Annotated in this window: 64 protein-coding genes (2 of these 64 only partly in view); 55 read left to right on the top strand and 9 right to left on the bottom strand. The window is 70.1% G+C overall.

Features of this window, described 5'->3' with window-relative positions:
- The 11 genes from ACA514_RS33565 to ACA514_RS33515 all read left to right on the top strand — a co-directional run.
- Positions 1-108 carry the 3' end of an MCE family protein gene (locus ACA514_RS33565; RefSeq protein WP_375045281.1) on the top strand. It extends 1,197 nt beyond the left edge of the window, so the window shows 108 of its 1,305 coding nt (coding positions 1,198-1,305); its start codon lies off the left edge, out of view; it ends in the stop codon at positions 106-108.
- On the top strand, positions 105-1,136 hold the full coding sequence (locus ACA514_RS33560) for an MCE family protein (RefSeq protein WP_375045280.1): 1,032 nt from the start codon (positions 105-107) through the stop codon (positions 1,134-1,136). The genes ACA514_RS33565 and ACA514_RS33560 overlap by 4 nt, the downstream gene beginning before the upstream one ends.
- Positions 1,137-2,219 carry an MCE family protein gene (locus ACA514_RS33555; protein WP_375045279.1) on the top strand — a complete coding sequence of 361 codons (1,083 nt, stop codon included), beginning with the start codon at positions 1,137-1,139 and terminating at the stop codon, positions 2,217-2,219.
- A gap of 16 nt (positions 2,220-2,235) precedes the next feature.
- Entirely contained in the window at positions 2,236-3,531 is a 1,296-nt protein-coding gene (locus ACA514_RS33550) for an MCE family protein (protein ID WP_375045278.1), read from the top strand.
- Complete coding sequence (locus ACA514_RS33545) at positions 3,528-4,889, top strand: MCE family protein (protein WP_375045277.1); 1,362 nt, start codon at positions 3,528-3,530, stop codon at positions 4,887-4,889. The genes ACA514_RS33550 and ACA514_RS33545 overlap by 4 nt, the downstream gene beginning before the upstream one ends.
- Positions 4,886-6,358, top strand: coding sequence for an MCE family protein (locus tag ACA514_RS33540; RefSeq protein ID WP_375045276.1), 1,473 nt, complete (start codon positions 4,886-4,888; stop codon positions 6,356-6,358). Before ACA514_RS33545 ends, ACA514_RS33540 begins: the two co-directional genes overlap by 4 nt.
- Positions 6,359-6,368: 10 nt before the next feature.
- A complete protein-coding gene (locus ACA514_RS33535; RefSeq protein ID WP_375045275.1) occupies positions 6,369-6,857 on the top strand; it encodes a hypothetical protein in 489 nt (162 codons plus the stop codon).
- A complete protein-coding gene (locus ACA514_RS33530; protein WP_375045274.1) occupies positions 6,854-7,927 on the top strand; it encodes a hypothetical protein in 1,074 nt (357 codons plus the stop codon). Before ACA514_RS33535 ends, ACA514_RS33530 begins: the two co-directional genes overlap by 4 nt.
- A gap of 383 nt (positions 7,928-8,310) precedes the next feature.
- Positions 8,311-11,778: a DNA-directed RNA polymerase subunit beta gene (gene rpoB / locus ACA514_RS33525; RefSeq protein WP_375045273.1), complete on the top strand. Its 3,468-nt coding sequence runs from the start codon at positions 8,311-8,313 to the stop codon at positions 11,776-11,778.
- A gap of 20 nt (positions 11,779-11,798) precedes the next feature.
- Entirely contained in the window at positions 11,799-15,671 is a 3,873-nt protein-coding gene (locus ACA514_RS33520; RefSeq protein ID WP_375045272.1) for a DNA-directed RNA polymerase subunit beta', read from the top strand.
- A gap of 192 nt (positions 15,672-15,863) precedes the next feature.
- A complete protein-coding gene (locus tag ACA514_RS33515) occupies positions 15,864-16,121 on the top strand; it encodes a hypothetical protein (protein ID WP_375045271.1) in 258 nt (85 codons plus the stop codon).
- Between the two features lie 74 nt (positions 16,122-16,195).
- Here the strand turns inward: ACA514_RS33515 and ACA514_RS33510 are convergent, their stop codons facing one another.
- Both ACA514_RS33510 and ACA514_RS33505 read right to left on the bottom strand, forming a co-directional pair.
- Positions 16,196-17,401 (bottom strand): CU044_5270 family protein, encoded by a 1,206-nt coding sequence (locus ACA514_RS33510; RefSeq protein ID WP_375045270.1) that lies wholly within the window; start codon positions 17,399-17,401, stop codon positions 16,196-16,198.
- Complete coding sequence (locus tag ACA514_RS33505) at positions 17,394-17,969, bottom strand: RNA polymerase sigma factor (protein WP_375045269.1); 576 nt, start codon at positions 17,967-17,969, stop codon at positions 17,394-17,396. Before ACA514_RS33505 ends, ACA514_RS33510 begins: the two co-directional genes overlap by 8 nt.
- A 146-nt stretch (positions 17,970-18,115) precedes the next feature.
- On the opposite strand from ACA514_RS33505, the gene ACA514_RS33500 reads away from it, so the two are divergent.
- From ACA514_RS33500 to ACA514_RS33350, 31 genes are all read left to right on the top strand, one after another.
- Positions 18,116-19,096, top strand: a complete 981-nt coding sequence (locus ACA514_RS33500; RefSeq protein WP_375045268.1) for an aldo/keto reductase — start codon at positions 18,116-18,118, stop codon at positions 19,094-19,096.
- A gap of 243 nt (positions 19,097-19,339) precedes the next feature.
- Positions 19,340-21,019 (top strand): hypothetical protein, encoded by a 1,680-nt coding sequence (locus ACA514_RS33495; protein WP_375045267.1) that lies wholly within the window; start codon positions 19,340-19,342, stop codon positions 21,017-21,019.
- 512 nt (positions 21,020-21,531) lie between these two features.
- Complete coding sequence (gene rpsL / locus ACA514_RS33490) at positions 21,532-21,906, top strand: 30S ribosomal protein S12 (RefSeq protein ID WP_030176166.1); 375 nt, start codon at positions 21,532-21,534, stop codon at positions 21,904-21,906.
- A complete protein-coding gene (gene rpsG, locus ACA514_RS33485) occupies positions 21,906-22,376 on the top strand; it encodes a 30S ribosomal protein S7 (protein ID WP_285920162.1) in 471 nt (156 codons plus the stop codon). Before rpsL ends, rpsG begins: the two co-directional genes overlap by 1 nt.
- A gap of 48 nt (positions 22,377-22,424) precedes the next feature.
- Positions 22,425-24,536: an elongation factor G gene (fusA, locus tag ACA514_RS33480; protein ID WP_375045266.1), complete on the top strand. Its 2,112-nt coding sequence runs from the start codon at positions 22,425-22,427 to the stop codon at positions 24,534-24,536.
- A gap of 84 nt (positions 24,537-24,620) precedes the next feature.
- A complete protein-coding gene (tuf, locus tag ACA514_RS33475) occupies positions 24,621-25,814 on the top strand; it encodes an elongation factor Tu (RefSeq protein WP_344266584.1) in 1,194 nt (397 codons plus the stop codon).
- A gap of 106 nt (positions 25,815-25,920) precedes the next feature.
- On the top strand, positions 25,921-26,229 hold the full coding sequence (gene rpsJ, locus ACA514_RS33470) for a 30S ribosomal protein S10 (protein WP_018657599.1): 309 nt from the start codon (positions 25,921-25,923) through the stop codon (positions 26,227-26,229).
- Positions 26,230-26,243: 14 nt separating this feature from the next.
- Complete coding sequence (rplC, locus tag ACA514_RS33465; RefSeq protein ID WP_375045265.1) at positions 26,244-26,894, top strand: 50S ribosomal protein L3; 651 nt, start codon at positions 26,244-26,246, stop codon at positions 26,892-26,894.
- A complete protein-coding gene (gene rplD / locus ACA514_RS33460) occupies positions 26,891-27,493 on the top strand; it encodes a 50S ribosomal protein L4 (protein WP_375045264.1) in 603 nt (200 codons plus the stop codon). The genes rplC and rplD overlap by 4 nt, the downstream gene beginning before the upstream one ends.
- Positions 27,494-27,505: 12 nt before the next feature.
- The gene (gene rplW / locus ACA514_RS33455; protein WP_285920176.1) at positions 27,506-27,805 is read left to right on the top strand and encodes a 50S ribosomal protein L23; all 300 of its coding nucleotides are present in this window, start codon (positions 27,506-27,508) and stop codon (positions 27,803-27,805) included.
- Positions 27,806-27,849: 44 nt separating this feature from the next.
- The gene (gene rplB, locus ACA514_RS33450) at positions 27,850-28,683 is read left to right on the top strand and encodes a 50S ribosomal protein L2 (RefSeq protein ID WP_375045263.1); all 834 of its coding nucleotides are present in this window, start codon (positions 27,850-27,852) and stop codon (positions 28,681-28,683) included.
- Between the two features lie 12 nt (positions 28,684-28,695).
- A complete protein-coding gene (gene rpsS / locus ACA514_RS33445; protein ID WP_067807019.1) occupies positions 28,696-28,977 on the top strand; it encodes a 30S ribosomal protein S19 in 282 nt (93 codons plus the stop codon).
- A gap of 28 nt (positions 28,978-29,005) precedes the next feature.
- Positions 29,006-29,383 carry a 50S ribosomal protein L22 gene (gene rplV / locus ACA514_RS33440; protein WP_375045262.1) on the top strand — a complete coding sequence of 126 codons (378 nt, stop codon included), beginning with the start codon at positions 29,006-29,008 and terminating at the stop codon, positions 29,381-29,383.
- Complete coding sequence (gene rpsC / locus ACA514_RS33435) at positions 29,383-30,270, top strand: 30S ribosomal protein S3 (RefSeq protein WP_375045261.1); 888 nt, start codon at positions 29,383-29,385, stop codon at positions 30,268-30,270. The genes rplV and rpsC overlap by 1 nt, the downstream gene beginning before the upstream one ends.
- A gap of 7 nt (positions 30,271-30,277) precedes the next feature.
- A complete protein-coding gene (gene rplP, locus ACA514_RS33430) occupies positions 30,278-30,697 on the top strand; it encodes a 50S ribosomal protein L16 (RefSeq protein WP_375045260.1) in 420 nt (139 codons plus the stop codon).
- Positions 30,697-30,939: a 50S ribosomal protein L29 gene (gene rpmC / locus ACA514_RS33425; protein ID WP_151545534.1), complete on the top strand. Its 243-nt coding sequence runs from the start codon at positions 30,697-30,699 to the stop codon at positions 30,937-30,939. Before rplP ends, rpmC begins: the two co-directional genes overlap by 1 nt.
- Positions 30,936-31,205 (top strand): 30S ribosomal protein S17, encoded by a 270-nt coding sequence (rpsQ, locus tag ACA514_RS33420; RefSeq protein ID WP_285920925.1) that lies wholly within the window; start codon positions 30,936-30,938, stop codon positions 31,203-31,205. The genes rpmC and rpsQ overlap by 4 nt, the downstream gene beginning before the upstream one ends.
- Positions 31,206-31,314: 109 nt before the next feature.
- Positions 31,315-31,683: a 50S ribosomal protein L14 gene (gene rplN, locus ACA514_RS33415; RefSeq protein ID WP_021596728.1), complete on the top strand. Its 369-nt coding sequence runs from the start codon at positions 31,315-31,317 to the stop codon at positions 31,681-31,683.
- Positions 31,683-31,991 (top strand): 50S ribosomal protein L24, encoded by a 309-nt coding sequence (gene rplX / locus ACA514_RS33410; RefSeq protein WP_151545532.1) that lies wholly within the window; start codon positions 31,683-31,685, stop codon positions 31,989-31,991. Before rplN ends, rplX begins: the two co-directional genes overlap by 1 nt.
- A gap of 5 nt (positions 31,992-31,996) precedes the next feature.
- Entirely contained in the window at positions 31,997-32,572 is a 576-nt protein-coding gene (rplE, locus tag ACA514_RS33405; protein ID WP_344282839.1) for a 50S ribosomal protein L5, read from the top strand.
- Positions 32,573-32,580: 8 nt separating this feature from the next.
- On the top strand, positions 32,581-32,766 hold the full coding sequence (locus ACA514_RS33400; protein WP_018657585.1) for a type Z 30S ribosomal protein S14: 186 nt from the start codon (positions 32,581-32,583) through the stop codon (positions 32,764-32,766).
- 139 nt (positions 32,767-32,905) lie between these two features.
- Complete coding sequence (gene rpsH, locus ACA514_RS33395) at positions 32,906-33,304, top strand: 30S ribosomal protein S8 (protein WP_375045329.1); 399 nt, start codon at positions 32,906-32,908, stop codon at positions 33,302-33,304.
- 16 nt (positions 33,305-33,320) lie between these two features.
- Positions 33,321-33,857: a 50S ribosomal protein L6 gene (gene rplF / locus ACA514_RS33390; protein WP_375045259.1), complete on the top strand. Its 537-nt coding sequence runs from the start codon at positions 33,321-33,323 to the stop codon at positions 33,855-33,857.
- A 2-nt stretch (positions 33,858-33,859) separates the two neighbouring features.
- The gene (gene rplR / locus ACA514_RS33385; protein ID WP_375045258.1) at positions 33,860-34,246 is read left to right on the top strand and encodes a 50S ribosomal protein L18; all 387 of its coding nucleotides are present in this window, start codon (positions 33,860-33,862) and stop codon (positions 34,244-34,246) included.
- A 34-nt stretch (positions 34,247-34,280) separates the two neighbouring features.
- Entirely contained in the window at positions 34,281-34,904 is a 624-nt protein-coding gene (gene rpsE / locus ACA514_RS33380) for a 30S ribosomal protein S5 (protein ID WP_372442255.1), read from the top strand.
- The gene (gene rpmD / locus ACA514_RS33375; RefSeq protein ID WP_375045257.1) at positions 34,901-35,083 is read left to right on the top strand and encodes a 50S ribosomal protein L30; all 183 of its coding nucleotides are present in this window, start codon (positions 34,901-34,903) and stop codon (positions 35,081-35,083) included. The genes rpsE and rpmD overlap by 4 nt, the downstream gene beginning before the upstream one ends.
- Before the next feature lies 1 nt (position 35,084).
- Positions 35,085-35,567, top strand: coding sequence for a 50S ribosomal protein L15 (gene rplO, locus ACA514_RS33370; RefSeq protein WP_375045256.1), 483 nt, complete (start codon positions 35,085-35,087; stop codon positions 35,565-35,567).
- Between the two features lie 216 nt (positions 35,568-35,783).
- Positions 35,784-37,079 carry a preprotein translocase subunit SecY gene (gene secY / locus ACA514_RS33365; RefSeq protein ID WP_375045328.1) on the top strand — a complete coding sequence of 432 codons (1,296 nt, stop codon included), beginning with the start codon at positions 35,784-35,786 and terminating at the stop codon, positions 37,077-37,079.
- Entirely contained in the window at positions 37,079-37,729 is a 651-nt protein-coding gene (locus tag ACA514_RS33360; RefSeq protein WP_375045255.1) for an adenylate kinase, read from the top strand. Before secY ends, ACA514_RS33360 begins: the two co-directional genes overlap by 1 nt.
- A 109-nt stretch (positions 37,730-37,838) precedes the next feature.
- On the top strand, positions 37,839-38,651 hold the full coding sequence (gene map / locus ACA514_RS33355; RefSeq protein WP_375045254.1) for a type I methionyl aminopeptidase: 813 nt from the start codon (positions 37,839-37,841) through the stop codon (positions 38,649-38,651).
- Between the two features lie 38 nt (positions 38,652-38,689).
- Positions 38,690-39,136, top strand: a complete 447-nt coding sequence (locus ACA514_RS33350) for a DUF1707 domain-containing protein (RefSeq protein ID WP_375045253.1) — start codon at positions 38,690-38,692, stop codon at positions 39,134-39,136.
- Positions 39,137-39,140: 4 nt separating this feature from the next.
- On the opposite strand, the gene ACA514_RS33345 is transcribed toward ACA514_RS33350, so the two are convergent.
- Positions 39,141-39,956: a phosphodiesterase gene (locus ACA514_RS33345; protein ID WP_375045252.1), complete on the bottom strand. Its 816-nt coding sequence runs from the start codon at positions 39,954-39,956 to the stop codon at positions 39,141-39,143.
- Between the two features lie 165 nt (positions 39,957-40,121).
- Positions 40,122-40,679, bottom strand: coding sequence for a hypothetical protein (locus ACA514_RS33340; protein ID WP_375045251.1), 558 nt, complete (start codon positions 40,677-40,679; stop codon positions 40,122-40,124).
- Between the two features lie 257 nt (positions 40,680-40,936).
- Between ACA514_RS33340 and infA the strand changes: the two genes are divergently transcribed.
- The 8 genes from infA (at position 40,937) to truA (ending at position 45,877) form a co-directional block, all read left to right on the top strand.
- Positions 40,937-41,158 (top strand): translation initiation factor IF-1, encoded by a 222-nt coding sequence (gene infA, locus ACA514_RS33335; RefSeq protein WP_018657567.1) that lies wholly within the window; start codon positions 40,937-40,939, stop codon positions 41,156-41,158.
- 66 nt (positions 41,159-41,224) lie between these two features.
- A complete protein-coding gene (gene rpmJ / locus ACA514_RS33330; RefSeq protein ID WP_018657566.1) occupies positions 41,225-41,338 on the top strand; it encodes a 50S ribosomal protein L36 in 114 nt (37 codons plus the stop codon).
- 214 nt (positions 41,339-41,552) lie between these two features.
- Positions 41,553-41,933 (top strand): 30S ribosomal protein S13, encoded by a 381-nt coding sequence (gene rpsM, locus ACA514_RS33325; protein ID WP_375045250.1) that lies wholly within the window; start codon positions 41,553-41,555, stop codon positions 41,931-41,933.
- Between the two features lie 48 nt (positions 41,934-41,981).
- On the top strand, positions 41,982-42,383 hold the full coding sequence (gene rpsK / locus ACA514_RS33320) for a 30S ribosomal protein S11 (RefSeq protein WP_021596710.1): 402 nt from the start codon (positions 41,982-41,984) through the stop codon (positions 42,381-42,383).
- Positions 42,384-42,406: 23 nt separating this feature from the next.
- Positions 42,407-43,033, top strand: coding sequence for a 30S ribosomal protein S4 (rpsD, locus tag ACA514_RS33315; protein ID WP_375045249.1), 627 nt, complete (start codon positions 42,407-42,409; stop codon positions 43,031-43,033).
- Positions 43,034-43,161: 128 nt separating this feature from the next.
- Complete coding sequence (locus tag ACA514_RS33310) at positions 43,162-44,175, top strand: DNA-directed RNA polymerase subunit alpha (RefSeq protein WP_375045248.1); 1,014 nt, start codon at positions 43,162-43,164, stop codon at positions 44,173-44,175.
- Positions 44,176-44,270: 95 nt separating this feature from the next.
- Complete coding sequence (rplQ, locus tag ACA514_RS33305; RefSeq protein ID WP_375045247.1) at positions 44,271-44,789, top strand: 50S ribosomal protein L17; 519 nt, start codon at positions 44,271-44,273, stop codon at positions 44,787-44,789.
- Positions 44,790-44,992: 203 nt separating this feature from the next.
- On the top strand, positions 44,993-45,877 hold the full coding sequence (gene truA / locus ACA514_RS33300) for a tRNA pseudouridine(38-40) synthase TruA (protein WP_375045246.1): 885 nt from the start codon (positions 44,993-44,995) through the stop codon (positions 45,875-45,877).
- Between the two features lie 78 nt (positions 45,878-45,955).
- On the opposite strand, the gene ACA514_RS33295 is transcribed toward truA, so the two are convergent.
- From ACA514_RS33295 to ACA514_RS33285, 3 genes are all read right to left on the bottom strand, one after another.
- Positions 45,956-47,659 (bottom strand): hypothetical protein, encoded by a 1,704-nt coding sequence (locus ACA514_RS33295; protein ID WP_375045245.1) that lies wholly within the window; start codon positions 47,657-47,659, stop codon positions 45,956-45,958.
- Between the two features lie 24 nt (positions 47,660-47,683).
- Positions 47,684-48,904, bottom strand: coding sequence for a hypothetical protein (locus ACA514_RS33290; protein WP_375045244.1), 1,221 nt, complete (start codon positions 48,902-48,904; stop codon positions 47,684-47,686).
- Positions 48,905-49,021: 117 nt separating this feature from the next.
- Positions 49,022-49,660, bottom strand: coding sequence for a CAP domain-containing protein (locus ACA514_RS33285; protein ID WP_375045243.1), 639 nt, complete (start codon positions 49,658-49,660; stop codon positions 49,022-49,024).
- A gap of 852 nt (positions 49,661-50,512) precedes the next feature.
- On the opposite strand from ACA514_RS33285, the gene rplM reads away from it, so the two are divergent.
- The 3 genes from rplM (at position 50,513) to glmM (ending at position 53,102) form a co-directional block, all read left to right on the top strand.
- Positions 50,513-50,965 (top strand): 50S ribosomal protein L13, encoded by a 453-nt coding sequence (rplM, locus tag ACA514_RS33280; protein WP_375045242.1) that lies wholly within the window; start codon positions 50,513-50,515, stop codon positions 50,963-50,965.
- Between the two features lie 93 nt (positions 50,966-51,058).
- Positions 51,059-51,571, top strand: a complete 513-nt coding sequence (gene rpsI / locus ACA514_RS33275) for a 30S ribosomal protein S9 (RefSeq protein ID WP_375045241.1) — start codon at positions 51,059-51,061, stop codon at positions 51,569-51,571.
- Positions 51,572-51,758: 187 nt separating this feature from the next.
- Positions 51,759-53,102: a phosphoglucosamine mutase gene (glmM, locus tag ACA514_RS33270; protein WP_375045240.1), complete on the top strand. Its 1,344-nt coding sequence runs from the start codon at positions 51,759-51,761 to the stop codon at positions 53,100-53,102.
- Positions 53,103-53,130: 28 nt separating this feature from the next.
- Here glmM and ACA514_RS33265 read toward each other — a convergent pair whose 3' ends face one another.
- Together ACA514_RS33265 and ACA514_RS33260 are read right to left on the bottom strand one after the other, a co-directional pair.
- On the bottom strand, positions 53,131-53,439 hold the full coding sequence (locus ACA514_RS33265; protein ID WP_375045239.1) for a hypothetical protein: 309 nt from the start codon (positions 53,437-53,439) through the stop codon (positions 53,131-53,133).
- A gap of 28 nt (positions 53,440-53,467) precedes the next feature.
- Positions 53,468-54,283 carry an HNH endonuclease family protein gene (locus tag ACA514_RS33260; RefSeq protein ID WP_375045238.1) on the bottom strand — a complete coding sequence of 272 codons (816 nt, stop codon included), beginning with the start codon at positions 54,281-54,283 and terminating at the stop codon, positions 53,468-53,470.
- 120 nt (positions 54,284-54,403) lie between these two features.
- Between ACA514_RS33260 and ACA514_RS33255 the strand changes: the two genes are divergently transcribed.
- Together ACA514_RS33255 and ACA514_RS33250 are read left to right on the top strand one after the other, a co-directional pair.
- Entirely contained in the window at positions 54,404-55,360 is a 957-nt protein-coding gene (locus ACA514_RS33255; protein ID WP_375045237.1) for a DUF389 domain-containing protein, read from the top strand.
- 63 nt (positions 55,361-55,423) lie between these two features.
- Positions 55,424-55,569, top strand: partial view of an ABC transporter ATP-binding protein gene (locus ACA514_RS33250; protein WP_375045236.1) — the 5' portion only. Its footprint extends 889 nt past the window's final position; only the first 146 of its 1,035 coding nucleotides appear in the window; the start codon lies at positions 55,424-55,426; its stop codon lies off the right edge, out of view.

Here is a 55,569-nt window from a genome sequence, read left to right as displayed (position 1 = left end):
AAGAACATCGTCGGCCCGATGACGCGCACCCCGGCCGACCAGGTCTCCGACGTCTCCTCGCTGATGTACGGGCCGCTGCTGCGCGGATCGGTGGTGACGGTCAAGTGAAGACGACCAGCGCCGCGATCAAGCTCGGCATCTTCGTCGTGCTCACCGCGCTCGCCACCGGCGTGCTCGCGATGACGATCTCCAATACGCGGTTCGGGCCGTCCCGCGAGTACAAGGCGGTCTTCACCGACGCCACCGGGCTGCTGAAGAACGACGACGTGCGCGTCGCGGGCGTCCGGGTCGGCCAGATCGAGGACGTGAAGCTCTACCACGGCAACCAGGCCCGGGTGACGTTCAGCCTCCAGCGCAACGGCGTGTTCCAGGCGGGGCTGCCGGCCTCGACGCAGGCGCAGATCCGCTACCGCAACCTGATGGGGCAGCGGTACCTGTCGCTGAGCGACGGCGCCGGGCAGGCCAACAGCTACCTGCGGACCGGCGGCACCATCCCGGTCTCGCAGACCCAGCCCGCGCTGGACCTGACCACGCTGTTCAACGGGTTCCGCCCGCTGTTCCAGGCGCTGGAGCCCAAGGACGTCAACACCCTCGCCGGGCAGATCGTGGAGGTGCTGCAGGGCGAGGGCGGGACGGTCAACAGCCTGCTGTCGCACGTGGCGTCGCTGACCAACACGCTCGCCGACCGCGACCGGGTGATCGGCGACGTGATCGACAACCTGAACACCGTGCTCGGCACCATCGACGACCGGCACCAGCAGGTCGAGCAGCTGATCACCGACCTGCGCGGGTTCGTCAGCGGGGTGTCCGGCGACCGGGAGGCGATCTTCGACTCGGTGTCGGCGATCAACCAGCTGACCGGGACCACCGCGGGCCTGCTGAAGCAGTCCCGGCCGGCGATCAAGAGCGACATCGCCGGGCTGAAGAAGCTGACCGGCACGCTCAACGCCAACAGCGGCGAGCTGAACGCGGCCCTGGAGGGCTCGCCGAAGACGCTGCAGAAGCTGGTCGGCATCTCCCAGTACGGCTCGTGGTTCAACATGTACATCTGCGGCCTCGACGCGCGGGTGCGGCTGCCGGGCGGACCGGTCTACCAGACGCCCGCGATCGTGAACGAGAACGCGAGGTGCAAGTAGATGAGGATCCCGTTCCGGGAGCGCAACCCGGTCCCCATCGCCCTCATCGCGTTCGCGGTGATCGTCCTCGCGCTCGTCCTGGTGATGAACCTCGGGAGCATCCCGTTCATCAACGGCGGCACCAAGCACACCGCCTCGTTCAAGGAGGCGGCCGGGCTGAAGTCGGGGGAGGAGGTCCGGATCGCCGGCGTCAAGGTCGGCAAGGTGACCGGCCTCGACCTCGACCACGGCCACGTCAAGGTCACCTTCCAGGTGGACGACGGGGTGCGGCTGGGCGAGCGCACCGAGGCCGACATCAAGATCAAGACGCTGCTCGGCCAGCACTTCCTGGCGCTCACCCCGCGCGGGACCGGCCGGCTCGGCCGCAACATCCCGATCGAGCGCACGCACACCCCGTTCGAGGTCGTCCCGGCGATCAGCGAGCTGAGCCAGCGGGTCGACCAGATCGACACGGCGCAGCTCGCCAAGTCGTTCGACACGCTGTCGGACACCTTCAAGAACTCCCCGCCCGAGGTGAAGGCGTCCCTGCAGGGGCTGCGCCGGCTGTCCAACACCGTCGCCTCCCGCGACGACCAGCTGCACGAGCTGGCCGGCAAGGCCAAGGACGTCTCGCAGCTGCTGGCCGACCGCAACCAGGACTTCGCCAAGCTCGTCCAGGACGGCGACAAGGTGCTGCAGGCGGTGCAGGCGCGGCGCACGGTGATCCACCAGCTGCTGGTCAACACCGTCTCGCTGTCGCAGCAGGTGAACGCGCTGATCAACGAGAACCAGGCGCAGCTGAAGCCGATGCTGGACAACCTGACCAAGGTCAACCGGATCCTGCTGAAGAACCAGGACAACCTGGACCGGACGATCCAGCTGTTCGCGCCGTACGCCCGGCAGTTCTCCGACGTCGTCGGCACCGGCCGCTGGTTCGACTCCTACATCCAGAACCTCCTCCCGATCCCCGCCTCGATCCAGGACGCCCCGAAGAGCTCGGGCACCGGGACGGGCGGCACGACCCAGGGCGGCGGTCAGAACAAGCAGAACGGCCAGACCGGTACCGGCAACAACAGCAACAACCCGTTGCCGTTCCTCCCGTGAGCAGGCAGGTTCCCCCGTGCGTAACTCCGCGTTGATACTTCGCCTGGGCGGCGCGATCCTCGCCGTCGCGGTGCTGGCGGCCGCGCTCGTCCTGCTCTTGCAGGAGCCCAAGCAGCGGCACATGACGGCGTACTTCACCAAGACCGTCGGCCTCTACAAGGGCGCCGAGGTGCGCATCCTCGGCATCCCGGTCGGCGAGGTCACCAGCGTCAAGCCGGTGGGCGACTCGGTGAAGGTCGGGCTGAGGTGGGACGCCAAGTACAAGGTCCCGGCCGGCGCGCAGGCCGTCATCGTCAACCAGACGCTGGTCGCCGACCGCTACATCCAGCTGACCCCCGTCTACACCGGCGGGCCCGTGCTGGCCGACGGCGCGACGCTCGGCACCGACCGCACCGCCGTCCCCGTCGAGGTCGACCAGGTCAGCGGCAGCCTCAACGACCTCACCAAGGCGCTCGGCCCGCAGGGCGCGAACGCCGCCACCCCGGACAAGCAGCAGGGGTCGCTGTCGCGGCTGCTCCAGGTCGGCGCGCAGAACCTGCAGGGGCAGGGCGACGACATCCGGCAGACGATCGCCGACACCTCGCAGATGCTGAGCACCCTGAGCACCGACCGCGGCGACATCGCCACGACGATCAAGAACCTGCGGGTCATCACGGACACGATGAAGGCCAACGACCAGCAGATCCGGTCGTTCAGCACCCACCTGAACGGCGTGTCGAGCCAGCTGGACGGGGAGAAGGAGGAGCTGAGCGCGGCCCTCAACACCCTCGCCCCGACGCTGCGGAACGTGCAGACGTTCATCAAGCAGAACCGCACCGAGCTGTCCTCGAACGTCCGGCAGCTCGCGCAGGTCACCGGCGTGCTGGTGAAGGAGAAGGACGCGCTGGCCGAGGTGCTGACCGCCGGCCCGCTGGCCATCAACAACCTGGCCCGCGCCTACGACCCGATCAGCGGCACCATCCACACCCGCGACAACTTCCGCCAGTTCAACAACCTCGCGGACTGGGTGTGCTCGCTGGCCTACTCGGTCGGCACGCCCGCCAAGCAGTGCCTGGACTTCGTCAAGCCCTACAACGGCATCGGCAAGGCGCTGGCCGGCGTCAGCCTGGACCTGTCCTGGATCACCGCGCTGACCACGCACTACGACCCGGTGCCGATCCCGCCGGACGCCTACGGCCCCGGCGGCCGCAGCGGCTCCAAGAGCACCGGTTCCAAGAGCACGAAGACCACGAGCACCAGGACCGCCAAGACGGCGACCACGCCGCACGACCCGAAGAGCATCACCTCGCTGCTGCCCGGAGGTGCCCGATGACCAGGACACCGCGCAGGCGCGGCGGGACGGCCGTGTCCAGCGAGCGCAGGACGATGCCGCGCCGGACGAAGCTGCTCGGCGCCGCGGTGCTCGCCGGCGTGACGGCCCTGTCGGGCTGCTCGTTCAACGGCGTGTCGTCGCTGCCGCTGCCCGGCGGCCCCGACCTCGGCTCCGACCCCCGCACCGTGAAGATCGAGTTCACCAACGTGCTGGACCTGGTGCCGCAGTCGGTGGTCAAGGTCAACGACGTCTCGGTCGGCAAGGTCACCAAGATCGACCTGGCCGGCGGGTCGGCGGGCTGGCACGCCGTCGTCACCGTCAAGGTCCGCCGCAGCATCGACCTGCCCGACAACGCGGTCGCCACGATCAGCCAGACGAGCCTGCTCGGCGAGAAGTTCGTCCAGCTGGCCGCGCCCACCGACCAGGCGCCGACCGGGCACCTGAGCTCCGGCGACGTGATCCCGCTGTCGCGCACCGGCCAGGGCACCGAGATCGAGGAGGTGCTGTCGGCCATGTCGCTGCTGCTGAACGGCGGCGGCATCGAGCAGGTCGCCACGATCAGCCACGAGTTGCAGGCCGCGATGAGCGGCCGCGAGGGCACGATCCGCGCCGTCCTGCAGCGGGTGAACACCTTCGCCGGGACGCTGGACACCAACCGCGCCGCGATCACCCGCGCCCTCGACAGCATCGACCGGCTCACCGGCAAGCTGTCGGACGAGCGCAAGACGATCACCGACACGATCGACGAGACCGGCCCCGCCATCACCGTGCTCAAGCGCAACCGGGCCGACCTGACGAAGATGCTGGTGGCGCTGAACAAGCTCAGCCGCACCACCACCGACGTGATCGACAAGTCGCAGGCGAACTTCGTGGCGAACCTGAAGGACCTGAACACGATCCTCGGCAACCTGAACAAGGCCGGCTCGGACCTGCCCAACGCGCTGCAGTCGCTGATCACCTTCCCGTTCCCGCCGACCTTCGCCAACGTCATCGAGGGCGACTACGGCAACGTGAAGCTGACCGTCGACCTGGACTTCAACGACCTCGCCCAGAACCTGCTCGGCGGCACCGACCTGGAGAACCAGCTCGGCAGCGGCAAGCAGATGCGCAACATGCTGCAGGTGCCCAACGTGACCCTTCCCGACTCGCCGCTCGGCTCGCTGCCGCAGTCGTCGCCCGGCGGCGCCGGCGGCTCCGGCGGCGGGCTGCCCGGCCTGCCCGGCGCGCCGACGCCGACACCGACGCCGAAGACGACCAAGAAGTCCGGCTCCGGCGGCGGCACCGGCAGCCGGACCGGCGCCCTGGCCCCGGCACCCGGCGACGACGGTCTGCGGACCCTGATGGGGGGCCTCTGGTGATCCTCAAGCGCGGCGTCATCATCCAGCTGATCGCCTTCGCGGTGATCACGATCGTCGGCGTGACGATCGTGCTCGTGAACTACATCGGCGTCGGCCGGCAGCTGCTCGGCAAGCAGTACACCGCCTACGTGGACCTGACCGACTCCGGCGGCGTGTTCACCAACGCCGAGGTCACCTACCGGGGCGTCCCGGTCGGCCGCGTCGGCCCGATGTCGCTCACCGAGGACGGCATCCGGGTGAAGCTGGTGCTGGAGCGCGGCAAGCGGATCCCGCGCGACGGGACCAAGGCGATCGTGGCGAACCGGTCGGCGGTCGGCGAGCAGTACATCGACCTGGAGCCCACCAGGAAGACCGGCCCCTACCTCGACCAGGGCGACGCGTACACGATCCCCAAGGAGATGACGACGCTCCCGGTGCGGACCGAGGAGCTGCTCCGCAACGTCGACCAGCTCGTCGGGTCGGTGAACACCAAGGACCTCGGCACGATCGTGGACGAGCTGGACAAGGCGTTCAACGGCTCCGGGTCGGACCTGCAGTCGATCCTGGACGACACGCACCGGCTGCTGCAGACCGCGAACCAGGCGTACCCGGACACCAAGCAGCTGCTGGACAACAGCGTGACGGTGCTGGACACCCAGCGGTCCGAGGCCGCCAACATCCGCGGCTTCGCCCGCAACCTCAACGACTTCACCGCCTCGCTGCGCAAGGACGACCCGGCGCTGCGCAAGACGATCGACAACGCCCCGGCCGCGGTCGACGAGACCCACAAGGCCATCGACCAGCTGTCCCCGACGCTGCCGACGCTGCTGGCGAACCTGGCCACGACGGGCCAGGTCATCACTTCCCGGCAGAACGGCCTGCGGTCGCTGTTCATCCTCTACCCGGTCGAGGTGGCGGGCGCGTTCACCGTCACCCCCGGCGACGGCACCCAGCACCTCGGCCTCGACCTGAACATCAGTTCGCCGCCCGCGTGCACCAAGGGCTACGAGGGCGTGAAGCACCGCTGGCCGCAGGACACCTCGCCGCGCGACGTGCCGCTGAACGTCGGCTGCAAGGCCCCGCACGACTCGTCCACGGCCGTGCGCGGCGCCCGCAACTTCCCCAAGGACGCGCTGACGCCCGTCCCGGCGCTGCCCCCGGGCGCCACCACCGGCGCCGGATTCCCCGCAGGCGGCGCCTACGGGACGGGCAGCGGCTCCAAGTCGTCCGAGGCGAAGGGCAAGGGCTCCGGCGACGGCCAGGCGAAGGGCAAGGCCGCCGCGGCGGCGGCCCCCACAGGCCAGCTGTCGGATGGGCGGCTGTACCTGTCCTATCCGGCTAATTCAGTCGAATTCGCTGGATACGATCCGTCGACGGGCGCGGTCTACGGCCCGGACGGCAAGAAGTACGTCATGCCACGTACCGCCGGCAATCGTGAGTTGGGAGACTCCTCGTGGAAGTGGCTGATGCTCGGACCCCTGAGCCAATGAGGCGGGGCCGATGAGACGCCTCTGGCCGCAGATCACCACGATCGCCCTCGGTGTGCTCGTCCTCGCGCTCGCCGTCGTCACCGGCGTGTTCGCCGTGCGCGTCTACCACGGCAAGGAATCCGCCGACCAGCGGGCGAAGGCGACCCAGTCGGCGCGCCAGATGGGCGTCAACCTGATGACGATCAGCTCCTCGTCCGCACAGAAGGACATAGACCGGATCATGTCGGGCGCCACCGGCGACCTGAAGAACAAGCTCGGCTCCCAGTCCAAGACGCTCATGGACACGCTGACGCAGACGCAGGCCAAGTCGACCGTCAGCCAGGTCGAGGCCGGGGTCGTCTCCATCGACGGCGACTCCGCCGAGGTGATGGTCTCCCTCAACGGGACCGTCACCAACCCGAAGGTCAAGGACGGCGCCCAGCGCGCCTACCGGTACCTGATGGAACTCAGCCGGGTCGGTGACCGCTGGCTCGTCGCCAACCTGGAGGTGGTCCCGTGACCATGCTGGGCCGGGGCAAGCGCTCCGCACCGCAGAAGGACAAGGACCGCCCCGAGGACGACAAGACCCGCAAGGCCGCCGCGCAGGCCACCAAGGCCGAGGAGGCCGCGGAGGCGGCCCGCCTCGCCGAGGAGGCCGCCGCGCGCGCCCGCGAGGCCGCACGCCTGGCCCAGATCGCCGCCGACGCGGCCGCGGCCGACGTCGAGGACGCCGAGGACGCCCAGGAGGAAGAGGCTCCCGCGAAGGCCGTCAAAACGGCTGTGAAGCCTCGCCGCACAAAGAAGGCCCCCGAAACCGCGCCGGAGGCCGACGACCCCGCAGCGGACGAATCAGCCACGGAAGAGGCCGCCGCCACCGAGACCGAGGCCGAGGAAGACGCCGACGAGGCCGAGGCCGACGTCAAGCCGGCCGACGCCGAGGACGCCCTCACGACCGAAGCCGACGAGGACGAGGACGAGGACGAGGACGAGGACGAAGGCGACGAGCCCGAGGACGAGGCGGAGCCCCGCAAGCCCAAGAAGGCGCTGATCCTCAAGAAGGCCGCCAAGACCGGCGCCGTCGACGACGAGCCGCGCCGGCGCGTCGGCACCGGCCGGTTCACCCTGCTGGCGGTGATGACCGTCCTGTTCCTCGCGCTCGGCACCGCGGCGACGCTGCTGGTCCTGAAGGACCACGAGCAGAGGGCGATCGACGACGCCCGCCGGGACGGCCTCGGGGCGGCCGCCAAGGCCGCCCAGGAGCTGTCGTCCTACGACTACCGGACGATCGACACCGACACCAAGGCCGCCGCCGCCATGACGACGGGCAAGCTGCACGACGACTACGTCAAGCAGCTCCCGTCCTTCAAGGCGCAGGCGACCGTGCAGCAGCTCGTCGGGACGACGACGGTGATGAAGACGGGCGCGGTCAGCGCCACCCCGGACAAGGTCGTGGTCTTGGTCTACGCGGACCGCTCGTCGGCCACCAAGAACGACAAGACGCAGCAGCTCCCGGAGTCGCTGCGGCTGAAGATGACGATGGTCAAGGTCCACGGCAAGTGGCTGGCCCAGAAGGTCGACGTCATCTCGTAGTCACCTCCGCGCGCGACCCCACGGGCGACCACCCACGGCAGGGTGGTCGCCCGCCGCGTTCACACCCGTCCCAGGAGTCCGGCCCCTCAGTAAACTATGGCCTTCCTCACTGCAGGTCAGGGCCCGAAAAGTCCAAGTCCGCTCTTGACTGCAAGGCCTGGAGGGGCGATGCTCCATGGCAACGTGATGCATACTGCGGCGCTAGAGTTGCGAGCGGTGTACCAGTCGGCTACACTGCCCCTTTGCGCTGCCCTCTGACTATCCACGTGTGAGAGCACTCCCGAGCGGGTCCGTTTTGGCCCCTAACGCACGGGTCTTGAACGTGGATCGTCTGGCGTGCGTGTCGTCAGTTACGCCGCGAGCCCTCGGAAGGACCACCACTCTTGGCAGCCTCGCGCAACGCCTCGAATACCGCAACCGGTCCGAACCGCGTCTCCTTCGCGCGCATCAAGGAGCCGCTCGAAGTCCCGGACCTCCTTGCTCTGCAGACCAACTCCGTTGACTGGCTGCTGGGCAATGAGAGGTGGAAGGCCCGGGTCGAGGCGGCCCAGAAGGCCGGAAGTAAGAGCGTCCCGACGCAGTCGGGGCTGGAGGAGATCTTCGAAGAGATCAGTCCCATCGAGGACTTCTCCGGAACCATGTCCCTCTCGTTCCGCGACCACCGGTTCGAGCCGCCCAAGTACTCCGTCGAGGAGTGCAAGGACAAGGACATGACCTACTCCGCCCCGCTGTTCGTCACGGCGGAGTTCATCAACAACACCACCGGTGAGATCAAGAGCCAGACGGTGTTCATGGGCGACTTCCCGCTCATGACCCCGAAGGGCACCTTCATCATCAACGGCACCGAGCGCGTCGTCGTCTCGCAGCTGACCCGCTCGCCCGGCGTCTACTTCGACCGCGCCCTCGACAAGGCGTCCGACAAGGACATCTACGGCTGCCGGGTCATCCCGAGCCGCGGCGCCTGGCTCGAGTTCGAGATCGACAAGCGCGACAACGTCGGCGTGCGCATCGACCGCAAGCGCAAGCAGCCGGTCACCGTGCTGCTCAAGGCCCTCGGCTGGGACGAGGCCCGCATCCGCGAGCACTTCGGCGCCTACGAGTCGATCAACGTCACCCTGGAGAAGGACCACACCTCCGGCCAGGACGACGCGCTCCTCGACATCTACCGCAAGCTGCGGCCGGGCGAGCCGCCGACCCGCGAGTCGGCGCAGACCCTGCTGGAGAACCTGTACTTCAACCCCAAGCGGTACGACGTCGCCAAGGTCGGCCGCTACAAGATCAACAAGAAGCTCGGCCTCGACCTGGACATGCGCCAGGGCACCCTGACCGAGGACGACGTCGTCGCCACGATCGAGTACCTGGTCCGGCTGCACGCCGGCGAGGACGAGGCCACCCTCGGGGCCGTCCCGGTGCCGATCGAGGTCGACGACATCGACCACTTCGGCAACCGGCGCCTGCGCACGGTCGGCGAGCTGATCCAGAACCAGGTCCGGCTGGGCCTGGCCCGGATGGAGCGCGTCGTCCGCGAGCGGATGACCACCCAGGACGTCGAGGCGATCACGCCGCAGACGCTGATCAACATCCGGCCGGTCGTCGCCTCCATCAAGGAGTTCTTCGGCACCAGCCAGCTGTCGCAGTTCATGGACCAGACCAACCCGCTGGCCGGGCTGACGCACAAGCGCCGCCTGAACGCGCTGGGCCCGGGCGGTCTGTCCCGTGAGCGCGCCGGCATGGAGGTCCGCGACGTCCACCCGTCGCACTACGGCCGCATGTGCCCGATCGAGACGCCGGAAGGCCCGAACATCGGCCTGATCGGCTCGCTCGCCGCGTTCGGCCGGGTCAACCCGTTCGGGTTCGTCGAGACCCCGTACCGCAAGGTCGAGGACGGCCGGGTCACCGAGCAGATCGACTACCTGACCGCCGACGAGGAGGACCGCTTCGTCATCGCGCAGGCCAACTCCCTGCTCAACGAGGACGGCACCTTCCAGGACGACCGCATCCTGGTCCGCCGCAAGGGCGGCGAGGTCGAGCTCGTCCCGGCCCGCGAGGTCCAGTACATGGACGTCTCGGCCCGGCAGATGACCTCGGTCGCGACCGCGATGATCCCGTTCCTGGAGCACGACGACGCCAACCGCGCGCTGATGGGCTCCAACATGCAGCGCCAGTCCGTCCCGCTGCTGCGCAGCGAGGCGCCGCTGGTCGGCACCGGCATGGAGTACCGCGCGGCGACCGACGCCGGCGACGTGATCACGGCCGAGAAGGCCGGCGTCGTCGAGGAGGTCTCGGCCGACTACGTGACCGTCATGAACGACGACGGCACCCGGACGACCTACCGCGTGTCCAAGTTCAAGCGCTCCAACCAGGGCACCTGCTTCAACCAGAAGCCGATCGTGGACGAGGGCCAGCGGGTCGAGTTCGGGCAGGTCGTCGCCGACGGCCCGTGCACCGACGACGGCGAGATGGCGCTCGGCAAGAACCTGCTCGTGGCGTTCATGCCGTGGGAGGGCCACAACTACGAGGACGCGATCATCCTCAGCCAGCGGCTGGTGCAGGACGACGTCCTCTCCTCGATCCACATCGAGGAGCACGAGGTCGACGCCCGCGACACCAAGCTCGGCCCCGAGGAGATCACCCGGGACATCCCGAACGTCTCCGAGGAGGTCCTGGCCGACCTCGACGAGCGCGGCATCATCCGCATCGGCGCGGACGTCGTCCCCGGCGACATCCTGGTCGGCAAGGTCACGCCCAAGGGCGAGACGGAGCTGACCCCCGAGGAGCGGCTGCTGCGCGCGATCTTCGGTGAGAAGGCGCGGGAGGTCCGCGACACCTCGCTGAAGGTGCCGCACGGTGAAGAGGGCAAGGTCATCGGCGTCCGGGTGTTCTCCCGCGACGAGGGCGACGAGCTCCCGCCCGGTGTGAACGAGCTGGTCCGGGTGTACGTGGCCCAGAAGCGCAAGATCACCGACGGCGACAAGCTGGCCGGCCGGCACGGCAACAAGGGCGTCATCTCCAAGATCCTCCCGGTCGAGGACATGCCGTTCATGGAGGACGGGACGCCGGTCGACATCGTGCTCAACCCGCTGGGCGTGCCCGGCCGGATGAACGTCGGCCAGGTCCTGGAGACCCACCTCGGCTGGGTCGCCTCCCGCGGCTGGAAGGTCGAGGGCGACGACGCCGACTGGAAGCGGGCGCTCAAGGAGATCGGCGCCGACGAGGCCGCGCCGTGGACCAAGACGGCCACCCCGGTCTTCGACGGTGCTCGCGAGAACGACGTCACCGGGCTGATCCAGAGCACCCTGCCCAACCGCGACGGCAACCGGATGGTGGGCCCGGGCGGCAAGGCGCGGCTGTTCGACGGTCGCACCGGCGAGCCGTACAGCGAACCGGTCTCGGTCGGCTACATCTACATCCTCAAGCTGCTCCACCTGGTCGACGACAAGATCCACGCCCGCTCGACCGGCCCGTACTCCATGATCACCCAGCAGCCGCTCGGCGGTAAGGCCCAGTTCGGCGGCCAGCGCTTCGGTGAGATGGAGGTGTGGGCGCTGGAGGCCTACGGCGCCGCCTACGCCCTGCAGGAGCTGCTGACCATCAAGTCCGACGACGTCCTCGGCCGCGTCAAGGTCTACGAGGCCATCGTCAAGGGCGAGAACATCCCCGAGCCCGGCATTCCCGAGTCCTTCAAGGTGCTCATCAAGGAGATGCAGTCGCTGTGCCTCAACGTCGAGGTGCTCTCCAGCGACGGCATGTCCATCGAGATGCGCGACACCGATGAGGACGTCTTCCGCGCGGCGGAGGAGCTCGGCATCGACCTGTCCCGGCGCGAGCCGAGCAGTGTCGAAGAGGTCTGATCAACTCAAGGGGAAAACAGTTGCTTGACGTCAACTTCTTCGACGAGCTTCGCATCGGCCTGGCGACCGCCGACGACATCCGCCAGTGGTCCCACGGCGAGGTGAAGAAGCCGGAGACGATCAACTACCGGACCCTCAAGCCGGAGAAGGACGGGCTCTTCTGCGAGAAGATCTTCGGCCCGACCCGGGACTGGGAGTGCTACTGCGGCAAGTACAAGCGCGTCCGGTTCAAGGGCATCATCTGTGAGCGCTGCGGCGTCGAGGTGACCCGCGCCAAGGTGCGCCGTGAGCGGATGGGCCACATCGAGCTGGCCGCGCCGGTCACGCACATCTGGTACTTCAAGGGCGTCCCGTCGCGCCTGGGCTACCTGCTGGACCTGGCCCCGAAGGATCTCGAGAAGATCATCTACTTCGCGGCCTACATGATCACCAGCGTGGACACCGAGCGCCGCGACCGCGACCTGCCGACGCTGGAGGCCCACATCTCCGTGGAGCGCCAGCAGATCGAGCAGGCCCGCGACGCGCAGGTCGAGGCCCGCCAGCAGAAGCTGGAGGGCGACCTGGCGGAGCTCGAGGAGGCCGGCGCGAAGGCCGACCAGAAGCGCAAGGTGCGCGACGGCGCCGAGCGGGAGATGAAGCAGCTGCGCGACCGCGCGCAGCGCGAGCTCGACCGCCTCGACGAGGTGTGGAGCCGGTTCAAGAACCTCAAGGTCCAGGACCTGGAGGGCGACGAGCTGCTCTACCGCGAGATGCGCGACCGGTTCGGCAAGTACTTCGAGGGCGGCATGGGCGCCGCGGCCATCCAGGCGCGGCTGCAGAACTTCGACCTCGACGCCGAGGCCGAGAAGCTGCGCGACATCATCCGCACCGGCAAGGGCCAGAAGAAGGCCCGCGCCCTCAAGCGGCTGAAGGTCGTCTCGGCGTTCCTCAACACCCGCAACAGCCCGCTCGGCATGGTGCTGGACTGCATCCCGGTGATCCCGCCGGACCTGCGTCCGATGGTGCAGCTGGACGGCGGCCGCTTCGCGACCTCCGACCTGAACGACCTGTACCGCCGGGTCATCAACCGGAACAACCGGCTCAAGCGCCTGCTCGACCTGGGCGCGCCCGAGATCATCGTCAACAACGAGAAGCGGATGCTGCAGGAGGCCGTCGACGCGCTGTTCGACAACGGCCGCCGCGGCCGCCCGGTCACCGGGCCCGGCAACCGTCCGCTGAAGTCGCTGTCCGACATGCTCAAGGGCAAGCAGGGCCGGTTCCGGCAGAACCTGCTGGGCAAGCGCGTCGACTACTCCGGCCGTTCGGTCATCGTCGTCGGCCCGCAGCTGAAGCTGCACCAGTGCGGCCTGCCCAAGCAGATGGCGCTGGAGCTGTTCAAGCCGTTCGTGATGAAGCGGCTGGTCGACCTCAACCACGCGCAGAACATCAAGTCCGCCAAGCGGATGGTCGAGCGCGCGCGCCCGGTCGTGTGGGACGTGCTGGAAGAGGTCATCACCGAGCACCCGGTCCTGCTGAACCGGGCGCCGACCCTGCACCGCCTGGGCATCCAGGCGTTCGAGCCGCAGCTGGTCGAGGGCAAGGCCATCCAGATCCACCCGCTCGTCTGCACCGCGTTCAACGCGGACTTCGACGGCGACCAGATGGCGGTGCACCTGCCGCTGTCGGCCGAGGCGCAGGCCGAGGCGCGGATCCTGATGCTGTCGACGAACAACATCCTGAAGCCGTCGGACGGCAAGCCCGTCACCATGCCCACCCAGGACATGGTCATCGGCCTGTACTGGCTGACGACGCAGAAGGACGGCGCCGACGGCGAGGGCCGCGCGTTCGGCTCGATCGCCGAGGCGATCATGGCCTACGACCGGCACGAGCTGGACCTGCAGGCCAAGATCCAGATCCGGCTGAAGGACGTCCCGCCGCCGCGCGGCTGGCAGGCGCCCGAGGGCTACGAGCCCGGCCAGCCGTACCGGCTGGAGACCACGCTCGGCCGCGCGCTGTTCAACGAGACGCTGCCGGACGACTACCCGTTCGTCGACGACGAGATCGGCAAGAAGCAGCTGTCGGCGATCGTGAACGAGCTGGCCGAGACCTACCCGAAGGTCGCGGTCGCCAACGCGCTGGACGCGCTGAAGGCGACCGGGTTCCACTGGGCCACCCGGTCCGGGGTCACCATCTCCATCGACGACGTCGTCACGCCGCCGAACAAGCAGGACATCCTGTCCGGCTACGAGGCGCGCGCGGAGAAGGTGCAGCGCGAGTTCAACCGCGGTCTGATCACCGACGACGAGCGCAAGCAGGAGCTCATCGAGATCTGGAACAAGGCCACCGCGGACGTCGCGGTGGACATGGAGAAGGCGTTCCCGAAGGCCAACCCGATCTGGATGATGATCCAGTCGGGCGCCCGCGGCAACCCGCTCCAGCTGCGCCAGATCGCCGGCATGCGCGGCCTGGTCTCCAACCCCAAGGGCGAGACCATCCCGCGTCCGATCAAGTCGTCCTTCCGCGAGGGGCTGTCGGTCGTCGAGTACTTCATCTCGACGCACGGCGCCCGGAAGGGCCTCGCGGACACCGCGCTGCGCACCGCCGACTCGGGTTACCTGACCCGGCGCCTGGTGGACGTCGCGCAGGACGTCATCGTCCGCGAGGTCGACTGCGGCACCGACCGCACGATCCCGTTCGAGGTCGCCGAGAAGCTGCCGGACGGCACGCTGGTCAAGCTGGCCACCTCGGAGACCGCGCTGGTCGGCCGCACGATCGCCGAGGACGTCGAGGTCGACGGGACGGTCATCTTCCCGGCCGACACCGACCTGTCCGACGCGGTGGTGACCCGGCTGGTCGAGGCGGGCGTGGAGTCGGTGCGCACCCGCAGCGCGCTGGTCTGCGAGGCGAAGATCGGTGTCTGCGCCGCCTGCTACGGCCGCTCGCTGGCCACCGGCAAGCGGGTGGACGTCGGCGAGGCCGTCGGCATCATCGCCGCGCAGTCCATCGGCGAGCCCGGCACCCAGCTGACCATGCGGACGTTCCACACCGGCGGTGTCGCCGGCGGTGACATCACGCACGGTCTGCCGCGTGTCCAGGAGCTGTTCGAGGCCCGCATCCCCAAGGGCGTGGCCCCGATCAGCGAGGTCGCCGGCCGGATCAAGATCGACGAGACGGAGAAGACCCGCAAGGTCGTCGTCGTCCCGGACGACGGCTCCGACGAGATCGCCTACCAGGTGCCCATGCGGTCCCGGCTGCTGGTCAAGGAGGGCGAGCACGTCGACGTCGGCCAGCAGCTCATCGCGGGTGCGATCAACCCGCACGAGGTGCTGCGCATCCTCGGCCCGCGCGCGGTGCAGCTGCACCTGGTGCACGAGGTCCAGGAGGTGTACCGGTCGCAGGGCGTGTCGATCCACGACAAGCACATCGAGATCATCGTCCGCCAGATGCTGAAGCGGGTGAACATCCTCGAGTCGGGCGACACCGAGCTGCTGCCGGGCGACCTGGTCGAGCGTCCGATCTTCGAGGAGCGGAACCGGAACGTCGTGGCCGAGGGCGGGGTCCCCGCCGCCGGCCGCCCGGTCCTGATGGGCATCACCAAGGCCTCGCTCGCGACCGAGTCGTGGCTGTCGGCGGCGTCCTTCCAGGAGACGACCCGGGTGCTCACCGAGGCGGCGATGCACGCCAAGAGCGACCCGCTGCTCGGCCTCAAGGAGAACGTCATCATCGGCAAGCTCATCCCGGCCGGTACCGGCATGCCGCAGTACCGCAACGTCCGGGTCGAGCCGACCGAGGAGGCGAAGGCGGCGGTGTACTCCGTCGGCTCCTACGACGACGGCGCCGAGTACGCCTTCGGGCAGGGCTCCGGCGAGGCCGTGCCGCTGGAGGAGTACGACTTCGGCCAGTACAACCGGTAACACCTGAACCGGGGGTCCGTCCCCCGGTGGCGAAGGCCCCTTCCGCAGCGGCGGGAGGGGCCTTCCGCGTGGTCCGGGCACGCGATCTACCAGCGCTTTTACCCGTTTTCTTGACCTTTGAGGGTGTTTTGCGGTGCCGTGCCCGGGGACGACCTCGATGCTGGCTAATGTACGCGTCGGGGGAGGAATCACATGAAGAGGGTCATTACCGCATCGCTGCTCGCCATGGCCGTCGTGGTCGGTGGAGTGGGTACCGCCAGCGCCGCCCAGCCGTCCGGGACCGACCAGAAGGCACCGGCGGGCACGCAGCAGGGCTGCCGCACGTACTCCAGCGTGAAGGAGTGCGGCAAGCTCAACCTGAACGCCAAGCAGCGCGCCTGCGAGGCCAAGTACGTCAAGCTGGGAATGACCCAGAGCCGAGCAGAGGTGGAGTGCCACGCCTTCAACTGACCGGCACATACGAAAAGGGCCCGCTCCACAAGGAGCGGGCCCTTTCGCGTCCGGCCGCGGTCAGCGGTACGGGGTCACCTCGGCGGAGCCTGGTCGGTCCACTGCGTGACCTCGAACGCCTCGTAGGACGCCAGGTCGCCGGGACGGCTGAACCGGTCGGGCATGTTCCTCGCCTCCAGCGAGCGCGGCTTACCGTCGTCCCCCGGGGGCAGCGCACGGCTGCCCTTCGGCGGCGTCGCCACCAGGTCCCGGACGGCCAGCAGCGTCCCGCGGGCCGGGTCGACGATCAGCTGGCGCGTGTAGGTGCCGAGCTGCTTGGGCGCGGTGAACAGGCCGAGCGGGACCGTGGTCCTCAGCGGCAGCGAGATCACGTTGCCGGTCCGGCCCAGCGGGTCGGAGGTCCGGCCCCCGGCGCGGACGCCGGGCTGCGCCGCGAGCATCCGGAACGCCGCCGCCCGCACCTTCGGCGGCGCGGGCGCCGTGGACAGCAGCGCGGTCGTCACGTCGCTCAATGCCCGGACGCGCTCCTGCCCCCGCAGGGCGCGGATCGGCTCCTTCTTCGGTTTCGCCGAGTACGCGTGCCAGTCGCCCCGCAGGTCCAGCAGCGCGTTCTCCAGCGCCTTCGGCTCCGTGGGCAGCCGCGCCAGCTTCGCGGGCGTCAGGCCGTAGGCCAGATCCTCCGGCGACGTGGGGAACGGGCTCTGGGGCGCGAAGGCGCGCTCCATGTTCAGCAGAACGGGGCCCGTCCCGCCTTCGGGATTGGGAACACGCGCCCACCCGGGCGCTCCCGCCGCCCGCCACTTCCGCGCGTCCTGTGCGGTGAGCGGGACGTCGACCGGGTCGAGGAAGGCCCTGCTCCCCCTGCCGTCACGACCCGTCCACGTCTCGTTGCCCTGCCGGGAGTCGACCTTGTAGAAGTCGCTCGCGCTCCTGCCGACGGCGAAGATCTCGCCGCTGACGCTCCGGGTGTGCCAGTACGCGCCGAGCGGGGCCTTCTCCGCGTTGGTGGCGGCGACCAGCAGCACGTTCCCCTCCGCCGGCGGATCGGTCCGATCCCGTGGGGCGTCGTCCCCGGGCTGCATCACGACGACGGCCGCTCCGGCGGCGAGGGCGGCCGCCAGCCCGCCCGCGAGCGGAAGGCGGAGGCGGCGACCGAGGGGCCGGGGAACGCGTACCGGGGAGCCGGCCGCCCGCCATTCGATCCGCCCCGCGAGCGAGTCGGGGGACTCCTCCTCGGCCAGGGCCGTCCGCATGCCGCGCAGCGCGTCCAGTTCATCCATCGTCGTCCTCCAGAGGCAAGGCCCTGCGGAGCTTCGCCCGGGCCCGGTGGATCTTGGCCTTGACGGTGCCGAGCGGCAGCCCGAGCGTCGTCGCGATCTCGCCGTAGGACATCTCGGCCCACGCCAGCAGCAGGACGACGTCCCGGTCCTGGGCGTTCAGCGAGGCCAGCGCCTTGGCCAGCGCGGGACCGAGCGCCGCGGCGGCGGCGCGGTCCCCGGCCCGGTCGGCGACGCCGTCCTCGGCCGGGTCCACGCCGGTCCGGGCGTAGGCCCGGAACATCCGCGTCTCCTGCCGGCGATGCCTGGCGATCAGGTTCGAGGCGATGCCCCACAGCCAGGCGCCGAAGTCCCCGCGCCCGTCGAACCTCTCCCGCTGCCGGAACGCGGTCGCGAACGACTCCGACACCAGGTCGTCGGCGAGGACGGGGCCGAGGCGCCGCCTGATGTAGGCGTGCAGCCGCGGCCCGTGCCTGCGGAACAGCTCACCGAACGCCTCCGGGGTGCGCAGCGACGCGGCGACGATCGCGGCGTCGTCCAGTTCGCCGGGGGCGCGGCTCACCACGGCCATGGGCGTCTCTTCATGGTGGGTCTCCATGACTCGGGGGTGCTGACGCCTCCTCTATCCCGGAGGCCGCCCGCCGGTTGCGCGCTCCGGTTTGGCGGTCGGGGGCTCGGCGGTGCACCGTGGAGGGCGCTGAGGCGAGAGGAGAAGTCATGGAACAGGTGCGGCTCGGGACGACGGGGACCAGGGTCTCGCGGATCTGCCTGGGGATGATGAGCTACGGCGACCCCGAGCAGCGCCGTTGGGCGCTGGACGAGAAGGCCGCGGAGCCGATCGTCCGGAGGGCGGTCGAGGCGGGCGTGACGTTCTTCGACACCGCCGACATGTACTCGCGGGGCGCGAGCGAGATCATTACCGGGCACCTGCTGGCGAAGCTGTTCCCGCGCCGGGAGGACTACGTCCTCGCGACCAAGGTCTGCCTTCCCATGGGCGACGGGCCCAACGACAAGGGGCTGTCCCGCAAGCACATCATGGCGGCCATTGACGACTCCCTGCGGCGACTGGGCACCCACTATGTGGACCTCTACCAGATCCATCGCTGGGACTACGAGACGCCCATCGAGGAGACCATGGAGGCCCTCAACGACGTGGTGCACGCGGGCAAGGCGCGGTACATAGGCGCGTCCAGCATGTTCGTGTGGCAGTTCGCCAAGGCGCAGCACGTGGCCGAGAAGCACGGGTGGACGAAGTTCGCCACGATGCAGAACCATTACAACGTGCTGTACCGCGAGGAGGAGCGGGAGATGAACCCGTTCTGCGCCGACCAGGGCGTCGGGCTCGTCCCGTGGAGCCCCCTCGCGCGCGGGCGGCTGGCGGGGAACCGCGATCGCGGCGGGCAGGCCAACACGGTGCGGGCCGGCAACGACGCCTACGGCGACATGATTTACGACGAGGCCGACTTCGACGTCATCGACGTCGTCCGCGAGGTGGCGGGGGAGAAGGGCGTCCCCATGGCGCAGGTCGCGCTCGCGTGGCTGCTCGGGCGCCCGGGGGTGACGGCCCCGATCGTCGGCGCGACGAAGACCGCGCACATCGACGACGCGATCGCGGCGGCAGGGCTCACACTGGACGACAAGGACGTCGAGCGGCTGGAGGCGCCGTACCGCCCGCATCCGGTCCGCGGGCACGAATGACCGGGGCGGGGGCGTTCGCGCTGGTGGGACGCCCGGCCGGAACGTACCGCTGGTGCCGGGCGTCGAACTGGGGCGATGATTTGCGATACCACCGGCTATCGGGGCAGGCTGGAGGCCAGAACGCCCACGGGCGGTCAGACCGCCACGGGACGAGACGAGTGACAGATCCGGGGACCGCACGGCGGATCCCCGGGCGACCGGGACTCAGGAGCCCCGGGACGACGGCGCTGAAGGAGCCCGACGATGACCGAGAATGACGGCACGCAGGGACCGCAGCGGCCGTTGCCGGAGGACGAGGGCCGCGAGGCCCCCGAGGAGCGGGGCGAGCCTCCCGCGCGTCCGCTGGGCGACCGGACCGTGGTGTTCGGCGCCCCGCAGTTGGGCGGCGCGGCCGGCGGGCAGCGGCCCCAGGCGCCGCAGGAGCCCGGTGAGCCGGAGCGGCGGACGCCCCCGCCGCCCCCGACGATGGTCGAGCAGCCGATGCCGCAGTACGGCGAGCAGCAGCAGCCGCCGCCTCCGCAGCAGTACGGCGCCCCCCAGTACGAGCAGCAGGAGCAGCCGTACGGGCAGCAGCCCTACGGGACGCCTCCGGGCCCGGGCGGCTTCCCGCCGCCCCAGGAGCAGCAGTACGGCGGCCCCCAGGGCCAGCAGTACGGGCAGCAGCCGGAACAGCAGTACGGCCAGCCGCAGCAGGGGTACCCGCAGCAGCCGATGCACGGCGCGCCCCAGTACGAGCAGCAGCAGGAGCAGCAGCCGTACGGCCAGCCGCCGTTCGGCGGCCAGCCCGGGTACGCGCCGCCGGCCGAGCCGCGCGCGCCCGAGGCCGGGACGCCCGCCGAGCAGGCGCCCCCGGCCCCCGGGCAGCCGCAGGAGGGCGGCACCGACCGGACCCTGATCGTCCCCGGTCCCGGCACCGGACCGCAGGAGCCCGAGCGGCCGCAGCGTCCCCCGGTGGACGACCAGGCCACGCTGCACTGGTCGCCCGGCACCGACGTCCCCGTCGCGACCGGGCCCGAGCGCCGGCAGGAGCCGCCCGCCGAGCCGTGGCAGGCGCCCGTCCCGCCGTCGACGCCCGAGCCGTGGTCGCCGGAGGGTTCGCAGCCGGGCCGGCCCGGGCAGGGACAGCCGGGGCAGGGGCAGAGCGACCACGAGCGGACGATGATGGTGCCGCCGCCCGACTCCGGCTTCGGCGGCGCCCCGCAGGCGGAGGAGCCGCCCGCGTACGGCGCGCCGGGCGGCCGGGGCGTCGAGGACGCCCGCCCGACCGAGGCGTTCGACCCGTCCGCGCAGGCGCAGGGACGGCACGCCGCGGAGCCGTCCGGGGGGATGGCCGAGCACACCCGCCTGGACATCGGGCAGCAGTCGTGGCAGCCGCAGGCCCAGCAACAGCCCCAGGCGGGCGCGCAGCCGTTCGGCCAGCAGGACTACGGGCAGCAGCAGGAGTACGGCCAGCAGCAGGGTGCGCAGCAGTTCGGCCAGCAGGGCGAGCAGCAGCAGTACGGCGCCCAGCCGTTCGGTGCCCCGCAGGACCAGCAGCAGTACGGCCAGCAGCCCGGCCAGCAGTACGGCGGGCAGCAGGAGTACGGCCAGCAGGAGTACGGCCGCCAGCAGGGCCAGCAGGGCCAGCAGGGCTACGGCCAGCAGCAGGAGTACGGGCAGCAGCAGGACTTCGGCCAGCAGCAGGGTGCGCAGCAGTTCGGCCAGCAGGGCGAGCAGCAGCAGTACGGCGGCCAGTCCCCGTTCGGCCAGCCGGGCCAGCCCGCCCAGCAGGGGCAGTTCGGCCAGCCGGGACAGTACGGTCAGCCGTCCACGTACGGGGCGGACGAGGGCAAGAGCGGCAAGAGCAACACGCTGCTCTACGTCATCGGCGGCGTCGTGGGCGCGGTGATCGTGATCGTGCTGGTCGTCGCGTTCCTGCTCTAGGGCGCCCCGGCCCGGGGCCGGCGTAAAACCTCGTCGACGTCTTCCCCAACGGCCGGGATGTGGGACACAATGCCGACGGGTCTTCCCGCCTCCGCGGCGGGAACATCCGTCGGCATTCTCCCGTTGATCTAGACGGTGAGTCGGCTACCGGGGCCCTCCCGGGCTTGCGCCGGAAGGGGCCCGCACGGTAGTGCGCTGCTCGCTTTGCACTTTCGCGGAGCGGTCGGTAACCTCTTCACTTGTGCCCGCTGTATGCGGGCCGCTATGCGTGCGCGCCGGCAGGGTCCGAGTTGGGACCGGCTCAGCGCCGCAACCACTCCCCGGCTTGATTCGGCCCGTTCATGGGCCGGGCGGTCTGTGTCGGTTGGTCGCGGGCAATGCTCCGTGATCCGGCGACACGCCCGACCGCGTGGGTCGGAGAGGTCGGGAAACCGGCAGGTCACAGCCTCGCCTGAGGTGGTGATTGCAGCAAAAAGACTTACCGGCTCGGTACGAGGGAAGACGGAGACGCGGTGCCCACGATCCAGCAGCTGGTCCGAAAGGGCCGCCAGGACAAGGTGACCAAGAACAAGACGCCCGCGCTGAAGGAGAGCCCCCAGCGGCGGGGCGTCTGCACGCGCGTCTACACGACGACGCCCAAGAAGCCGAACTCCGCGCTTCGCAAGGTCGCCCGTGTCCGGCTGACCAGCGGGATTGAGGTCACGGCCTACATCCCCGGCGTCGGTCACAACCTGCAGGAGCACTCGATCGTGCTCGTGCGCGGCGGCCGTGTGAAGGACCTCCCGGGTGTTCGGTACAAGATCATCCGCGGGTCGCTCGACACCCAGGGCGTCCGCAATCGCAAGCAGGCGCGCAGCAAGTACGGCGCGAAGAAGGAGAAGAGCTGATGCCGCGCAAGGGCCCTGCTGGCAAGCGCCAGCTGATCGCTGACCCGGTGTACAACTCGCCGCTGGTCACCGCGCTCATCAACAAGATTCTCCTGGACGGCAAGCGCTCCATCGCGCAGCGCATCGTGTACGAGGCTCTCGAGGGCGCCCGCGAGAAGACCGGCAACGACCCGGTCGTCACGCTGAAGCGCGCGCTCGACAACGTGAAGCCGACCCTGGAGGTCCGCAGCCGCCGCGTCGGTGGCGCGACCTACCAGGTCCCCGTCGAGGTGCGGCCGGCCCGCAGCACCACCCTGGCCCTGCGCTGGCTGGTGGTGTACGCCCGGCAGCGTCGTGAGAAGACCATGACCGAGCGGCTGATGAACGAGCTGCTCGACGCGAGCAACGGCCTCGGCGCGTCTGTGAAGAAGCGCGAGGACACCCACAAGATGGCGGAGTCCAACAAGGCCTTCGCCCACTACCGCTGGTAACCCCGGCGGGTTGAGAACGACGAGACGACGCGAGGACGCGAGGACACTGTGGCTACCAAAACCGGTGTAGACCTGGCCAAGGTCCGCAACATCGGGATCATGGCCCATATCGACGCTGGCAAGACCACGACGACCGAGCGGATCCTGTACTACACGGGCATCAGCTACAAGATCGGCGAGGTCCACGACGGCGCCGCCACCATGGACTGGATGGAGCAGGAGCAGGAGCGGGGGATCACCATCACCTCCGCCGCCACCACCTGCGAATGGCCCGTCGACGACGTCAAGCACACGATCAACATCATCGACACCCCCGGGCACGTCGACTTCACCATCGAGGTGGAGCGCAACCTGCGGGTGCTCGACGGCGCGGTCGCGGTGTTCGACGGTGTCGCCGGCGTGGAGCCGCAGTCCGAGACGGTGTGGCGGCAGGCCGACCGCTACGGCGTGCCCCGCATGTGCTTCGTCAACAAGCTCGACCGGGTCGGCGCCGAGTTCCACCGCTGCGTCGACATGATCGAGAACCGTCTCAACGCGGTCCCGCTCGTGCTGCAGCTGCCGATCGGCGCCGAGGCCGACTTCAAGGGCGTCATCGACCTGGTGAACATGAAGGCCCTCGTGTGGAACGAGGAGGCCAAGCTCGGCGAGATGTACGACACGGTCGACATCCCCGAGACGCACGCCGAGTCGGCCCGCGAGTGGCACGACAAGCTGGTCGAGACGCTCGCCGAGAACGACGACGAGATCATGGAGCTCTTCCTGGAGGGCAACGAGCCCACCGTGGAGCAGCTGCACGCCGGCATCCGGCGCGCGACGATCGCCGCCGCCGTGACGCCGGTGACCTGCGGCACCGCCTTCAAGAACAAGGGCGTGCAGCCGCTGCTGGACGCGATCGTCCGCTACCTGCCCTCGCCGCTGGACGTCGAGGCCATCGAGGGCCACGCCGTCCGCGACGAGGAGAAGGTCCTCACCCGCCGGCCGAGCGAGGACGAGCCGTTCTCCGCGCTCGCCTTCAAGATCGCCAGCGACCCGCACCTGGGCAAGCTCACCTTCGTCCGCGTGTACTCCGGCGTGCTGGAGTCCGGCGCGAACGTGATGAACTCCGTCAAGGAGCGCAAGGAGCGCATCGGCAAGATCTACCGGATGCACGCCAACAAGCGCACCGAGATCGAGCGCGCGGGCGCCGGCGACATCGTCGCGGTGATGGGCCTCAAGCAGACCACCACCGGTGAGACGCTGTGCGACGAGAAGTCCCCGATCGTCCTCGAGTCGATGAACTTCCCGGCGCCGGTCATCCACGTGGCGATCGAGCCGAAGACCAAGGCCGACCAGCAGAAGCTGGGCACCGCGATCCAGCGGCTGGCCGAGGAGGACCCGTCCTTCCAGGTCCGCTCGGACGAGGACACCGGCCAGACCGTCATCTCCGGCATGGGCGAGCTCCACCTGGAGATCCTCGTCGACCGGATGAAGCGGGAGTTCAAGGTCGACGCCAACGTCGGCAAGCCGCAGGTGGCCTACCGCGAGACCATCAGCAAGAAGGTCGAGAAGGTCGAGTACACCCACAAGAAGCAGACGGGCGGCTCCGGCCAGTTCGGCCGCGTGATCATCGACCTGGAGCCGCTCGGCGGCGGGTCCGACGGTTACGAGTTCGAGAACAAGGTCACCGGTGGCCGCATCCCGCGGGAGTACATCCCGTCGGTCGACGCGGGCTGCCAGGAGGCCGCGGAGTTCGGCGTCCTCGCCGGCTACCCGATGGTGGGCGTCAAGGTCACCCTGCGAGACGGCGCTTACCACGAGGTCGACTCGTCGGAGATGGCGTTCAAGGTCGCCGGTTCCATGGCGTTCAAGGAGGCCGCCCGCAAGGCGTCCCCCACGCTGCTGGAGCCGATGATGGCCGTCGAGGTCACCACGCCCGAGGACAACATGGGCGACGTGATCGGCGACCTCAACAGCCGCCGCGGCCAGGTCCAGTCCATGGACGAGCGGAGCGGGATGCGCGTCATCAAGGCGCTCGTGCCGCTGTCCGAGATGTTCGGCTACGTGGGTGATCTGCGCAGCAAGACCCAGGGCCGGGCTGTCTTCACGATGCAGTTCGACTCCTACGCCGAGGTTCCGGGGAACGTCGCGCAGGAGATCATCGCCAAGGCGCGGGGCGAGTAGTACCCGGGCCTGCCCACAGATCACACCAGACGTACATCGAAGCGGTCGTTCCAGACGGCCGAGGATCGCAACAAGGAGCAACCAGTGGCGAAGGCCAAGTTCGAGCGGACGAAGCCGCACGTGAACATCGGCACCATCGGACACATCGACCACGGTAAGACCACGCTTACCGCGGCGATCACCAAGGTGCTCCACGACAAGTACCCGGACCTCAACCCGTACACGCCGTTCGAGGACATCGACAAGGCTCCCGAGGAGCGCGAGCGCGGGATCACGATCTCCATCGCGCACGTCGAGTACCAGACCGAGTCCCGGCACTACGCGCACGTGGACTGCCCCGGTCACGCGGACTACATCAAGAACATGATCACCGGTGCGGCGCAGATGGACGGCGCCATCCTGGTGGTCGCCGCGACCGACGGCCCGATGCCGCAGACCAAGGAGCACGTGCTCCTGGCCCGCCAGGTCGGCGTCCCCTACATCGTCGTCGCGCTGAACAAGTGCGACATGGTGGACGACGAGGAGATCCTGGAGCTCGTCGAGCTCGAGGTCCGCGAGCTGCTGTCGGAGTACGAGTTCCCGGGCGACGACGTTCCCGTGGTCCGCGTGTCCGCCTACCAGGCGCTGCAGGGCGACGAGAAGTGGGCCGCCACGATCGGCGAGCTGATGGACGCCGTCGACGAGAACGTGCCGGAGCCGGTCCGCGACATCGACAAGCCGTTCCTGATGCCGATCGAGGACGTCTTCTCGATCACCGGCCGCGGCACGGTCGTGACCGGCCGCATCGAGCGCGGTGTCATCAACGTCAACGAGACCGTCGACATCATCGGCATCAAGAACGAGACCAGCTCGACCACGGTCACCGGTGTCGAGATGTTCCGCAAGCTGCTCGACCAGGGCCAGGCGGGCGACAACGTCGGCCTGCTGCTGCGCGGCACCAAGCGCGAGGACGTCGAGCGCGGCCAGTGCGTCATCAAGCCGGGCACCACGACCCCGCACACCGAGTTCGAGGCGCAGGTCTACATCCTGTCCAAGGACGAGGGCGGCCGGCACACGCCGTTCTTCAACAACTACCGTCCGCAGTTCTACTTCCGGACCACGGACGTGACCGGCGTGGTGAACCTCCCCGAGGGCACCGAGATGGTCATGCCGAGCGACAACACCGAGATGCGCGTCGAGCTGATCCAGCCCGTCGCCATGGAGGAGGGCCTGAAGTTCGCCATCCGCGAGGGCGGCCGGACGGTCGGCTCGGGTCGCGTCACCAAGGTCATCAAGTAACACCCTCTCGTGAGCGGCGGCCCGGGCCGCCCCTGGGCACCCCGGGCCGCCGCGTCACGATCCTGAAGTAACCAGCGGCACTACAGCAAAGGACACCGAGGCCACCATGGCGGGACAGAAGATCCGCATCCGGCTCAAGGCCTACGACCACGAGGTCATCGACACCTCCGCGAAGAAGATCGTTGAGACGGTGACGCGGACGGGCGCCAAGGTCGCGGGCCCGGTGCCGCTGCCGACCGAGAAGAACGTGTACTGCGTCATCCGCTCGCCGCACAAGTACAAGGACAGCCGCGAGCACTTCGAGATGCGCACGCACAAGCGGTTGATCGACATCATCGACCCGACGCCCAAGACGGTCGACTCGCTGATGCGGCTCGACCTTCCGGCCGGCGTTGACATCGAGATCAAGCTCTGAGGGACGCACCAGACATGAGTACGCAGAGGAAGGGCGTCCTGGGCGAGAAGCTCGGCATGACCCAGGTCTTCGACGATGAGGGCCGGATCGTTCCGGTGACCGTCGTCCAGGCCGGGCCGTGTGTCGTCACGCAGCTCCGCACCCAGGAGAAGGACGGCTACACCGCCGTCCAGCTCGGGTACGGGCAGATCGACCCGCGCAAGGTGAACAAGCCGCGCACGGGTCACTTCGAGAAGGCCGGCGTCACGCCGCGCCGCTACCTCGTCGAGCTGCGCTCCGCCGACACCACCGAGTTCGAACTCGGCCAGGAGATCACCGCTGGCGTCTTCGAGGCCGGCCAGAAGATCGACGTCACCGGCACGAGCAAGGGCAAGGGCACCGCGGGCGTCATGAAGCGGCACGGCTTCAAGGGCCTCAGCGCCTCGCACGGCACCCAGCGCAAGCACCGTTCGCCGGGGTCGATCGGCGGCTGCGCGACCCCCGGTCGCGTCTTCAAGGGCCTCCGCATGGCGGGACGGCACGGCAACGCCCGGACCACCGTGCAGAACCTGACCCTCCACGCCGTCGACGCGGAGAAGAACCTGCTGCTCATCAAGGGCGCGGTTCCCGGTCCCAACGGCGCCGTGGTGCTGGTCCGCGACGCAGTGAAGGGGACGGGCAAGTGACTTCGAAGATCGACATCGAGCTGCCCGCGGAGGTCTTCGACGCGAAGACCAGCGTGCCGCTGATCCACCAGGTCGTGGTGGCGCAGCTGGCCGCGGCGCGGCAGGGGACGCACTCGACCAAGACGCGCGGCGAGGTGTCCGGCGGCGGCAAGAAGCCGTACCGGCAGAAGGGCACCGGCCGGGCCCGCCAGGGCTCGACGCGGGCGCCGCAGTTCGCCGGCGGCGGCGCGGTGCACGGCCCGCAGCCGCGGGACTACTCGCAGCGGACGCCCAAGAAGATGAAGGCCGCCGCGCTGCGCGGCGCCCTGTCGGACCGCGCCCGCTACGGCCGGGTGCACGTCGTCGACAGCATCATCGAGGGCGACACCCCGAAGACGAAGACGGCGCTGGCGGCGCTGCGCTCGGTCACCGAGGCCAAGCGCGTCCTCCTGGTCCTGGACCGCGAGGACGAGCTGACCTGGAAGAGCCTGCGCAACGAGCCGAGCGTGCACGTGATCGTCTCGGACCAGCTCAACACCTATGACGTGCTGGTGAACGATGACGTCGTCTTCACGCAGAAGGCGTACGACGAGTTCATCTCGCGCGCGGCGAAGAAGTAAGGAGGGTCGCTCATGAACAAGATCGCCGACCCCCGCGACGTCATCATCGCGCCGGTCGTCTCGGAGAAGAGCTACGGGCTGCTGGACGAGAACAAGTACACGTTCGTGGTCCGCACCGACGCCAACAAGACGCAGATCAAGCAGGCCGTCGAGTCGGTGTTCGGCGTCAAGGTGACGAACGTGAACACGCTCAACCGGTCCGGCAAGCGCAAGCGCACCCGGTTCGGCTACGGCAAGCGCAAGGACACCAAGCGCGCCATCGTCAGCCTCGCCGAGGGCGAGCGGATCGACATCTTCGGCGGTCCGGCCTAAGCGGCCGGAGCCGTCCGAAGACTGAAAAGGGATGAACGAAAAAGATGGGCATCCGTAACTACAAGCCGACGACTCCGGGTCGTCGCGGCTCCAGCGTGGCCGACTTCGTCGAGGTCACGCGCCGTGAGCCGGAGAAGTCGCTGCTGCGTCCGCTCCCCAAGAAGGGCGGCCGCAACAACCACGGCCGCATCACGACCCGGCACCAGGGCGGCGGCCACAAGCGCGCCTACCGCGTGATCGACTTCCGCCGGCACGACAAGGACGGCGTCCCGGCGAAGGTCGCGCACATCGAGTACGACCCGAACCGCACGGCGCGCATCGCGCTGCTGCACTACGCCGACGGTGAGAAGCGCTACATCCTCGCGCCGCGGAACCTGCGCCAGGGCGACCGCGTCGAGAACGGGGCGGGCGCGGACATCAAGCCGGGCAACTGCCTGCCGCTGCGCAACATCCCGACGGGTACCGTCATCCACGCCATCGAGCTGCGGCCCGGCGGCGGCGCCAAGATCGCCCGCAGCGCGGGCGCGGGCGTCCAGCTGCTGGCCAAGGAGGGCAAGTACGCCACGCTGCGCATGCCCTCCGGCGAGATGCGGATGGTGGACGTGCGCTGCCGCGCGACGGTCGGCGAGGTCGGGAACGCCGAGCAGTCGAACATCAACTGGGGCAAGGCCGGCCGGATGCGGTGGAAGGGCAAGCGCCCGACCGTCCGCGGTGTGGCCATGAACCCGATCGACCACCCGCACGGTGGTGGTGAGGGCAAGACCTCCGGTGGCCGGCACCCGGTGAACCCGAACGGTAAGAAGGAAGGCCGCACTCGCCAGGCGAACAAGTCGAGCGACCGGCTGATCGTCCGTCGTCGCAGCAAGAAGAAGCGGTAGGAGTCGCTCGTCATGCCACGTAGCCTTAAGAAGGGCCCCTTCGTGGACGACCACCTGATGAAGAAGGTGGACGTCCAGAACGAGAAGGGCACCAAGAACGTCATCAAGACGTGGTCCCGGCGCTCCATGATCGTGCCGGACATGATCGGTCACACGATCGCCGTGCACGACGGCCGCAAGCACGTGCCGGTGTTCATCACCGACGCCATGGTGGGTCACAAGCTCGGCGAGTTCGCGCCGACGCGGACGTTCCGCAGCCACGTCAAGGAAGACCGCCGCAGCCGTCGCGGCTGAGCGGGCACGTAGGAGAGAGGGAACAGCGATGGAAGCCAGGGCCCAGGCGCGGTTCATCCGCGTCACGCCCATGAAGGCCCGCCGCGTGGTGGACCTCATCCGCGGCCTGCCCGCCGCGGAGGCGCAGGCGGTGCTGCGGTTCGCCCCCCAGGCCGCCAGTGAGCCGGTGGGCAAGGTGCTGGCCAGTGCCATTGCCAACGCCGAGCACAACTTCAAGCTCGACACGGGCACGCTCGTCGTGAGCAGCGCGTGGGTCGACGAGGGGCCGACGCTGAAGCGTTTCCGCCCCCGCGCCCAGGGTCGGGCCTACCGCATCAACAAGCGCACGAGCCACATCACCGTGGTCGTCGCCCCGAAGGACGAGGTCGCTTCGGCCGGCGGTAAGAAGACGAGGAGGGCCCGGTAGTGGGTCAGAAGATCAACCCGCACGGGTTCCGGCTCGGGGTCACGACCGACCACAAGTCCGTGTGGTTCGCCACGAAGCTGTACAAGGACTACGTCAAGGAAGACGTCCAGATCCGGCGCATGCTGCAGAAGGGCATGGACCGGGCGGGCATCTCCAAGGTGGAGATCGAGCGGACCCGCGACCGGGTCGAGGTCAACATCCACACCGCCCGGCCGGGCATCGTGATCGGCCGCCGCGGCGCGGAGGCCGAGCGCCTCCGGGGCGACCTGGAGAAGCTCACCGGCAAGCAGGTCCGGCTGAACATCCTCGAGGTGAAGAACCCCGAGATCGACGCGCAGCTCGTCGCGCAGGGCGTGGCCGAGCAGCTGTCCAGCCGGGTCGCGTTCCGCCGCGCCATGCGCAAGGCGATCCAGTCGGCGATGAAGTCGGGCGCCAAGGGCATCAAGGTCCAGTGCGGCGGCCGCCTCGGCGGCGCCGAGATGTCGCGGTCGGAGTTCTACCGCGAGGGCCAGGTCCCGCTGCACACGCTGCGCGCCGACATCGACTACGGGTTCTACGAGGCCCGGACGACGTTCGGCCGCATCGGCGTGAAGGTGTGGATCTACAAGGGCGAGGCCGCGGCGACGCGCGCCGAGCGCGAGCAGAAGGCCGCGCAGCAGCGCGCCGCGGGCGGTGGCGGCGGTGGCCGTGAGCGCCGCGGTGGCGGCGGCGGTGGCGGCGAGCGCCGCGGCGGCGGTCGCGGCGGACGCGGCGGACGCGGCGGCGAGGCCCGCGGCGGCGCCCGCGGCGGCGAGGCCCGCGGCGGCGACGCCGCGCCGAAGCAGCAGCAGAGTTCCGAGCAGCCGGCGCAGACGGCCGAGGCTGCTCCGCAGGGTGAGGGGAGCTGAGTAACCCATGCTGATCCCTCGCAAGGTCAAGCACCGCAAGCAGCACCACCCGAGGCGTCGCGGCCAGGCCAAGGGCGGCACCAAGGTGACGTTCGGCGAGTACGGCATCCAGGCGGTCGAGGCCGCCTACGTGACGAACCGGCAGATCGAGGCCGCGCGTATCGCGATGACCCGCCACATCAAGCGTGGCGGCAAGGTCTGGATCAACATCTTCCCGGACCGTCCGCTGACCAAGAAGCCGGCGGAGACCCGGATGGGCTCCGGCAAGGGCTCCGTGGAGTGGTGGGTCGCGAACGTCAAGCCGGGCCGCGTGCTGTTCGAGATCTCCTACCCGAGCGAGCAGATCGCCCGCGAGGCGCTGACCCGCGCGATCCACAAGCTTCCCATGAAGTGCAAGATCGTTAAGCGAGAGGTGGGTGAGTCCTGATGGCCAAGGGTCTTACCGCCGACGACCTGCGGACCGAGCCCGAGGACGTTCTGGTCACCAAGCTGAAGGAGGCGAAGGAGGAGCTGTTCAACCTCCGCTTCCAGGCCGCGACCGGCCAGCTTGAGAGCCACGGGCGGCTGCGCACCGTCAAGCGCGAGATCGCCCGCATCTACACCGTGATGCGGGAGCGCGAGCTCGGCATCGTCACGGTCGCCGAGGACGCCGTGGAGGGCACCGAATGACCGAGCAGACCAAGGCGCGGAGCAGCCGCAAGGTCCTGGAGGGCCTCGTGGTCAGCGACAAGATGGACAAGACCGTGGTCGTGTCCGTCGAGGACCGCGTGAAGCACGCCAAGTACCACAAGGTGATCCGCCGCACGAAGAACTACAAGGCGCACGACGAGGCCAACGAGTGTGGCGTCGGCGACCGCGTCCGTCTCATGGAGACCCGCCCGCTGTCGGCGAGCAAGCGCTGGCGCGTGGTGGAGATCCTCGAGAAGGCCAAGTAGGAGCCGCAAGGCCCCTGCGGGACGCAGTCCCGCAATTGAACACCGATGGTTCCACCAGGCTCCTCGGACGAGGTCCGAGAGAGAACCGGTGTGACGAACAGGAGTTGACGTGATCCAGCAGGAGTCGCGACTCAAGGTCGCCGACAACACGGGTGCGAAGGAGATCCTCTGCATCCGCGTTCTCGGCGGCTCGGGTCGGCGCTACGCGGGAGTCGGCGACATCATCGTCGCGACGGTGAAGGACGCCCTTCCCGGCGCGGGCGTGAAGAAGGGTGACGTCGTCAAGGCGGTCGTCGTGCGCACCCGCAAGGAGCGCCGGCGCCCGGACGGCTCCTACATCCGCTTCGACGAGAACGCCGCGGTCCTGATCAAGGACGGCGGGGACCCCCGTGGCACCCGCATCTTCGGCCCGGTGGGCCGCGAACTGCGCGAGAAGAAGTTCATGCGCATCATCTCGCTCGCGCCGGAGGTGCTGTGATGAAGATCCGCAAGGGCGACGAGGTCGTCGTCATCGCCGGCAAGGACAAGGGCGCCACGGGCAAGGTCCTGCGCGTCCTCCCGCGCGAGGACCGCGTGGTCGTCGAGGGCGTCAACCTCATCACCAAGAACATCAAGGCCGACCAGCAGCGTGCCGGCAAGGAGAGCGGCCGCGTGACGGTCGAGGCGCCGCTGCACGTCAGCAACGTCGCGCTCGCCGAGGACGGCAAGCCGGTCCGGGTCGGCTACCGCATCAACGAGGACGGCACGAAGGTTCGGATCTCGCGCCGTAGCGGTAAGGAGATCTGAGACCGATGACCGAGACCGTCACCGAGCGTCCCGTCCCGCAGCCGAGGCTCAAGCTCCGCTACCGCGAGGAGATCGCGAAGCAGATGCAGGAGCAGTTCGGCTACGCCAACGTCATGCAGATCCCCGGTCTGACCAAGATCGTGGTCAACATGGGCGTCGGCGACGCGGCCAAGGACGCCAAGCTGATCGAGGGCGCGATCCGCGACCTGTCGCTGATCACCGGCCAGAAGCCGGCCGTGAACCGGGCCCGCAAGTCCATCGCGCAGTTCAAGCTGCGCGAGGGCATGCCGATCGGCGCGCACGCCACGCTGCGCGGCGACCGGATGTGGGAGTTCCTGGACCGGCTGCTGGCCACCGCGCTGCCCCGCATCCGCGACTTCCGCGGCCTGTCGCCGAAGCAGTTCGACGGCAACGGCAACTACACCTTCGGGCTGACCGAGCAGGTCATGTTCCACGAGGTCGACCCGGACAAGATCGACCGGACGCGGGGCATGGACATCACGGTCGTGACGTCCGCGAAGACCGATGACGAGGGCCGGGCGCTGCTCAAGCTCCTGGGCTTCCCCTTCAAGGAGAGCTGAGCAGACACATGGCGAAGAAGTCGCTGATCGCCAAGGCGGCGCGGAAGCCGAAGTTCGGCGTGCGCGCGTACACTCGTTGCTCGCGCTGCGGGCGCCCGCGTTCGGTCTACCGGAAGTTCGGCCTGTGCCGTGTGTGCTTCCGGGAGATGGCCCACCGCGGCGAGCTGCCTGGCATCACCAAGTCCAGCTGGTAGGAGCCTCCCCCCGGCGACGGGGGGAGCCCGCCGGCTTGTATCAACCACCGGGCATCCGCGAGGGTGCCCACGACCGCGCCAAAGGTCCACGGGCCCACATCGACCCGAGGAAACCGTGGCGAGGGAGGGCCAGCAGGCCATGACGATGACCGACCCGATCGCAGACATGTTGACGCGTCTGCGGAACGCGAATTCGGCGTACCACGACTCGGTGGCGATGCCGTACTCGAAGATCAAGGCGCACATCGCCGAGATCCTCCAGCAGGAGGGCTACATCTCGGGCTGGAGCGTGGAGGACGCCGAGGTCGGCAAGAAGCTCACCATCGAGCTGAAGTTCGGCCCGACCCGCGAGCGTTCGATCGCCGGCATCAAGCGCGTCTCGAAGCCGGGTCTGCGCGTGTACGCGAAGAAGGACAACCTGCCGAGGGTCCTGGGCGGACTGGGCGTCGCGATCATCTCGACGTCCTCCGGCCTGATGACCGACCGGCAGGCGGGCAAGCGCGGCGTGGGCGGCGAAGTCCTCGCCTACGTCTGGTGAGGGGAGGGCTCTAACAATGTCGCGAATCGGACGTCTCCCCATCACCGTGCCCAGCGGCGTCGAGGTCAGCCTCGACGGCCGGGAGGTCACCGTCAAGGGGCCGAAGGGCACGCTGTCGCACACGGTCGCCGAGCCGATCGAGGTGTCGATGGAGGACGGCCAGGTCTCGGTGACCCGGCCGAACGACATCAACACGGTGCGCGCCCTGCACGGGCTCACCCGCTCGTTGATCAACAACATGGTCGTCGGTGTGACCGACGGCTACAAGAAGACGCTGGTCATCCAGGGCGTCGGCTACCGCGTGGTGGCCAAGGGCAAGAACCTGGAGTTCTCGCTCGGCTACAGCCACCCGATCACGGTCGAGCCCCCGGAGGGCATCACCTTCACGGTGGAGCGGCCGACCCAGCTGACCGTCGAGGGCATCGACAAGCAGAAGGTCGGCGAGGTCGCCGCCAACATCCGCAAGCTGCGCAAGCCCGACCCGTACAAGGGCAAGGGCGTGCGGTACGAGGGCGAGCAGATCCGCCGCAAGGTCGGAAAGGCTGGTAAGTAGTCATGGCAGGCACCAAGACCCTGGCCGCGAAGGCCACGTCGGCGCGGGCCAAGTCCCGCAAGCGCCGGCACCTGCGGGTCCGGAAGAAGGTCGTGGGCAGCGCCGCGCGGCCTCGCCTGGTCGTGACCCGCTCCACCAGGCACGTGTTCGTCCAGGTCATCGACGACAGCAAGGGCCACACGCTGGCCTACGCCTCGACGATGGAGGCGGACCTGCGCGCCGACTCCGCCGACAAGACGGCCAAGTCCCGCAGGGTCGGCGAGCTCGTCGCCCGGCGGGCCAAGGAGGCCGGCGTCTCCGCGGTCGTGTTCGACCGCGGCGGCAACAAGTACCACGGCCGCATCGCCGCCGTCGCGGAGGGTGCGCGCGAGGGGGGCCTGGAGCTTTGATGGCCCTCAACGAGGCAAACGAGAGGAACCACTGATGGCAGCGCAGAGGCGTGGTGGCGGTCAGGGTGGCGACCGTCGCGACGGCCGCCGCGACGACCGCCGCGGTGGCGCCGACAAGGGCCAGTCGTACATCGAGAAGGTCGTGGCGATCAACCGTGTCGCCAAGGTCGTCAAGGGCGGTCGCCGGTTCAGCTTCACCGCCCTGGTGATCGTCGGTGACGGCAACGGCACCGTCGGCGTCGGCTACGGCAAGGCCAAGGAGGTGCCCGCGGCGATCGCCAAGGGCGTCGAGGAGGCCAAGAAGCACTTCTTCAAGGTGCCGCGGATCCAGGGCACCATCCCGCACCTGGTGCAGGAGCGGGACGCGGCGGGCGAGGTCCTGCTGCGGCCGGCCGCCCCCGGTACCGGCGTGATCGCCGGTGGCCCGGTGCGCGCGGTGCTGGAGTGCGCGGGCATCCACGACGTGCTGAGCAAGTCGCTGGGCAGCGACAACGCGATCAACATCGTGCACGCCACGATCGCGGGGCTGAAGGCGCTGAAGCGTCCGGAGGAGATCGCGGCCAAGCGCGGCCTGCCGATCGAGGACGTCGCTCCGGCGGCCATGCTGCGCGCTCGCGCGGCGGGCAGCGAGCCGAGGGCGGAGGCCGCGACCTCATGACGAACCTGAGGATCACGCAGAAGAAGTCCGTGATCAGTGAGAAGCAGAACCAGCGTGACACGCTGCGCACCCTCGGCCTGAAGAAGATCGGGCAGAGCGTGGTCCGCGAGGACCGCCCCGAGGTGCTCGGCATGATCCGGACGGTGGCCCACCTGGTCACCGTCGAGGAGGTCGACTGACATGGCCGCCGATCTGGAGAAGGGCGCCGCGGGTTCGGACGGCGCCCCGCTGAAGATCCACGACCTGCGTCCCGCCCCCGGCTCCAACCGGGCCAAGATCCGCAAGGGTCGGGGCGAGGCGTCCAAGGGCAAGACCGCGGGCCGCGGCACCAAGGGCACCAAGGCCCGCAACACGGTGCCGGTCGGGTTCGAGGGCGGGCAGATGCCGCTGATCCGCCGGGTGCCGAAGCTGAAGGGCTTCAAGAACCCGAACCGGGTCGAGTTCCAGGTGGTGAACCTGGACAAGCTCGCCGACCTCTACCCCGAGGGCGGCGAGGTCACCGCCGAGGACCTGGCGGCCAAGGGCGCGGTGCGCCGCGGCCGGCCGGTGAAGATCCTCGGTACCGGCGAGATCTCCGTGGCCGTGCAGGTGAAGGCGCACGCCTTCTCCGGCAGCGCCAAGGAGAAGATCGCCGCCGCCGGCGGGACCGCCGACGAGCTGTAGGGCGACACCTTCGATGCCGGGGCCGTCTTCGCCTTGCACCGCGGGCCGTAGGGCCCGCGGGGCGGGCGGGGCGGCCCCGGTCTCATCTGCTGTTAGAGTCACACCGGCGGGAGCGACGCGCGTGAGATTGCCCACGATCTTCGATTCCGCCGGACCTCATGGACCTGTAACCGGCCCCTCGGCGGCCATGATCTCGCCAGTCGCGCAGGAGGAATGGTGCTGACCGCGTTCACTCGGGCTTTCCGTACGCCCGACCTGCGTAAGAAGCTGTTGTTCACGTTGTTCATGATCCTGGTGTTCCGGATCGGGGCGACCCTTCCGACGCCGAACGTGAACGTGAGCGTGCTGAAGTCGACCGCGGACGCGGCGAAGAAGAGCAACCAGCTCTACGGCCTCGTCGACCTGTTCAGCGGCGGCGCGCTGCTGAAGCTGTCGGTGTTCGCGCTGGGGATCATGCCGTACATCACGGCGAGCATCATCCTGCAGCTGCTGACCGTGGTGATCCCCCGGCTGGAGGCCCTCAAGAAGGAGGGCCAGGCCGGCACGACGAAGATCACCCAGTACACCCGGTACCTGACGATCGGGCTGGGCATCCTGCAGGCGACCGGCATCGTGGCGATGGCGAGCACGGGGCAGCTGTTCCAGGGCCAGTCGGGCAGTGACGACATCCTGTACGACACCGGCGTGTTCCCGATCGTCACCATGGTGATCTGCATGGTGGCGGGCACCTCGGTGATCATGTGGCTGGGCGAGCTGATGACCGACCGCGGCGTCGGCAACGGCATGTCGATCCTGATCTTCACGCAGGTGGTGGCGGTCTTCCCGTCCCAGTTCTGGAGCATCTACAAGGCCAAGGGCGGGTTCGTCTTCGCGCTGGTGATCATCGTCGGCCTGGCGATCATGGCGGGCGTGGTCTTCGTCGAGCAGGCGCAGCGCCGCATCCCGGTGCAGTACGCCAAGCGGATGGTGGGCCGGCGGATGTACGGCGGCACCTCGACCTACATCCCGCTGAAGGTGAACCAGGCGGGCATCATCCCGGTGATCTTCGCCTCATCGCTGCTCTACCTGCCGGTGCTGGCGACGCAGCTGTGGCCGAACACGACGTGGCTGCAGAAGGTGCAGCCCTACCTGCAGCAGGACAACCCCTGGCACATGGGGATCTTCTTCGTCTTCATCATCTTCTTCACCTACTTCTACGTGGCGATCACCTTCAACCCCACTGAAGTGGCCGACAACATGAAGAAGTATGGTGGATTCATCCCAGGTATCCGTCCTGGCCGGCCGACCGCCGAGTACCTCGACTACGTGCTGACCCGGATCACCACACCCGGTGCGCTCTACCTGGGGCTCGTCGCCCTGATCCCCATGGTGGCGTTCGCACTCCTGAACGCGACCCAGAACTTCCCCTTCGGCGGCACGAGCATCCTCATCGTCGTCGGCGTCGGACTGGATACCGTGAAGCAGATCGAGAGTCAGCTACAGCAGCGCAACTACGAGGGCTTCCTCCGGTAGTGCGTATCGTGCTGGTGGGCCCCCCGGGAGCGGGCAAGGGGACGCAGGCCCAGTTCATCGCATCTCATCTGTCCATCCCGAAGATCTCGACAGGTGACATCTTCCGCGCCAACGTGAGCGGCGGTACCGAGCTCGGCCGGCAGGCCAAGCAGTACATGGACCGCGGCGACCTCGTCCCCGACGAGGTGACCATCGCGATGGTGCGCGACCGGCTGGCCGAGGACGACGCGCGCGACGGGTTCCTGCTCGACGGGTTCCCGCGCAACGTCCCGCAGGCCGAGACGCTGAAGAAGATCCTCGCCGAGTGGGACACCCGCCTGGACATCGTGCTGGAACTGGTCGTCGACGAGGACGAGGTCGTCCGGCGGCTGTCGGGCCGGCGCACCTGCGACAAGTGCGGCCGGATCTGGCACGTCGACTTCGACGACAAGCAGGACGACGTCTGCGACGACTGCGGCGGCCGGCTCTTCCAGCGTGACGACGACAAGGAAGAGGTCGTCATGCACCGGCTGGAGGTGTACCGGCACGACACGTCGCCGCTGGTGCAGTTCTACGCCGACGAGAACATCCTCGTCGGCATCGACGCGACCGGGCCGGTCGAGGAGGTCACCAAGCGCGCCCTCGCCGCGCTCCGCCCCCTGGAGAGGTAGGGGGAGGGAGCCGGGGGCCGCGCGGCGGCCCCCGACCCCGGCACGGTGCTCGCATCCGTCCGCCGGGACCGCCCGTGGCGGTCCCGGCGGTTTCGCTTGAGGGGGAGAGATGTTCAAACGGCGCAGGCCCGCGATCCAGGTGAAGACGCCGGAGCAGATCGAGAAGATGCGCGCGGCGGGGCTGCTCGTCGGCCGCACGCTGGAGGTGCTGCGGGACGCGGTCAAGCCCGGGATCAGCACCAAGGACCTGGACGAGGTCGCCGAGCGGCACATCCGCGACAACGGCGGGGTCCCCTCGTTCCTCGGCTACCACGGCTTCACCGGGACGATCTGCGCGTCCGTCAACGAGGAGATCGTGCACGGCATCCCGCGCCCGGACAAGATCCTCCAGGACGGCGACATCATCTCGCTGGACTGCGGCGCGATCGTGGACGGCTGGCACGGCGACGCCGCGATCACCGTCCCGGTGGGGGAGACCACCGCGGAGCGGCGGCGGCTGCTGGAGGTCACCGAGGCGTCCCTGTGGCACGGTCTGGCGGCCGGCAGGGCCGGGGCGCGCCTCACCGACATGTCCCACGCGATCGAGTCCCACATCCGCTCTCAGGGCTCCTACGGCATCGTCGAGGGCTACGGCGGGCACGGCATCGGCACCGAGATGCACATGGACCCGCTGATCCCGAACCACGGCGCGCCCGGCCACGGCCCCGTGCTGGAGGTCGGGATGTGCTTCGCGGTCGAGCCGATGGTCAACCTCGGCACCAAGGAGACCCTGGAGCTCGAGGACGGCTGGACGGTGATCACCACCGACGGCCGGTCCTCCGCGCACTTCGAGCACACGTTCGCGGTCACCCCGGACGGCCCCCGCGTCCTCACGGCGCTCGACGAGGGCCGGGAGTGGTTCGCCCGGCTCGAAGTAGGCTGACGGTAGGCACAGCCGTGGCATGAGAGCGGAGGGGATCGATGGCTCCGAACCCTGACATCCGGGCATCGGACGCCGATCGCGACCGGGTGGCGGCGAGCCTTCGCGAGCACTGCGCGGAGGGCCGGATCACGATGGACGAGATGCACGAGCGGCTCGAGTCCACGTACGCGGCCAAGACCCTGGGCGATCTGCAGGAGGTCACCTCCGACCTCCCCGAGCAGGATCTCTTCCAGTACCCCATCCCTGCGTCGCACCCCAACAGCGCCGCCGCCCCGGCGACCCGGCGCTCCGGTGCCGACCTGGACCGGCTGGGCGGACGGGCGGTCTGGGCGACGTGGGCGGCCGTCAGCGCGATCAACCTCGCCGTGTGGCTGGCCCTCGCCGTCACGGGCACCTTCGTCTACCCGTGGTGGATCTGGGTGGCCGGGCCGTGGGGCGCCCTGCTGCTCGTGCGCACGATCTTCGGCCCGCGGGGACCCCGCTGACCGGCTACTCCACGTCCATCAGCGGGCGGTAGTTCCCGGTCGGCACGAAATGCGTCGTCGCCGCGCCGTCGTCGGTCACCAGGTGCACCGCGAACCCGGCGGGCTCCCCGGTCACCGCGGCCCGCCCGGGATGCGTCAGGTCCAGGAACAGCTGCCGGTAGGTGCTCGGGCACGTCGTGCTGACCGTCCCCGCCAGCGACCCCACCGACCCCCGGTGCACGTGCCCCGAGATGATCCGCACCACCTGCGGATGCCGGCCGATCACCTTGGCGAACCCGGCCGGGTCGACGAACCGCATGTCGTCGATGAACCTGATCCCGATCGGGAACGGCGGATGGTGCGTCGCGACCACCGTGGGCGTCGCCGGCGCGGCCCCGAGCGTCTCGTCCAGCCAGGAGAGCCGCTCCTCGCTCATGTGCCCGTGCGGATGGCCGTCGACCGTCGTGTCGCAGCACACCAGCCGCACGCCCGCCACGTCCACCGCGTACTGGACGGGCGCCTGCGGCGCGGACCCGGTGTCGACCACCGCCGGATGGTCGGCGAACGCGGCGCGCATCGCGTCGCGGTCGTCGTGGTTGCCGGGCATCGGGTAGACCGCCATCGGCAGCGGCGACAGCAGCGCGTGCAGCCGGGCGTACTCCTCGGGCCGCCCGCCGTCGGCGAGGTCGCCGGTCAGCACCAGCGCGTCCGGCCGCGCCGGCAGCGCCAGCAGGCTGGACACCGCCGCGCGCAGCGCCCGCACCGGCCCCGAGCCGTCGTCCACCCCGCCGTCCGGTCCGGCGGCCAGATGGATGTCGCTCAGCTGCGCGATGATCGCCATCGATCCTCCCCTCACCAGGGCACGTCCCAGCACATCACGGCCCCGTCTCCGGGAAACCCCCGGCCCGGTCCGCAGACGATCTTCGCGCCCCGGCGCCCCCCTGTCGAACCGGCCGCGGTGCCGCCGCGCACCGGCCACGCGCACCGCCCGCGCGACGCCCCGGCCTCAGGCCACGTGCGGGATGACCAGGGAGAGGGCGGAGGTGACGTCCTCGGGGGCGGGGGCGACGTCGGGGACGACGTCGCGCAGGGCCAGCCAGCCGTTGATGGCCTGGACGGTCGGCTTGGCCTCGACGAGCTGCGGGTCGTCGATGCCGTACCAGGCGGCGACCTTCGACCAGCGCCACAGCCGGTGGCCGGCGGTGGAGATCTCCGACGCGGGGAAGCCGGTGGTGCCGCGGGCGCCGGTGATCGCGTGCCGGACCGAGTCCGCGGACCGGCCGACGCGGTCGGCGATGTCGCGGATCGTCAGCAGCGGGTCGGCCTCGACCTGGAGCACGTGCAGGCCCTCGGCGCTGGCCTCGACGTGCTCGACGACCTCCATGATCGCGGCGGCCAGGGTGGGGCCCTGCCAGCCGCAGGAGGCGTTCCCCGGACGGTCCGCGTGCTGCGGCTCGCTGATGACCGAGACGGTGACCGCGCCGTGCGTCCGGTCGAACAGCGGGTCCAGCTCGTCCTCGTAGAGGGGACGGCTCAGGATCAGCGCGAAGTCATAGCTCGGCATGCTGACCCTCCTCGGACGTATCTCTTCTGAAAGGTACAACGCGGAGGCGGGGTATGCTTGACTCGGAAGCAGTCTCCGGACCCATATCATGCGTTGATTTCGCATTCGGCGGTTCGGTGACGTAGACTGCTGTGCCGGTCCGTTGTCGGCCGCCTGTTCCCCTTGTTCTCGATGCGTCCGCGTCGTGGCCTGGGCGCGGCCGTGCCCCTCACGGGGCGGACCGGGTCCAATGAGCCGATCAGCGAAGCGCGGAGGACATGCCCAAGAAAGAAGGGGCCATCGAGATCGAGGGCACCGTCATCGAGTCCCTCCCGAACGCCATGTTCCGGGTGGAGCTCGACAACGGGCACAAGGTGCTCGCCCACATCAGCGGCAAGATGCGGATGCACTACATCCGGATCCTGCCGGACGACCGCGTTGTTGTGGAGCTGAGTCCCTACGACCTCACGCGCGGTCGGATCGTCTACCGCTACAAGTAAATCCCACTGGGGTTGCCTTCCCCGTGCGTGGCGGCGCGGGGGTGACCCTTATCTCCAGGAGACCCAGTGAAGGTCAAGCCGAGCGTCAAGAAGATCTGCCAGAAGTGCCGCGTCATCCGCCGGCACGGCCGGGTCATGGTCATCTGCTCCGACCCGCGCCACAAGCAGCGCCAGGGCTGACCGGCACCAGCCGGAAAGCCCACAACAGCAAGCGCATCGCAGCCTTCGCACAGGTCGCCGTACAGCTCGCCCGGAATTCCCGGTGATCGGGTTGTACGGCACCACTGTGTGAAGGGGCCACCCTCGGACGACGGAGGCCGAGGCCGCCACCCGGGCAGGGTGTGTGCGGACGCGATGTGCCCATACCTCCGCGAAATGAAGGGAACTGCCCACGATGGCACGCCTCCTCGGCGTCGACCTCCCGCGCGAAAAGCGCCTCGAGGTCGCTCTCACCTACATCTTCGGCATCGGCCGGACCCGGGCCCTGGCGACCCTGGAGGGCACCGGCATCAGCGGTGACCTGCGGGTGCACCAGCTCGGCGACGACGAGCTGGTCAAGCTCCGCGACTGGATCGAGCAGAACTACCAGATCGAGGGCGACCTGCGCCGCGAGATCCAGTCGGACATCCGCCGCAAGATCGAGATCGGGTGCTACCAGGGCGTCCGGCACCGCCGCGGTCTGCCCGTCCACGGCCAGCGCACCCAGACCAACGCGCGCACCCGCAAGGGCAAGAAGAAGACCGTGGCCGGCAAGAAGAAGGCCGGCAAGAAGTAGTCCGGAGTCGGTCCTCCGGATCGATGACCTCAAGAGTAGAGAGAGCAGATGCCTCCTAAGAGCCGTGTCGGCGCCAAGAAGGTGCGCCGCAAGGAAAAGAAGAACGTCGCTCACGGGCACGCCCACATCAAGAGCACGTTCAACAACACGATCGTCTCGATCACCGACCCCAACGGCAACGTGATCTCCTGGGCCTCCTCGGGCCACGTGGGCTTCAAGGGCTCGCGCAAGTCGACCCCGTTCGCCGCGCAGCAGGCCGCCGAGGCCGCCGCCCGGCGCGCGATGGAGCACGGCATGCGCAAGGTCGACGTCTTCGTCAAGGGCCCCGGCTCCGGTCGCGAGACCGCGATCCGCTCGCTCCAGGCCACCGGCCTGGAGGTGGGCTCCATCCAGGACGTCACGCCCGTTCCGCACAACGGCTGCCGCCCGCCCAAGCGCCGGCGCGTCTGAGCCGTAGGGGAGATCACAGAACAATGGCTCGTTACACCGGTGCGGACTGCAAGCTCTGCCGCCGCGAGAAGATGAAGCTGTTCCTCAAGGGCAGCAAGTGCGAGGGCCCGAAGTGCCCGATCGAGATCCGTCCCTACCCGCCGGGTGAGCACGGACGCGGTCGGCCGAAGGAGACCGAGTACCTGCTCCAGCTGCGCGAGAAGCAGAAGGCCAAGCGCATCTACGGCGTGCTGGAGCGGCAGTTCAGCAACTACTACGTCGAGGCGAACCGCCAGGGCGGCAAGACGGGTGAGAACCTGCTGCGCCTGCTCGAGCGCCGGCTCGACAACGTGGTCTACCGCGCGGGCTTCGCCAAGTCCCGCGACATGGCCCGCCAGCTCATCCGGCACGGCCACATCCGGGTCAACGGCAGGAAGGTCAACATCCCGTCCTTCCTGGTGAGCGAGGCCGACATCGTCGACGTCAAGGGCAAGTCGCTCGAGATGACGCCGTTCCAGGTCGCCAAGGCCGAGGTCGGGGACCGGCAGGTTCCGGCATGGCTGGGGATCGACGGCGAGAAGATGCGGATCCTCGTGCACTCGCTGCCCGTCCGCCAGCAGATCGACGCTCCCGTCCAGGAGCAGCTGATCGTCGAGCTCTACTCCAAGTAGGGCTCCGCTCCAAGGCAGTACTCCGCGTTCCTCCGGGATGCCGCGCTCGGCGTGGCATCCTGGAGGGGCGGGGAACATTCCGAAACGCGGTCGTCAAATAGCGGGCACCGCGGGAAGAAGGCACCAACATGCTCATCGCTCAGCGTCCCACTCTCACCGAAGAGCAGGTCGACGAGTACCGGTCGCGGTTCACCATCGAGCCGCTGGAGCCGGGCTTCGGCTACACGATCGGCAACTCGCTCCGCCGTACGCTGCTCTCCTCGATCCCCGGTGCGGCCGTGACCAGCATCCGGATCGAGGGCGTCCTGCACGAGTTCTCGACCGTCCCCGGGGTCAAGGAGGATGTCACCGACATCATCCTGAACCTCAAGGAGCTGGTCGTCTCCTCCGAGCACGACGAGCCCGTCGTGATGTACCTGCGCAAGCAGGGCCCGGGCGAGGTCACCGCGGCCGACATCGCGCCGCCGGCGGGCGTCGAGGTCCACAACCCGGACCTGCACATCGCCACGCTGAACAACAAGGCGAAGCTGGAGATGGAGCTGACGGTCGAGCGCGGCCGCGGCTACGTCTCCGCCGCGCAGAACAAGCAGCCGGGCCAGGAGATCGGCCGGATCCCGATCGACTCCATCTACTCGCCCGTGCTCAAGGTCACCTACAAGGTCGAGGCCACCCGAGTCGAGCAGCGCACCGACTTCGACCGCCTCATCCTGGACGTGGAGACCAAGCAGTCGATGCTGCCGCGCGACGCGGTCGCCTCCGCCGGCAAGACCCTCGTCGAGCTGTTCGGGCTGGCCCGGGAGCTCAACGTCGAGGCCGAGGGCATCGACATGGGCCCGTCCCCGACGGACGCCGCGCTCGCCGCGGACCTGGCCCTGCCGATCGAGGAGCTGAACCTGACGGTCCGCTCCTACAACTGCCTCAAGCGCGAGGGCATCCACTCGGTGGGCGAGCTGGTGGCCCGCAGCGAGCAGGACCTCCTCGATATAAGGAATTTCGGCGCCAAGTCGATCGAAGAGGTCAAGCAGAAGCTCAACGACATGGGCCTCTCGCTGAAGGACTCCCCGCCCGGGTTCGACCCGAGCGCGGCGGCCGACAACTACGGCGACGACGACACGAGCTACGCCGAGACCGAGCAGTACTAGAAACCCGATTCCCGGCGGCCGGGGGCGCGTTCCCCGGCCGCCGCGGAACCAGCTGACACCGGTACCTCGTACGGCCGGTGCAGGAAGGAAGAACCATGCCCCAACCCACCAAGGGTGCCCGCCTCGGCGGCAGCGCCGCGCACCAGAAGCTGATCCTGGCGAACCTGGCGACGTCGCTGTTCGAGCACGGCCGCATCACCACCACCGAGGCCAAGGCCCGGCGGGTGCGCCCGCTCGCGGAGAAGCTGATCACCAAGGCCAAGAAGGGCGACCTGCACAACCGTCGCCTGGTGGCCCGGACGATCCGCGACAAGGGCGTCGTGCACGCGCTCTTCACCGAGATCGCGCCGCGCTTCGAGAACCGCCCCGGCGGCTACACCCGCATCACCAAGATCGGACCGCGCAAGGGCGACAACGCCCCGATGGCCGTGATCGAGCTGGTGCAGGAGCAGCTGTCGGCCGCTCCGGCGACCGCGCAGGCCGCTCCGGCGGCCGAGGAGAAGCCGGCGGAGACCCCGGCGGAGACCACGGCCGAGGAGACCGAAGCCCCGGCGACGGCCGAGGCCGCGGACGCGGAGGCCACCGAGGCCAAGGCCGAGGGCGACGAAAAGTAACCTCTGCTACCGCAGGTCGCAAGACATGAACAGGCCCACCGTCGGGAGCGCGACGGTGGGCCTGATCTTTGCCAGACTTGAGGGCATGGTCAGGTCAGGCGGCTGCGGACGGCGGGGGAGCGTGTCGATGGAGGACCCGATGAAACCACGGGCTCATCGGGGGGAACGGACGGGCAGCTGTGGCGAAGGACAGTCCACCTGACATGACCGCACTGGTACGACTCCGCCTCGACATCGGATACGACGGGACGGATTTCGCGGGCTGGGCCCGGCAGCCGAACCAGCGCACCGTCCAGGGCGTGATCGAGGACGCGCTGGCGCGGATGCTGCGGCTGGATCCGCCGCCGATGCTGACCGTCGCCGGACGCACCGACGCGGGCGTGCACGCCCGCGGGCAGGTCGCGCACCTCGTGGTCCCGGTCGCGGCGTATTCGGCGATCAACGGGACGATGCCGCGCCGGCTCGCCGGCCTGCTGCCGCCGGACGTGCGGGTGTGGCGGGTGTCGGTGGCGCCCGAGGGGTTCGACGCCCGGTTCTCGGCGCTGGCGCGCCGGTACGTGTACCGGGTGTGCGACAACCCGGTGGGCGTGGAGCCGCTGCGCCGCCACGACGTCCTGTGGCATCCGCGCCCGCTGAACCTGGGGCGGATGAACGAGGCCGCCCGGCTGCTGGTGGGGGAGAACGACTTCGCCGCCTACTGCCGCAAGCGGGAGGGCGCGACGACGATCCGCGAGCTGCTGCGCTACGAGTGGGCGCGCGACGACCGCGACCCGCATCTGGCGCTGGCGACGGTGGAGGCGGACGCGTTCTGCCATTCGATGGTCCGTGCGCTGGTCGGCGCGCTGCTGATGGTGGGGGACGGGCGCCGCGACGTGGAGTGGCCCGCCGAGGTGCTGGCGGCGCGGGTCCGCGACTCCGGCGTGAACGTGGCTCCGGCGCACGGCCTGGCGCTGGAGGAGATCCGGTATCCCGACGACGACAGCCTCGCCAGGCGGGCGCAGGAGACCCGGCGCGTCCGGACGCTGAACGCCGCGGCGGCGGCCGCGGAGCACGCGGCGAACGCCGAGCAGCCCGGCGCCGCGTCCTAGCCCTGGAAACGCGACGGCGGCCGAGGGGGCTCCCCTCGGCCGCCGCCGTGTGCGTGCCTCGTGTGTGCCGTGCGTGCGTCAGCCGCGCGCGCGGGCCTCGATCGGCCGCGCGCTGTAGCCGAGGAACTGCTGGGCGATCTGCTTGGCCTGGACGTTCCCGGGCTTGACCTGCTTGCCGCTCGGGTCCTGGACGTAGGCGTAGATGACGTACCGGCCGCGGACGGTGGTGGCGGCGTACCCGCCGGCCCGGTCGATGTCCTTGGCCTGCTTGCCGGACATGCCGCGGAACCACTCGTACTTGCCCGGGTCGCCGGCGCGGCTGGCCCGCAGCGCCGCGGCCCGGTTCGGCATGACCGCGATCCCGGTGGTGACGGCCCACGTCTTCAACCTGTTGATGAAGGTGGCGCGGACGACCTTGCGGCACTTGTCCTGCTGGAGCGCCTTCAGCATGGAGCCCCGCGCCGCGTACGACAGGTCCTTGTTGACGGACCAGCGGTCGCGGTCGAAGGTGCGCTCGCCGAGGTCGACGGCGGCGTCCGGGTACGCCTCGGTGAAGGACAGGTCCTTCGGGTCGCCCTTCTCGTCGTTGATGTCGGCGGGCTTCGGCTTGGGCGGCGTGCTTGCCTTCGGCGGCGGTGCCGCGACATGGCTGGGCCCGGCGTCCTTGCGGGTGGCGCCGCCGCCCTTCGACCCCACTCCGCCGACGGCGAACAGCGCGACGAGCGCCGCGAGCACGAGGGCCGCGCCGCCGCCGATCAGCACGAGGCGCTGCCTGCCGGCTCCCGGGCGCGAGCCTTGGGGAGCCGCCGCCGGCCCGGTGGGGCCGCCGGGACCCGGCGTGTCGAGCGGGACGCCGCCTTCCGCGTGGTACACGGGAGTGATCACGGCGGCCATCGCCGGCTGCTCGGCCGTGGCGGTCGCCGAACCGTCCTCGCCGCCGTGCGGGAACGGTCCGCTGCCGGTGGGCGGCAGGACGCCGCGCGGCAGGATCGCGTCCGGCACGAGGACCGGGGCGGCCGGCGCGGACGCGCTCTCGGCCTCCTTCGCCTGCTCGAACGCCGTCGACGCCGCCGCGGGACCGGGCCGCGCGGGCGCTGGCTCGGGCTCGGGCGCGGCGGTCGGTGCCGTGTCGGCCGGCCGTGCCCGCCCGGCGGGGCGGGTGACCGGCTCGTCCCGTGCGGGCGGCGGCTCGGTGGCCTGACCGGCCTTCGCCGGAACGGGCGGTGCGATCCCCATCGGCCCGGTCGTCGTGCTCGGGCTCGGAGCGTCCTCGCTCGAGGGTGCCGGATCGGGAGCGGCGTCCTCGCCGGGACGGACGGCGGCGAAACCGTCCGGGTCGGTGTCGCCGAACGCGAGGGGCCGCTTGACGATCGGATCGGACGGGACGGCGCGGCGGGAGTCGACGTTCGGCACGCCGACCCCGGCGACGAGCGTGCCGGGCGGTCCCGCCGGCCCGGCCGCGGCCGGGCCCGGATCGCCGGCCTCGTCGCCGCCTCCCGGCTCGGCGCCGGGTTCGGCGGCCCACCAGGGGGTCTGCAGGCCGAACGCGGGCAGCCGCAGCGGGGAGGACGCGGACGGAGCCTCGTCGGCGGAGGCCGCGCCGGCCGGGGCACCGGTCGCGGCGGCCTCGTCGAACGGGGCCTGGCTGGCGGGAGCCGCCTCGGTGCCGGCCGTGCCTCCAGCCGGAGGGACCGCACCGAAGCTGGGGGGCGCCGAAGCGGCGGGGGCGGTGGCCGTCCCCGCCTCCTCGGCGGTCTCCCGGGTGTCTCTAGGTCCAGACATAAGCAGACAGGGTATTCAAACCGGTCACTTCTTGAGGGGTTTGCCTTCTGTTTCCCTGTAGTGCAGGGCGAAGGCGAGGTCGCTGCTCTTGTACAGCTCGGCGCCGAACACGCTGACCGCCTTATGGTACTTGGAGGCGATGGCCTTGCCGTCCGGCCGCTGGACCCAGGTCATCACGACGTAGTGGCCGTGCGCCTGCGAGGTGCCGAACGCCAGGCCCTTGCCGGCGTGCTTGCTGACGCCCTTGCCGGGCAGGGCCAGCAGGAACGCGTCCTTGTCGGACGCCGCCTTCACCGCCGCCTTGGCATCGGCCTCGGACTTGACGTTCAGCACGCCGATGGTGCCGATGAGCGAGCCGGTGCTGAGGGCGTAGGTGGCCCGCAGCGCCTGGTTGCAGTCCCCCTTCTTCAGCGCCTTCTCCAGCTTCGTGCCGCCGACGACGGCCGCGCACTTCTTCGTGGAGCTGGTGGCGGTCCGCACGTACTTGCGGCCGCCCGCCTTGAACGACGACTTGCCGAACACCTCCGGCAGCGACAGCTTCACCGGGTCGGTGGCGCGGCTCTGCAGCTTGACCGGCTGCAGCGGCGGGACGGTCGGGGACGGCGCGGCCGTGGGCCGGGTGGACGCGGCGGCCGGCGGCGCCTTCTTCGCGGGCTTGGAGTCGTCCTTCATCATCGACGCCAGGCCGATGCCGCCGCCGATGAGCACGAGCCCCGCGACGACCGCGCCGCCGATGATCAGCGGGAGGCCGCGGCGCCGCCCGGACGGCCCGTCCTCGCCGGGGGGAGCGCCGTCGAAGTCGCCCTGCGGGGGCATGGGAGCGCCGTAGGGGGAGTTCTCCGGCGCCTCACCGTGCCCGAACCCGCCCTGCTCGAACCCCGGCTCCTGACCGCCGGGCCCGAAACCGCCCTGCTGCCCGAACTGGTCGTGCCCGAAGCCGCCCGGCGGGAACGCGTCCTGCCGTTCCGATGTGGGGGGCTCGCCCCAGACGGCCGTCGCGCCGGAAGGTCCGGCGGGCGGCTCGGCCGCCGGGGACGGCGGCCCGAACGGCTCCGCCTCCAGCGGCCCGGTCCCGAAGGAGTCGCCGCCGAACGGCCGCGCGCCGGGGGCCTCGCCGAGCGGAGCGAAGGCCTCGTCGTTGTCGTTGCCGTACGGCGGCGCCTCGGCTCCGGAACCGTACGGCGGCTGCGGCGACGGCCCGGACGGCCGGCCGCCGGGGTTGCCTTGATCGCCGGGATAACCCATGGCTCTGGACCTTACCGTTCCTCTTTCAGCGGTCTGGACCTTCGGAACACCCACCATGACATGGGGGCGAACCGGGCGCCGGTGCTTTGCGGAAGGTCACCGTGCGGGCCCGCCCCGTCACGTCCAGCCGAAGTCCTGGGTCCACAGCGGGCCGTCCGGGCCGGTCGCCATGCCGACGCCGATGGCGCGCAGCCCGCAGTTGAGGATGTTCGCGCGGTGCCCGGGGCTGTCCATCCAGCCGTCGACGACCGCGGCGGCGGTCGCGTAGCCCCTGGCGATGTTCTCCGCGCCGGGGCCGACGTAGCCGGCCTCCCGCATGCGCATCCACGGGCTGTCGCCGTTCGGGGAGTCGTGGTCGAAGTAGTCGTGCGCGGCCATGTCCGCGGAGTGCGCGCGGGCCGCGGTGACGAGCCGCCGGTCGACGCGGAGCGCGTCGCATCCCACCTTGGCCCGCTCGGCGTTGGTGAGGGCCACGACGGCGTTCTCCGGCGCGGTCGAGCCGGGCGACAGGGTCGGGTCGGTCTGTGGCGGATCGTCCTTGGCGGGCGCCGTCCTCGTCGTCGCGGGCCTGGGCGAGCGGGTCGGTACGCCGGTCATCTTCGGCGAGGGCGCCGCGTCACCGCCGCCGGGCGCCTCGCGGACACCGCCGCCGTTCCCGGTGCCCGTCCCGGCGTCGGGCTCGTCCAGGGCGCCGGACGGGCCGGGGCCGGACGGCTTGCCCGCATGGTCGGACGCGGCGATCGGCTCCGAACGCAACTGGGGAAGGACGAGCCGGTCGAGCGCGATGCCCGTGCCGATCGCGAGGAGCGACGCGCCGACCGTCGCCGCGATCGCGATGAGCTGCCGTCCGCCGCGCCGGCCCTTCCGTCCGCGGCGGGCGGCGGCACGGCGAGCGGTGCCGCCGCGGCCCGGGCGCCCGTCGCCGGGGGGCCGGGCCTGGTGGCGTCCGGCCGGTCGGCCGGATCTGCGGGCAGTGGGCAGCGGGGGCTCCCGGGTGCGGGCCGGCGGCGCCGGCGTGGACCGGTCGGCGGCACCTTATCCCCATACGCCACAAAGGACCCGAAGATCGCCCGAAAACCAGTCCCCGTCCAGGACCTGACCCGCGCCCCGCCCCCCAATCGCTCGAAGCCCGGCCCGGGACGTTCGAACCTGGCCCCGGAGGGTCCGAACCTCAGCCACGGGCACGGGCAGGCACGCGGAGCGAGTGCAGCGAGCGCAGCGGGCCTGCCCGCCGGACGACAGGCTGTTTCGCTGCGGAGCGCTAGCGGAGCAGGGAAACAGCCTGTCGTCCGCGACGGGGGTTCCAGGGGGTCGCCCCCCTGGGAGATACTGCATACTGGTAGGTGGCTGGGAGATCGCCGATCCGCGTTTTGACCCGCGCGTGCGAGCACGGGTATCCTGCGGGTTTGTTGTATGCGTCGACGCCTGTTCGGGCGGGAGACGAATCGCAACGACGTGTCGGTGCGTCCCGAGCGCGTCCGTCCCAGGGACGGGTGCGCGTGTCACGGGCCCCGGCCTCCCGGAGCGCCAGGTCGGAGATCCAACAGTCCTGATCGGCGCGAGCAGGATATCCGCTGTGAAGTCGACGAGAAACGAAGGCTGACGACCGTGCGCACGTACACCCCTAAGCCCGCTGACGTACAGCGTCAGTGGTACGTCATCGACGCGACCGATGTCGTGCTGGGCCGTCTCGCCAGTCAGGTCGCGCAGCTGCTTCGGGGTAAGCACAAGCCGATCTACGCCCCGCACCTCGACACCGGTGACTTCGTGGTCATCGTGAACGCCGAGAAGGTGGCGCTGTCGGGCAACAAGCTGGAGCAGAAGAAGGCCTACCGGCACTCGGGCTACCCGGGCGGTCTGCGCTCGGTGGCCTACGGCGACCTGCTGGCCAAGCACCCCGAGCGGGCGGTCGAGAAGGCGATCAAGGGCATGCTGCCCAAGACCTCCCTCGGCCGGAAGATGTTCGGGAAGGTGAAGGTCTACGCCGGTCCGGAGCACCCGCACCAGGCGCAGAAGCCGGTCCCGTTCGAGATCACCCAGATCAGCCAGCCCGCGAAGTAGCGCGGACGCGCGACCGCGCGCGCCGCAGAGGCCGCCGGGGCACCCGGACCACCGGGCCTGCCGCCCTGGCTAGAACACCACCTGAGGAGAAGCGTGACCGAGTCCACCGAGACGCCCGCCGAGGGCGTCGACCTCGACTCCTACGAGGACGCTCCGTCCGAGTACAGCACCGAGACCCCCGAGGCCGCCGGCGAGGGCTTCCTGGGCCAGCCGGTCGCCACCGGCCCGGCCGCGGGCACCGGCCGCCGCAAGCAGGCCATCGCGCGGGTCCGGATCGTCCCCGGCACCGGCCAGTGGAAGATCAACGGCCGGACGCTGGACCAGTACTTCCCGAACAAGGTCCACCAGCAGATCGTGAACGAGCCGTTCGTGCTGCTGAGCCTGGAGGGCCAGTTCGACGTGCTGGCGCGCGTCAACGGCGGCGGCACCACCGGCCAGGCCGGCGCGCTGCGCCTCGGGATCTCCCGCGCGCTGCAGTTCGCGAACATCGAGCACCGCCCGGCGCTGAAGAAGGCCGGGTTCCTCACCCGCGACGCGCGGGTGCCGGAGCGCAAGAAGGCCGGTCTCAAGAAGGCCCGCAAGGCTCCGCAGTACAGCAAGCGCTGATCGACGGCACGAGCCGCCGCATCCCGTGGCTTTTCCGCGCCCGCCCCGCACGGGCGGCGCACCGGGTGCGGCGGCTCGTCCGCGTCTGCAGGGCCCGGCCCACTAGATTTGACCGCAGGGGCGGACGGGGCGCGCACCCGTTCCGGACCGCCCGCGCGGTCTTTTTCGTCTTTCCGGGAGTTGAACTGTGGCTCGTCTGTTCGGGACCGACGGCGTGCGAGGGCTCGCCAACCGCGACCTGACCGCCCCGCTGGCCATGGACCTGTCCGTCGCGGCGGCGCGGGTCCTCGGTGAGCAGGGCGCGTTCCGGGGGCACCGGCCGATGGCGGTGGTCGGGCGCGACCCGCGGGCCTCGGGCGAGTTCCTGGAGGCGGCGGTGGTGGCCGGGCTGGCGAGTTCGGGCGTGGACGTGCTGCGGCTCGGGGTGCTGCCGACGCCGGCGGTCGCGCATCTGACGCACGAGCTGGCCGCCGACGTCGGGGTGATGCTGTCGGCGTCGCACAACCCGGCGCCGGACAACGGGATCAAGTTCTTCGACAACAGCGGCTACAAGCTGCCGGACGAGGTCGAGGACCGGATCGAGGCGCGGCTCGGGGCGGCGTGGGAGCCGCCGACGGGTCCGGGCGTCGGCCGGGTCCGGGAGGCGCACGGCGCGGTCGAGCAGTACGTGGCGCACCTGCTGGGGACGGTGCCGGTGTCGCTGGACGGGCTGCGCGTGGTGGTGGACTGCGCGAACGGCGCGTCCAGCGAGGTGGCGCCGGAGGCGCTGCGCCGCGCGGGCGCCGAGGTGATCACCATCGGGGCGGCGCCGGACGGGCTGAACATCAACGCCGGCTGCGGGTCGACGCATCTGGAGGCGCTGTGCGCGGCGGTCCGCGAGCACGGCGCGGACGCGGGGATCGCCAACGACGGGGACGCCGACCGGTGCCTGGCGGTGACGGCGTCGGGCGAGGTGGTGGACGGCGACCAGATCATGGCGATCCTGGCGCTGGACCTGCGGGAGGCGGGCGCGCTGGCGTCCGACACCGTGGTGGCGACGGTGATGTCGAACCTGGGCTTCAAGCTGGCGATGCGGGAGGCCGGGATCGCGGTCGTGGAGACCGCCGTCGGCGACCGGTACGTGCTGGAGGCGATGAAGGACGGCGGGTTCGGCTTCGGCGGCGAGCAGTCCGGCCATGTGATCATGCTGGACCACGCGACGACCGGGGACGGCGTGCTGACCGGCCTGCACCTGCTCGCCGCGATGGTGCGGCGGGGCCGTCCGCTGGACGAGCTGGCGAAGGTGATGACCCGGCTGCCGCAGGTGCTGATCAACGTCCGGGGCGTCGACAAGGGGCGCGCGAAGACCGATCCGGCGCTGGCGTCGGCGGTCGCGGACGCGGCGGCGGAGCTGGGCGAGACGGGCCGGGTGCTGATCCGGCCGAGCGGTACCGAGCCGATGGTGCGGGTGATGGTGGAGGCGGCGTCGCACGACCGGGCGCAGGCCGTCGCCGAGCGGCTGGCCGGGGTCGTCCGCACGGCCCTGGGCTAGCCGGCCGGCGGGGCCGGCGCCGCGGGCGTCAGGGTTCGTCGATCTCCAGGCGTCCGACCTTGAGGTGCCTGATCTCGACGGTGCCGGCCTCCAGGTGGCCGACGATCGCCCGTTTCACCACGAGCTTGCCGATCGCGACGGCGCCGATGGCGATCGCGCCGAGCGCCATGGAGCCGATGGCGAGGGAGCCGAGGCCGTTGCCGAGGCGCAGGGTGAGGCCGGTGGCGGACGCGCCGGTCACCTCGGCGCCGGTGGCGCGGGCGCCGATCCCGCGCTCGGTGCGGACGCGCGGCCTGTCGGCGTTCTCTTCGTCGGGGCGGTCGGGTTCGTTGGTCATCGGACGAGCATATGCGGGCGGCCCGGCGTCATCCGCCGCACAGTTCGAGCATCTTCTGCTTGTCCGCGGACGTCACGGGCAGCTCGTACTTCAGCGACACCTGCGCGATGCGGACGGCGTAGGAGCAGCGGACGCGCTTGTTCGGCGGCAGCCAGGACGCCGGGCCCGAGTCGCTCTTGGCGCCGTTGAGCGGGCCGTCCACCGGGATGAGGTTCAGCGGGTCGTTGGCGATGGACTCGCGCTTGCCCTTCGTCCACCGCGACGCGCCCATCTGCCAGTCGTAGGACAGCGGCATGACGTGGTCGATCTGGACGGCGGTCGCGTGCGACTTCTTCCAGTGGATCGTCTTGCCGGAGTAGGGGTCGTCCAGCGTGAGCGACATGATCACGCAGTTGGACCCGGACCGGTAGCCGATGTCCTGGCCGTCGCGCTTGAGCAGGTCGTTGCGGGTGTCGCAGCCGTTGTGCGCGAACGGGACGTCGGGCGCGCCGTCCATCCAGGCGTAGCCGAATTCGTCGCGGTCGTAGCCGGTCTTCGGGCCGCGTCCCTTGGTGTCGACCTTCTCGATGAGCGCGCGGCCCTTGGCGCGGTCGCCGGAGGAGGTGATGGCGGCGAGGCCGGGCTTGGTGCCGTCGGGGTTGTCGAGGGGGCTGACCGCGTGCCCGTCGTTCGCGGCCGGCCCGGACCCGCCGCCCTTGGAGCCGGTCGGGTCGACCGCGCTCAGGTCGTCGCCCTTGCAGCCGGAGGCCGCGAGCGGGACTGCGACGACGAGCGCCGCCACGGCCAGGGCCCTCCGGCCCCGGTCCCGGTCCCGGTCCAGCCGAGCCCGTTCCCCACGCGTCATGCCGTCACCACCTGGAAGTTTTCTGTCGTCTTTCACCCAGAAGCGGGTAAATAAACGATCAAATCGTACGGACTCGCGTCGGCGCCACGTTCACCGGGCTTTTACGGCAGCATGTGGCGGGTGCTGCACCTGAGAGCGATCGTCCCGCCGGACCGTACGGACGCCGTGTGCGCGTCCCTGTCGGACTGCGCCGGCGCCACGAACGTCGTCGTCCTCCCGGGCGCCGCGCGCTCCCCGCGCGGCGACCTCGTCCAGGCCGACATCGCCCGCGAGTCCGCCAACGAGGTGCTCGAGGCGCTGCAGGCGCTCGGCATCGACAAGGACGGGTCCATCGCGATCGAGAAGATCGACCTGTCCATGTCGGACGTCGCCGAGCGGGCCGAGCGGCGCGCGCCGGGCCACGGCGACGACGCGGTCGTCTGGGACGAGTTCGACCGGCAGGTCACCGAGGGAACGATCCTCACCTGGTCGTTCATCGCGTTCCTCGCGCTGGCCACGCAGCTGGCCGCGATCGCCGCGCTGATCGACTCGCCGGTCCTGGTGGTCGGCGCGATGGTGCTCGGCCCGGAGTTCGCCGCGGTCGCGGCGATCTGCTACGGGCTGTTCCGGGGCCAGCCGGGGCGGATCTGGCAGGCGGTGAAGGCGCTGGTCATCGGGTTCGCCGCCGCGATCGTCATCACCTACGTGTGCGCGCTGGTCAGCAAGTGGATCGGTGTCGTCGAGACCGACCGGCTGCCGGCGCACCGGCCGCTCACCGCGTTCATCTACAGCCCGGACCGCTGGTCGTTCATCGTCGCGCTGCTGGCCGGCGCCGCCGGGGTGCTGTCGCTGACGGCCGGGAAGTCCTCGGCGCTGGTCGGGGTCTTCATCTCCGTCACCACCGTGCCGGCGGCCGGCAACCTCGCGGTCGCGCTGGCGCTCCGGCACGGCACCGAGATCACCGGGTCGCTGGAGCAGCTCGGCGTCAACTTCGCCGGGATGATCATCGCGGGGACGGTGACGCTGTTCCTGCAGCGGGCCGTCTGGAGCGCGGTCCTCCGCCAGAGGGGCCGATCGGCGGCCGAACGGTCGACTTAAGGCGTATCGGCGTACCACCTATGGGTGACGCCGCGCCTTCGCACAGCCGCTAGGTTCGGGGACATGCCGATTATCGCCACCCAGGGCCTGACGATGAGGTTCCCCCGGGTGACCGCCCTGGACGACCTGACGGTGGCCGTCGAGCCGGGCGTGGTCGGGCTGGTCGGCGCCAACGGCGCCGGCAAGTCCACGCTGATCAAGATCCTGCT

The sequence above is a fragment of the Actinomadura sp. NTSP31 genome (assembly GCF_041951385.1).
GTDB classification, from domain to species: domain Bacteria; phylum Actinomycetota; class Actinomycetes; order Streptosporangiales; family Streptosporangiaceae; genus Spirillospora; species Spirillospora napierensis.
The sequence above is the reverse complement of the archived record's forward strand: the minus strand, read 5'-3'. Positions and strand labels throughout refer to the sequence as shown.

Excerpts from the sequence above, each read along its gene's own strand:
- rplE (WP_344282839.1), top strand. The coding sequence starts at position 31,997 with ATGACCGAGACCGTCACCGAGCGTCCCGTCCCGCAGCCGAGGCTCAAG.
- ACA514_RS33265 (WP_375045239.1), bottom strand. The coding sequence starts at position 53,439 with ATGACCAACGAACCCGACCGCCCCGACGAAGAGAACGCCGACAGGCCG.
- rpsH (WP_375045329.1), top strand. The coding sequence starts at position 32,906 with ATGACGATGACCGACCCGATCGCAGACATGTTGACGCGTCTGCGGAAC.
- ACA514_RS33340 (WP_375045251.1), bottom strand. The coding sequence starts at position 40,679 with ATGCCGAGCTATGACTTCGCGCTGATCCTGAGCCGTCCCCTCTACGAG.
- ACA514_RS33400 (WP_018657585.1), top strand. The coding sequence starts at position 32,581 with ATGGCGAAGAAGTCGCTGATCGCCAAGGCGGCGCGGAAGCCGAAGTTC.
- rplW (WP_285920176.1), top strand. The coding sequence starts at position 27,506 with ATGAACAAGATCGCCGACCCCCGCGACGTCATCATCGCGCCGGTCGTC.
- rplO (WP_375045256.1), top strand. The coding sequence starts at position 35,085 with ATGGCCGCCGATCTGGAGAAGGGCGCCGCGGGTTCGGACGGCGCCCCG.
- map (WP_375045254.1), top strand. The coding sequence starts at position 37,839 with ATGTTCAAACGGCGCAGGCCCGCGATCCAGGTGAAGACGCCGGAGCAG.
- ACA514_RS33510 (WP_375045270.1), bottom strand. The coding sequence starts at position 17,401 with ATGGATGAACTGGACGCGCTGCGCGGCATGCGGACGGCCCTGGCCGAG.
- ACA514_RS33350 (WP_375045253.1), top strand. The coding sequence starts at position 38,690 with ATGGCTCCGAACCCTGACATCCGGGCATCGGACGCCGATCGCGACCGG.
- ACA514_RS33555 (WP_375045279.1), top strand. The coding sequence starts at position 1,137 with ATGAGGATCCCGTTCCGGGAGCGCAACCCGGTCCCCATCGCCCTCATC.
- ACA514_RS33310 (WP_375045248.1), top strand. The coding sequence starts at position 43,162 with ATGCTCATCGCTCAGCGTCCCACTCTCACCGAAGAGCAGGTCGACGAG.
- rplC (WP_375045265.1), top strand. The coding sequence starts at position 26,244 with ATGAGTACGCAGAGGAAGGGCGTCCTGGGCGAGAAGCTCGGCATGACC.
- ACA514_RS33345 (WP_375045252.1), bottom strand. The coding sequence starts at position 39,956 with ATGGCGATCATCGCGCAGCTGAGCGACATCCATCTGGCCGCCGGACCG.
- ACA514_RS33290 (WP_375045244.1), bottom strand. The coding sequence starts at position 48,904 with ATGGGTTATCCCGGCGATCAAGGCAACCCCGGCGGCCGGCCGTCCGGG.
- ACA514_RS33505 (WP_375045269.1), bottom strand. The coding sequence starts at position 17,969 with ATGGCCGTGGTGAGCCGCGCCCCCGGCGAACTGGACGACGCCGCGATC.
- ACA514_RS33500 (WP_375045268.1), top strand. The coding sequence starts at position 18,116 with ATGGAACAGGTGCGGCTCGGGACGACGGGGACCAGGGTCTCGCGGATC.
- rplV (WP_375045262.1), top strand. The coding sequence starts at position 29,006 with ATGGAAGCCAGGGCCCAGGCGCGGTTCATCCGCGTCACGCCCATGAAG.
- rplF (WP_375045259.1), top strand. The coding sequence starts at position 33,321 with ATGTCGCGAATCGGACGTCTCCCCATCACCGTGCCCAGCGGCGTCGAG.
- rpsQ (WP_285920925.1), top strand. The coding sequence starts at position 30,936 with ATGACCGAGCAGACCAAGGCGCGGAGCAGCCGCAAGGTCCTGGAGGGC.
- rpsD (WP_375045249.1), top strand. The coding sequence starts at position 42,407 with ATGGCTCGTTACACCGGTGCGGACTGCAAGCTCTGCCGCCGCGAGAAG.
- rpmD (WP_375045257.1), top strand. The coding sequence starts at position 34,901 with ATGACGAACCTGAGGATCACGCAGAAGAAGTCCGTGATCAGTGAGAAG.
- rplP (WP_375045260.1), top strand. The coding sequence starts at position 30,278 with ATGCTGATCCCTCGCAAGGTCAAGCACCGCAAGCAGCACCACCCGAGG.
- ACA514_RS33295 (WP_375045245.1), bottom strand. The coding sequence starts at position 47,659 with ATGTCTGGACCTAGAGACACCCGGGAGACCGCCGAGGAGGCGGGGACG.
- infA (WP_018657567.1), top strand. The coding sequence starts at position 40,937 with ATGCCCAAGAAAGAAGGGGCCATCGAGATCGAGGGCACCGTCATCGAG.
- ACA514_RS33260 (WP_375045238.1), bottom strand. The coding sequence starts at position 54,283 with ATGACGCGTGGGGAACGGGCTCGGCTGGACCGGGACCGGGACCGGGGC.
- rpsJ (WP_018657599.1), top strand. The coding sequence starts at position 25,921 with ATGGCGGGACAGAAGATCCGCATCCGGCTCAAGGCCTACGACCACGAG.
- ACA514_RS33535 (WP_375045275.1), top strand. The coding sequence starts at position 6,369 with ATGAGACGCCTCTGGCCGCAGATCACCACGATCGCCCTCGGTGTGCTC.
- rpmC (WP_151545534.1), top strand. The coding sequence starts at position 30,697 with ATGGCCAAGGGTCTTACCGCCGACGACCTGCGGACCGAGCCCGAGGAC.
- rpsG (WP_285920162.1), top strand. The coding sequence starts at position 21,906 with ATGCCGCGCAAGGGCCCTGCTGGCAAGCGCCAGCTGATCGCTGACCCG.
- rpsM (WP_375045250.1), top strand. The coding sequence starts at position 41,553 with ATGGCACGCCTCCTCGGCGTCGACCTCCCGCGCGAAAAGCGCCTCGAG.
- rplR (WP_375045258.1), top strand. The coding sequence starts at position 33,860 with ATGGCAGGCACCAAGACCCTGGCCGCGAAGGCCACGTCGGCGCGGGCC.
- rpsK (WP_021596710.1), top strand. The coding sequence starts at position 41,982 with ATGCCTCCTAAGAGCCGTGTCGGCGCCAAGAAGGTGCGCCGCAAGGAA.
- rplQ (WP_375045247.1), top strand. The coding sequence starts at position 44,271 with ATGCCCCAACCCACCAAGGGTGCCCGCCTCGGCGGCAGCGCCGCGCAC.
- rpsS (WP_067807019.1), top strand. The coding sequence starts at position 28,696 with ATGCCACGTAGCCTTAAGAAGGGCCCCTTCGTGGACGACCACCTGATG.
- rpsE (WP_372442255.1), top strand. The coding sequence starts at position 34,281 with ATGGCAGCGCAGAGGCGTGGTGGCGGTCAGGGTGGCGACCGTCGCGAC.
- ACA514_RS33515 (WP_375045271.1), top strand. The coding sequence starts at position 15,864 with ATGAAGAGGGTCATTACCGCATCGCTGCTCGCCATGGCCGTCGTGGTC.
- truA (WP_375045246.1), top strand. The coding sequence starts at position 44,993 with ATGACCGCACTGGTACGACTCCGCCTCGACATCGGATACGACGGGACG.
- rplX (WP_151545532.1), top strand. The coding sequence starts at position 31,683 with ATGAAGATCCGCAAGGGCGACGAGGTCGTCGTCATCGCCGGCAAGGAC.
- ACA514_RS33545 (WP_375045277.1), top strand. The coding sequence starts at position 3,528 with ATGACCAGGACACCGCGCAGGCGCGGCGGGACGGCCGTGTCCAGCGAG.
- rplB (WP_375045263.1), top strand. The coding sequence starts at position 27,850 with ATGGGCATCCGTAACTACAAGCCGACGACTCCGGGTCGTCGCGGCTCC.
- ACA514_RS33495 (WP_375045267.1), top strand. The coding sequence starts at position 19,340 with ATGACCGAGAATGACGGCACGCAGGGACCGCAGCGGCCGTTGCCGGAG.